The 55495-nt window shown below is 61.1% G+C and carries 55 protein-coding genes (1 of these 55 cut by a window edge); 30 read left to right on the top strand and 25 right to left on the bottom strand.

Going from position 1 to position 55495, the window contains the following annotated elements; all coding sequences use genetic code 11:
* From NTD89_RS06150 to NTD89_RS06140, 3 genes are all read left to right on the top strand, one after another.
* Positions 1–1048: the 3' portion of an acyl-CoA dehydrogenase family protein gene (locus NTD89_RS06150; protein ID WP_145162423.1), read on the top strand. The gene continues 602 nt to the left of window position 1, outside the view; only the last 1048 of its 1650 coding nucleotides appear in the window; the start codon falls outside the window, past its left edge; the stop codon is at positions 1046–1048.
* Positions 1049–1234: 186 nt separating this feature from the next.
* Positions 1235–2707 carry an AMP nucleosidase gene (gene amn / locus NTD89_RS06145; RefSeq protein ID WP_178119700.1) on the top strand — a complete coding sequence of 491 codons (1473 nt, stop codon included), beginning with the start codon at positions 1235–1237 and terminating at the stop codon, positions 2705–2707.
* Positions 2708–2779: 72 nt separating this feature from the next.
* Positions 2780–3415, top strand: a complete 636-nt coding sequence (locus tag NTD89_RS06140) for a pseudouridine synthase (protein WP_242201802.1) — start codon at positions 2780–2782, stop codon at positions 3413–3415.
* Here NTD89_RS06140 and NTD89_RS06135 read toward each other — a convergent pair.
* Entirely contained in the window at positions 3410–3619 is a 210-nt protein-coding gene (locus tag NTD89_RS06135; RefSeq protein WP_007975837.1) for a DUF2788 domain-containing protein, read from the bottom strand. The two genes, NTD89_RS06140 and NTD89_RS06135, sit on opposite strands and share 6 nt — an antisense overlap.
* A gap of 195 nt (positions 3620–3814) precedes the next feature.
* Positions 3815–4294 (bottom strand): Lrp/AsnC family transcriptional regulator, encoded by a 480-nt coding sequence (locus NTD89_RS06130; RefSeq protein ID WP_003194418.1) that lies wholly within the window; start codon positions 4292–4294, stop codon positions 3815–3817.
* A gap of 442 nt (positions 4295–4736) precedes the next feature.
* Here NTD89_RS06130 and NTD89_RS06125 point away from each other — a divergent pair, with 442 nt between their 5' ends.
* Positions 4737–5831, top strand: coding sequence for a DUF6515 family protein (locus tag NTD89_RS06125; RefSeq protein ID WP_262206750.1), 1095 nt, complete (start codon positions 4737–4739; stop codon positions 5829–5831).
* Here the strand turns inward: NTD89_RS06125 and NTD89_RS06120 are convergent.
* Positions 5828–6721: a cation diffusion facilitator family transporter gene (locus tag NTD89_RS06120; RefSeq protein ID WP_145162411.1), complete on the bottom strand. Its 894-nt coding sequence runs from the start codon at positions 6719–6721 to the stop codon at positions 5828–5830. The two genes, NTD89_RS06125 and NTD89_RS06120, sit on opposite strands and share 4 nt — an antisense overlap.
* Positions 6722–6736: 15 nt before the next feature.
* On the bottom strand, positions 6737–7156 hold the full coding sequence (locus tag NTD89_RS06115; RefSeq protein WP_106579351.1) for a polyribonucleotide nucleotidyltransferase: 420 nt from the start codon (positions 7154–7156) through the stop codon (positions 6737–6739).
* A gap of 253 nt (positions 7157–7409) precedes the next feature.
* On the opposite strand from NTD89_RS06115, the gene hrpB reads away from it, so the two are divergent.
* The gene (gene hrpB, locus NTD89_RS06110) at positions 7410–9917 is read left to right on the top strand and encodes an ATP-dependent helicase HrpB (RefSeq protein ID WP_262206749.1); all 2508 of its coding nucleotides are present in this window, start codon (positions 7410–7412) and stop codon (positions 9915–9917) included.
* Positions 9918–10070: 153 nt separating this feature from the next.
* On the opposite strand, the gene NTD89_RS06105 is transcribed toward hrpB, so the two are convergent.
* Positions 10071–11159, bottom strand: a complete 1089-nt coding sequence (locus NTD89_RS06105) for an endonuclease/exonuclease/phosphatase family protein (protein ID WP_262206748.1) — start codon at positions 11157–11159, stop codon at positions 10071–10073.
* Positions 11160–11198: 39 nt separating this feature from the next.
* On the bottom strand, positions 11199–11858 hold the full coding sequence (locus NTD89_RS06100; protein ID WP_242201810.1) for a YciC family protein: 660 nt from the start codon (positions 11856–11858) through the stop codon (positions 11199–11201).
* 180 nt (positions 11859–12038) lie between these two features.
* Between NTD89_RS06100 and NTD89_RS06095 the strand changes: the two genes are divergently transcribed.
* The 3 genes from NTD89_RS06095 to NTD89_RS06085 all read left to right on the top strand — a co-directional run bounded on the left by NTD89_RS06095 (position 12039) and on the right by NTD89_RS06085 (position 14052).
* The gene (locus NTD89_RS06095; protein ID WP_242201812.1) at positions 12039–12806 is read left to right on the top strand and encodes a DUF2076 domain-containing protein; all 768 of its coding nucleotides are present in this window, start codon (positions 12039–12041) and stop codon (positions 12804–12806) included.
* A 128-nt stretch (positions 12807–12934) separates the two neighbouring features.
* Positions 12935–13411 (top strand): NYN domain-containing protein, encoded by a 477-nt coding sequence (locus NTD89_RS06090; protein WP_119740929.1) that lies wholly within the window; start codon positions 12935–12937, stop codon positions 13409–13411.
* A gap of 29 nt (positions 13412–13440) precedes the next feature.
* Positions 13441–14052 carry a PolC-type DNA polymerase III gene (locus NTD89_RS06085; protein ID WP_262206747.1) on the top strand — a complete coding sequence of 204 codons (612 nt, stop codon included), beginning with the start codon at positions 13441–13443 and terminating at the stop codon, positions 14050–14052.
* Positions 14053–14308: 256 nt separating this feature from the next.
* Here the strand turns inward: NTD89_RS06085 and NTD89_RS06080 are convergent, their stop codons facing one another.
* On the bottom strand, positions 14309–14617 hold the full coding sequence (locus tag NTD89_RS06080; RefSeq protein WP_262206746.1) for a DUF3077 domain-containing protein: 309 nt from the start codon (positions 14615–14617) through the stop codon (positions 14309–14311).
* 331 nt (positions 14618–14948) lie between these two features.
* Positions 14949–15401: an Lrp/AsnC family transcriptional regulator gene (locus tag NTD89_RS06075; RefSeq protein WP_262206745.1), complete on the bottom strand. Its 453-nt coding sequence runs from the start codon at positions 15399–15401 to the stop codon at positions 14949–14951.
* A gap of 160 nt (positions 15402–15561) precedes the next feature.
* Here NTD89_RS06075 and yedA point away from each other — a divergent pair, with 160 nt between their 5' ends.
* Complete coding sequence (yedA, locus tag NTD89_RS06070; protein ID WP_262206744.1) at positions 15562–16458, top strand: drug/metabolite exporter YedA; 897 nt, start codon at positions 15562–15564, stop codon at positions 16456–16458.
* Positions 16459–16506: 48 nt separating this feature from the next.
* The gene (locus tag NTD89_RS06065; RefSeq protein ID WP_262206743.1) at positions 16507–17844 is read left to right on the top strand and encodes a DEAD/DEAH box helicase; all 1338 of its coding nucleotides are present in this window, start codon (positions 16507–16509) and stop codon (positions 17842–17844) included.
* Between the two features lie 122 nt (positions 17845–17966).
* Here NTD89_RS06065 and NTD89_RS06060 read toward each other — a convergent pair whose 3' ends face one another.
* Both NTD89_RS06060 and NTD89_RS06055 read right to left on the bottom strand, forming a co-directional pair.
* A complete protein-coding gene (locus NTD89_RS06060; protein ID WP_262206742.1) occupies positions 17967–19193 on the bottom strand; it encodes a TIGR03862 family flavoprotein in 1227 nt (408 codons plus the stop codon).
* Between the two features lie 170 nt (positions 19194–19363).
* Positions 19364–20284 (bottom strand): histone deacetylase, encoded by a 921-nt coding sequence (locus tag NTD89_RS06055; protein ID WP_262206741.1) that lies wholly within the window; start codon positions 20282–20284, stop codon positions 19364–19366.
* Between the two features lie 76 nt (positions 20285–20360).
* On the opposite strand from NTD89_RS06055, the gene NTD89_RS06050 reads away from it, so the two are divergent.
* The 3 genes from NTD89_RS06050 to NTD89_RS06040 are packed head-to-tail and all read left to right on the top strand — an operon-like array spanning position 20361 to position 22425.
* Positions 20361–20930 (top strand): GNAT family N-acetyltransferase, encoded by a 570-nt coding sequence (locus tag NTD89_RS06050; RefSeq protein WP_242200343.1) that lies wholly within the window; start codon positions 20361–20363, stop codon positions 20928–20930.
* A 41-nt stretch (positions 20931–20971) separates the two neighbouring features.
* Positions 20972–21841, top strand: coding sequence for an acyl-CoA thioesterase II (gene tesB / locus NTD89_RS06045; protein ID WP_145162285.1), 870 nt, complete (start codon positions 20972–20974; stop codon positions 21839–21841).
* Complete coding sequence (locus NTD89_RS06040) at positions 21838–22425, top strand: HAD family hydrolase (RefSeq protein ID WP_262206740.1); 588 nt, start codon at positions 21838–21840, stop codon at positions 22423–22425. Before tesB ends, NTD89_RS06040 begins: the two co-directional genes overlap by 4 nt.
* A 135-nt stretch (positions 22426–22560) precedes the next feature.
* On the opposite strand, the gene NTD89_RS06035 is transcribed toward NTD89_RS06040, so the two are convergent.
* The 3 genes from NTD89_RS06035 to NTD89_RS06025 form a co-directional block, all read right to left on the bottom strand.
* Positions 22561–23547: an alpha/beta hydrolase gene (locus NTD89_RS06035; RefSeq protein WP_242200347.1), complete on the bottom strand. Its 987-nt coding sequence runs from the start codon at positions 23545–23547 to the stop codon at positions 22561–22563.
* Positions 23548–24435: a neutral zinc metallopeptidase gene (locus NTD89_RS06030; RefSeq protein ID WP_119740949.1), complete on the bottom strand. Its 888-nt coding sequence runs from the start codon at positions 24433–24435 to the stop codon at positions 23548–23550. It abuts the gene before it with no gap.
* Between the two features lie 171 nt (positions 24436–24606).
* On the bottom strand, positions 24607–25023 hold the full coding sequence (locus NTD89_RS06025) for a membrane lipoprotein lipid attachment site-containing protein (protein WP_145162277.1): 417 nt from the start codon (positions 25021–25023) through the stop codon (positions 24607–24609).
* Between the two features lie 197 nt (positions 25024–25220).
* Between NTD89_RS06025 and NTD89_RS06020 the strand changes: the two genes are divergently transcribed.
* Complete coding sequence (locus tag NTD89_RS06020) at positions 25221–26099, top strand: DMT family transporter (protein WP_145162274.1); 879 nt, start codon at positions 25221–25223, stop codon at positions 26097–26099.
* Position 26100: 1 nt separating this feature from the next.
* Here the strand turns inward: NTD89_RS06020 and NTD89_RS06015 are convergent, their stop codons facing one another.
* Positions 26101–27435 (bottom strand): MFS transporter, encoded by a 1335-nt coding sequence (locus NTD89_RS06015; protein WP_145162271.1) that lies wholly within the window; start codon positions 27433–27435, stop codon positions 26101–26103.
* Between the two features lie 221 nt (positions 27436–27656).
* On the opposite strand from NTD89_RS06015, the gene quiC reads away from it, so the two are divergent.
* Positions 27657–29558 carry a 3-dehydroshikimate dehydratase QuiC gene (quiC, locus tag NTD89_RS06010; RefSeq protein WP_262206739.1) on the top strand — a complete coding sequence of 634 codons (1902 nt, stop codon included), beginning with the start codon at positions 27657–27659 and terminating at the stop codon, positions 29556–29558.
* An 81-nt stretch (positions 29559–29639) separates the two neighbouring features.
* On the top strand, positions 29640–30305 hold the full coding sequence (locus NTD89_RS06005; RefSeq protein ID WP_145162264.1) for a TetR/AcrR family transcriptional regulator: 666 nt from the start codon (positions 29640–29642) through the stop codon (positions 30303–30305).
* 116 nt (positions 30306–30421) lie between these two features.
* Here the strand turns inward: NTD89_RS06005 and NTD89_RS06000 are convergent, their stop codons facing one another.
* From NTD89_RS06000 to NTD89_RS05985, 4 genes are all read right to left on the bottom strand, one after another.
* Positions 30422–31270 carry a shikimate dehydrogenase gene (locus NTD89_RS06000; protein ID WP_145162261.1) on the bottom strand — a complete coding sequence of 283 codons (849 nt, stop codon included), beginning with the start codon at positions 31268–31270 and terminating at the stop codon, positions 30422–30424.
* A gap of 5 nt (positions 31271–31275) precedes the next feature.
* On the bottom strand, positions 31276–31716 hold the full coding sequence (gene aroQ / locus NTD89_RS05995) for a type II 3-dehydroquinate dehydratase (protein ID WP_145162258.1): 441 nt from the start codon (positions 31714–31716) through the stop codon (positions 31276–31278).
* Between the two features lie 175 nt (positions 31717–31891).
* Entirely contained in the window at positions 31892–32971 is a 1080-nt protein-coding gene (gene trmA / locus NTD89_RS05990) for a tRNA (uridine(54)-C5)-methyltransferase TrmA (RefSeq protein WP_262206738.1), read from the bottom strand.
* The gene (locus NTD89_RS05985) at positions 32968–34263 is read right to left on the bottom strand and encodes an NCS2 family permease (protein ID WP_145162251.1); all 1296 of its coding nucleotides are present in this window, start codon (positions 34261–34263) and stop codon (positions 32968–32970) included. Before NTD89_RS05985 ends, trmA begins: the two co-directional genes overlap by 4 nt.
* 210 nt (positions 34264–34473) lie before the next feature.
* On the opposite strand from NTD89_RS05985, the gene NTD89_RS05980 reads away from it, so the two are divergent.
* The 4 genes from NTD89_RS05980 to NTD89_RS05965 all read left to right on the top strand — a co-directional run bounded on the left by NTD89_RS05980 (position 34474) and on the right by NTD89_RS05965 (position 38704).
* Positions 34474–34917: a YolA family protein gene (locus NTD89_RS05980; protein ID WP_262206737.1), complete on the top strand. Its 444-nt coding sequence runs from the start codon at positions 34474–34476 to the stop codon at positions 34915–34917.
* Between the two features lie 96 nt (positions 34918–35013).
* Positions 35014–35538: a (2Fe-2S)-binding protein gene (locus NTD89_RS05975; protein WP_262206736.1), complete on the top strand. Its 525-nt coding sequence runs from the start codon at positions 35014–35016 to the stop codon at positions 35536–35538.
* Complete coding sequence (locus NTD89_RS05970) at positions 35535–36524, top strand: FAD binding domain-containing protein (protein ID WP_242200360.1); 990 nt, start codon at positions 35535–35537, stop codon at positions 36522–36524. Before NTD89_RS05975 ends, NTD89_RS05970 begins: the two co-directional genes overlap by 4 nt.
* Positions 36521–38704, top strand: a complete 2184-nt coding sequence (locus tag NTD89_RS05965) for a xanthine dehydrogenase family protein molybdopterin-binding subunit (protein WP_262206735.1) — start codon at positions 36521–36523, stop codon at positions 38702–38704. The genes NTD89_RS05970 and NTD89_RS05965 overlap by 4 nt, the downstream gene beginning before the upstream one ends.
* Positions 38705–38849: 145 nt before the next feature.
* Here the strand turns inward: NTD89_RS05965 and NTD89_RS05960 are convergent, their stop codons facing one another.
* A complete protein-coding gene (locus NTD89_RS05960; RefSeq protein ID WP_262206734.1) occupies positions 38850–40106 on the bottom strand; it encodes an MFS transporter in 1257 nt (418 codons plus the stop codon).
* A gap of 329 nt (positions 40107–40435) precedes the next feature.
* Between NTD89_RS05960 and NTD89_RS05955 the strand changes: the two genes are divergently transcribed.
* The 3 genes from NTD89_RS05955 to NTD89_RS05945 are packed head-to-tail and all read left to right on the top strand — an operon-like array spanning position 40436 to position 43064.
* A complete protein-coding gene (locus NTD89_RS05955) occupies positions 40436–41875 on the top strand; it encodes a cytochrome ubiquinol oxidase subunit I (protein ID WP_106579300.1) in 1440 nt (479 codons plus the stop codon).
* A 1-nt stretch (position 41876) separates the two neighbouring features.
* On the top strand, positions 41877–42884 hold the full coding sequence (cydB, locus tag NTD89_RS05950) for a cytochrome d ubiquinol oxidase subunit II (RefSeq protein WP_124418507.1): 1008 nt from the start codon (positions 41877–41879) through the stop codon (positions 42882–42884).
* A 12-nt stretch (positions 42885–42896) separates the two neighbouring features.
* Positions 42897–43064: a DUF2474 domain-containing protein gene (locus NTD89_RS05945; protein WP_071489954.1), complete on the top strand. Its 168-nt coding sequence runs from the start codon at positions 42897–42899 to the stop codon at positions 43062–43064.
* Between the two features lie 67 nt (positions 43065–43131).
* Here the strand turns inward: NTD89_RS05945 and NTD89_RS05940 are convergent, their stop codons facing one another.
* Complete coding sequence (locus NTD89_RS05940) at positions 43132–44256, bottom strand: methyltransferase (protein WP_262206733.1); 1125 nt, start codon at positions 44254–44256, stop codon at positions 43132–43134.
* A 166-nt stretch (positions 44257–44422) separates the two neighbouring features.
* Positions 44423–45133: a helix-turn-helix transcriptional regulator gene (locus tag NTD89_RS05935; RefSeq protein WP_262206732.1), complete on the bottom strand. Its 711-nt coding sequence runs from the start codon at positions 45131–45133 to the stop codon at positions 44423–44425.
* Positions 45134–45589: 456 nt separating this feature from the next.
* On the opposite strand from NTD89_RS05935, the gene NTD89_RS05930 reads away from it, so the two are divergent.
* On the top strand, positions 45590–46366 hold the full coding sequence (locus NTD89_RS05930; protein WP_262206731.1) for a ferredoxin--NADP reductase: 777 nt from the start codon (positions 45590–45592) through the stop codon (positions 46364–46366).
* Positions 46367–46423: 57 nt separating this feature from the next.
* On the opposite strand, the gene mscL is transcribed toward NTD89_RS05930, so the two are convergent.
* Positions 46424–46840: a large-conductance mechanosensitive channel protein MscL gene (mscL, locus tag NTD89_RS05925; RefSeq protein WP_106579295.1), complete on the bottom strand. Its 417-nt coding sequence runs from the start codon at positions 46838–46840 to the stop codon at positions 46424–46426.
* A 287-nt stretch (positions 46841–47127) separates the two neighbouring features.
* Here mscL and katB point away from each other — a divergent pair, with 287 nt between their 5' ends.
* The 4 genes from katB to NTD89_RS05905 are packed head-to-tail and all read left to right on the top strand — an operon-like array spanning position 47128 to position 51432.
* Entirely contained in the window at positions 47128–48669 is a 1542-nt protein-coding gene (katB, locus tag NTD89_RS05920; protein ID WP_262206730.1) for a catalase KatB, read from the top strand.
* 58 nt (positions 48670–48727) lie between these two features.
* Entirely contained in the window at positions 48728–49267 is a 540-nt protein-coding gene (locus NTD89_RS05915) for an ankyrin repeat domain-containing protein (RefSeq protein ID WP_262206729.1), read from the top strand.
* Between the two features lie 35 nt (positions 49268–49302).
* On the top strand, positions 49303–50670 hold the full coding sequence (gene radA / locus NTD89_RS05910; protein ID WP_017139308.1) for a DNA repair protein RadA: 1368 nt from the start codon (positions 49303–49305) through the stop codon (positions 50668–50670).
* Positions 50671–50697: 27 nt separating this feature from the next.
* The gene (locus tag NTD89_RS05905; protein WP_262206728.1) at positions 50698–51432 is read left to right on the top strand and encodes a hypothetical protein; all 735 of its coding nucleotides are present in this window, start codon (positions 50698–50700) and stop codon (positions 51430–51432) included.
* A gap of 25 nt (positions 51433–51457) precedes the next feature.
* Here NTD89_RS05905 and NTD89_RS05900 read toward each other — a convergent pair whose 3' ends face one another.
* From NTD89_RS05900 to NTD89_RS05890, 3 genes are read right to left on the bottom strand one after another with little or no spacing between them, the layout of a single operon-like run.
* Positions 51458–52204 (bottom strand): sulfite exporter TauE/SafE family protein, encoded by a 747-nt coding sequence (locus NTD89_RS05900; RefSeq protein WP_262206727.1) that lies wholly within the window; start codon positions 52202–52204, stop codon positions 51458–51460.
* Positions 52205–52242: 38 nt separating this feature from the next.
* Entirely contained in the window at positions 52243–52668 is a 426-nt protein-coding gene (locus NTD89_RS05895) for a hypothetical protein (RefSeq protein WP_242200445.1), read from the bottom strand.
* A gap of 6 nt (positions 52669–52674) precedes the next feature.
* The gene (locus NTD89_RS05890; RefSeq protein ID WP_262206726.1) at positions 52675–53043 is read right to left on the bottom strand and encodes a PilZ domain-containing protein; all 369 of its coding nucleotides are present in this window, start codon (positions 53041–53043) and stop codon (positions 52675–52677) included.
* A 174-nt stretch (positions 53044–53217) separates the two neighbouring features.
* On the opposite strand from NTD89_RS05890, the gene NTD89_RS05885 reads away from it, so the two are divergent.
* Positions 53218–55284 carry a carbon starvation CstA family protein gene (locus NTD89_RS05885; protein WP_106579291.1) on the top strand — a complete coding sequence of 689 codons (2067 nt, stop codon included), beginning with the start codon at positions 53218–53220 and terminating at the stop codon, positions 55282–55284.
* Positions 55285–55299: 15 nt separating this feature from the next.
* The coding region (locus tag NTD89_RS05880; RefSeq protein WP_003194308.1) for a YbdD/YjiX family protein at positions 55300–55495 on the top strand (196 nt) is incomplete at its 3' end.

Raw genomic sequence — 55495 nt, 5'->3', positions numbered from 1 at the left:
GTATCCAGTGGGCGCGGGCGGCCCAGGGCAAGCCTATGAACTGGTGGGGCACAAGTGGTTCTGCTCGGCGCCGATGTGTGATGCGTTCCTCACGTTGGCGCAGACCGACAAAGGACTGACCTGTTTCCTGCTGCCCCGGCACCGCCCGGATGACACCCGCAACGAGTTCTACATCCAGCGCCTGAAAAACAAACTCGGTAACTGCTCCAACGCCTCCAGCGAAGTGGAGTTTCGGGGCGCGTTGGCCTGGATGATCGGCGAAGAGGGCCGTGGCGTGCCGACCATTATCGAAATGGTCGCCATGACCCGCTTCGACTGCATGGTTGGCTCCAGCGCGCTGATGCGTCAGGCGTTGACCCAGGCCAGTCATCATTGCGCGCACCGCTTGGTAGGTGGCCGTGTGTTGAGTGAGCAGCCGCTGATGCAAAACGTATTGGCCGACCTGGCCCTGGAAAGCGAGGCGTCGCTGGCATTGAGCATGCGCATGGGCCGGGCGCTGGATCATCTGGATAACGAGCAGGAAGCCAAATTTGCCCGGCTGGTGACGGCAGTGGGCAAGTATTGGATCTGCAAGCGCGCGCCAGCAATGATCAACGAGGCGGCCGAGTGCATGGGCGGTGCCGGGTATGTCGAGGACAGCATCCTCCCGCGCTTGTACCGTGAGGCGCCGGTGAATTCAACGTGGGAAGGTTCCGGCAATGTGCAGTGCCTGGACGTGTTGCGGGCGCTGTCGAAAGAGCCGGGCGTGCTGGAGGCGCTGTTTGTCGAACTCGGGGACGGGCATGGCCACACGCAACTGGCGCGGCATATCGAGCAGCTGAAGTCGGCGTTCATGGACACTCAGGACATCCAGTACCGCGCCCGCCAACTGACCGAGGATATTGCCGTGGCGTTGCAGGCCAAACTGTTGCTGGAGGCCGGGAACGCGGCGGTCAGTGATGGCTTTATCGCCAGCCGCTTGGGCGAGTCGTCCGGTCGGGTGTATGGCACCTTGCCGCGAGGCGTGGATGTAGAAGCGATCGTCGCGCGTTCAACCCCAACCCTCTGACTACATTCGGTCAAAATGTGGGAGCGGGCTTGCTCGCGAATACGGTTCTTCAGTGACTGAGCAGGTGACTGATACACCGCATTCGCGAGCAAGCCCGCTCCCACATTATTAACCGCATTCCAATCACTACTGTTTCAGTGAGGCCGGGATACAGGCAAGATAAAGGCCTGCAAGTCAGAACACAGGATGCTTACCGTGACCGAAGCTTTTGTTGTCGTTCAAACCGCCGAAGAAGCCGTGGATCGGCTGGCGGCTCTTCACGAGCGTGCTACCGGCGCGCTCAATCAAGCCCTCAAGCAATACCTCAAGGACCGCGTCGAGCCCGACGCCGCGCAACGCGCACTGTTTCGCTATCCAGAACTGCGCCTGACCTACCATTGCCATGGCGAAGTCCCACAGACCACTCGGGCGTACGCCAAGGTTCAGCTGCCGGGGACCTACAGCGTCACCGTCACCCATCCGGGCGCATTCCGTAAGTACCTGCTGGAGCAGCTGGTGCCGCTGATGCACGACTTCACCGTGACGGTAGAAGTCGGCGTGAGCCAACAGAATATTCCGTACCCGTATGTGGTGGAGCAGGGCGACGAACTGGCCGGCTCCGGCGTGACCGCCGCGACCCTGGCGCGGGTGTTCCCCAGCACCGACCTGTCCGCGGCCACCGACGGTATTGCCGATGGCCTTTACGACTGGGAAAACACCGACCCGCTGCCGCTGGCGCTGTTCGATGCCGCCCGCGTGGACTTCTCCCTGCGCCGTCTGGTGCACTACACCGGCAGCGACTGGCGCCATGTGCAGCCGTGGATCCTGCTGACCAACTACCATCGCTATGTTGACCAGTTCATCCTGCATGGCCTGGAGCAATTGCGCAGTGACCCGCGGTTTATCCGCATGGTGCTGCCGGGCAACGTGATCATCGACAAGAGCATGGACCACGGCGAAGCCTCGGCGATTGCGGCGGGCGTGGTCTGGCACCGTTACCAGATGCCGGCCTATCACCTGCAGGCCACTGATGGCCACGGCGTGACCCTGGTGAACATCGGCGTCGGCCCGTCCAACGCCAAGAACATCACCGACCACCTCGCCGTGCTGCGCCCGCATTGCTGGCTGATGATTGGTCACTGCGGCGGCCTGCGCCAATCCCAGACCATTGGCGATTACGTACTGGCCCACGCCTACATGCGCCGCGACGGGATTCTGGACCGCGTAGTGCCGCCGAATATTCCGATCCCGGCCCTGGCCGAAGTGCAGATGGCCCTGCAGCAAGCGGCGGCCAACGTTACCGGCGAAAAAGGCGAGGAGCTGAAAAAGCGCCTGCGCACCGGCACCGTGTTGACCTACGACGACCGCAACTGGGAGCTGCGTTGGGCCCAGGAACGGCCGCTGATCAACCTGTCCCGCGCCGTGGCCGTGGACATGGAAAGCGGCACCATCGCCGCCCAGGGTTATCGTCTGCGGGTGCCATATGGCACGTTGCTGTGCGTCTCGGACAAGCCGCTGCACAGCGAGATCAAGCTGCCGGGTTCGGCCAACGCGTTCTATGAGCGTGCGGTCAGCCAGCACTTGAAGATCGGCATCGAGGCGGTGGATCTGTTGCGCACCGAACTCAACTCGCTGCACTCGCGCAAACTGCGCAGCTTCGACGAGCCGCCGTTCCGCTAAGCGGTTGGGATGGTCATTTAGCGGTCAGGCCACTAGCATTGTCGGTCCTGACCGTTAGATGTTCCTTTTGCCATGTCCCGTCCCACCCGTCCCGACTCGCGCCGCCCTGGCGTGAAACCTGCGTATCCCGCTCCCCGGCGTGTCGCCAAGGCGCCACCGGCCGAGCCGAAGTTGATCCTGTTCAATAAACCCTTCGACGTACTGACCCAGTTCAGCGACGAAGGCGGGCGCGCGACCCTCAAGGATTTTATCGACATCCCCGGTATCTACCCGGCTGGCCGCCTGGACCGTGACAGCGAAGGCCTGCTGCTGCTGACCAACGATGGCCAATTGCAGGCGCGGATTGCCGACCCCAAGCACAAGCTGGCGAAAACCTACTGGGTGCAAGTCGAGGGCGAACCGACCGAAGAGCAATTGCAGCGCCTGCGCGACGGCGTGGAGCTTAATGACGGCATGACCTTGCCGGCGCAAGCCCGGCAGTTGGACGAACCTGAATTATGGCCACGCAATCCGCCGGTGCGTTTTCGCAAGAGCGTGCCCACGCACTGGCTGGAGCTGGTGATTCGTGAAGGGCGTAACCGCCAGGTACGGCGCATGACCGCTGCGGTGGGCTTACCGACCTTGCGCCTGGTGCGCGTGCGTATCGGGGATTGGTCGATTGATGGCCTGGACCAAGGCCAATGGAAGGAAGTGCCGGCGCGTTTATAAGGCGCCGGATTCGATCAGGCCGATCACCACGCTCTTGATGATGAACGCGGCCACGCCCAGGCCCAGTACGAAGAACAGAATGAACGAGCCAAAGCGCCCGGCTTTGGATTTCTTCGCCAAGTCCCAAACGATAAAGCCCATGAAAATGATCAGAATGGTGACCAGGCCAGTCATCATCCATTCTTCAAACACGGCGGGGTCGATGTTGTTCATGTGGGAATTTTCCGGCAGGGCAGGCGGGAAGTATAAAGCAGGGCTTCAGGCGCAACATTGACCTGAGTCTTGAGGCGGTCAATGTGGGAGCTGGCTTGCCTGCGATAGCATCAACTGGGGCTGGCTGATACACCGAGTGGCCTGTATCGCAGGCAAGCCAGTTCCCACATTTGATCTCCTGCGACCTTAAGTGCGCAGGTGGGTCAGCGGCAATTCGGTGCTGTTGAGTACCTGATTGAGTACAAAGCTCGAGCGCACGCTGGTCACGCCTTCAATGCGGGTCAGGTGGCCCAGCAGCAGTTTTTGATAGTGATCCATGTCCGGTACCACCACTTTCAACTGATAGTCCGCATCCATGCCGGTGACCAAACTGCATTCCAGCACTTGCGGCAGGGTGCGGATGGCCGCTTCGAAATTCTCGAAACGCTCGGGTGTGTGGCGGTCCATGCCGATCAGCACATAGGCCGTGAGGCTCAGGCCGAGCATCTTGCGATCGAGCAAGGCGACCTGGCGCGCGATGTAACCATCGTCCTCAAGCTGCTTGACCCGACGCGAGCAGGGCGAAGGCGACAAGCCGATACGCTCGGCCAACTCCTGGTTGGAGATCCTCGCGTCGCGCTGCAATTCCGCCAAAATACTCAGGTCGTATCGGTCAAGCTTGCTCATTGGGTTGGCCTTTGTCGTAACTATTGCGGCGAATTATCTATGAAGGGTTAAAAATTGCGCAAGCACTGTTTATTGACGCAATCTTCGCAATCATCTGTCGGCGCGGCGGGCCTATGATTACCAACAGAATCACCGCCTGGACAACAGTCCACTGCAGCCCGCCCAATCAGGCCCGCTGCGGCCGCCGCCCCAGCAGGGTTGAGTCGGCCTCCAGGCTGCACACTGTCCACAAGACGGCGTGAGGTGAGCCAACGTCAAAAGCGTTGAGCACGGACGAAATTCTCAAGGGGTGGCCGACGGGTCACCCCTTTTTCTTTGCGCGCGTTTTTACCCAAAAAAATACTTCTCGTGACTGATAACCTGTCTCAGAACCGGGCGAGGCTTTTCCAGTCTCATCTATGAGGCCGGACGTTCTAGGCCCTTATCCGCAGTGAGGAATAGCATGAAGCGCATCTGGCGTATGGCAGGTGTAGGTTTGCTGATAATGACCGTTGGCTCGCAAGTAATGGCCGACGACCCGCGCTCTGAAGGGGGCGGTCAGCATGAAAGAGGTCCCGAAGGCGGACGGCAAGGCAACGAACAGCCGCGACCGCAAAATAACCAACCACGCCCGCAGAACAATCAACCGCGCCCGGAAATCAACCAGCCGCGCCCGCAGAACCCGCGTGTCGAGAACAATCAGCCTCGGCCGCAAAACCAGCATTTTGATCGCGCCGAACAACAGCAGCACGGCGGTGGGCAATGGCAAGGTCGCCCGCAAGGTGCCGAACAGCCTCGGCCAGCGCCGCAGCCCGCGAATAACCTGCCGATTCAGGGGCGCCCGGACACGGTTCGGCAAACCCAGGAGCCGCGCCAGGGTCACTATCAGGACATTCCGCGCCGTAACGATGGTAACCAGCATTGGCAGGCCGGCAATGGCCCCGGGCGCCCAGGTGGCGGGTTCAATAATGGTCACCCCAACGACAACCGCTGGCCGGGTCGCCCCAGTGGGCACGGCACTGGTTGGGGCCCTGGCCCGCAATATCGCCCAGGCTATACGGTGGATCGGTTCCCCGACCGCAACTACCGCGTGCCTTACCGTGGCCAGGATTATTTCTTCTCCGGCGGCTACTGGTATCGCCCGCAGGGCCCGCGTTATGTCGTGGTGACGCCGCCGTACGGCATCCGCGTGCAATACCTGCCGGACTATGCGCGCGAAGTGTGGGTGGGGAGTGCGCTGTTCTTCCTCGCAGCGGGTTCGTACTACACCTACGAAAGCGCCACCCAGCAGTACGTGGTGGTGCAGCCGCCGACAGAAGTGCCGGCACCGCAACCCGCGCCGCAGGGCAATGGCTATGACGTGGTGGCCTACCCGGCCAACGGCCAGTCACCGGCGCAGGTGCAGCAGGACGGCTACGACTGTTATCGCTGGGCAGTGCAACAAAGCGGTTTCGACCCTCGGACCGTCACCTACGCCCCGGACCCTGCGGTGGTGCAAACCTACCGCCAAGCTCAGGGCAACTGCCTCACCAGCCGCGGGTACCAGGTGCAGTACTAGGCCTTATTGCCCGTGACCACTTCCCGCGGGTCGGCGTGCACCAGCACTTCGGCGCGCGGGTAGGCGTTGTGAATGGCATCGGCGGCCTGGTCGCTGATGCCGTGAGCAACCGACAACGATAATTCCCCCGGCAACTCCAGATGCAGTTGCACAAACCAGTGGCTGCCGGAAATCCGCGTGCGCAAATCATGTGCACCCAACACGCCTGGCACACCGCGCGCCAGTTCCAGCATGTGCTGGCTCACATCGGCTGGCAGTTCCTCGTCCATCAACACCGCAAAGCTTTCACGGGCGATCTGGATGGCGCTCCACAAAATGTACGCGGCGATGCCCAGGCCGAACCACGCATCGACCTGATTGAAGCCGAACCCCGCCAACACCAACGCCACCAGAATGCTGCCATTGAGCATCAAGTCCGAACGGTAGTGCAGCGAGTCCGCGCGCACGGCGTTGGAGCCGGTTTCGCGGATCACCCGGTGTTGCAGCATCAGCAGCGCCACCGTCATCACCAGCGAAAACACGATGACCCCGATGCTCAGCCAAGGCGCGCCGACCGGTTCCGGATGGTGCAAACGCTGGTACGCCTGGAACGCGATCAGCACCGCACTGCCGGCGATAAACAATGCCTGGGCCATGCCCGACAGCGACTCCGCCTTGCCATGCCCATAACGGTGGTCATCATCGGCCGGGCGCAGCGCGTAATGCACTGCCAGCAGGTTCAGCAACGAGGTCACGCCATCAAGCAGCGAGTCGGTCAACCCGGCGAGCATGCTCACCGAGCCACTGAACCACCAGGCGATGGCCTTGGTAATAATCAGCGCACAGGCCACGCCCACCGACGCGCGGGTGGCCAGGCGCAAGAGCCTTGCGTGTTCGGGACTGCTGGTCATAAGCGGGTCGAGTCCTTAAGCGGCGGGCTGCAGGCCCAGGGAGGCGAGTTGTTGCACGCTGCCCTTGAACTGGATCATGCGCGGGTCATCCAGCGGCAGGGTGCGGCCGGTTTCCTTCTGGATGATGGTTTGCAGCTTGGCGTTATCGACCTTGCCGTCGGCGCCGATGGCTTCGTGCAGTTTCTCGGGCGCGACTTGAGCCGTTTTGCCGGGCTCGAAGTAAATCGCGCCGGTGGCGAAGTCCACGCCGAATGCGATCAGGCCGGGGATCACATAGAACAGCAGGCCCACGGCGTCGAGCACGGCAATCGCCGGGTCGATCTTGCCGTCGATCTGGCCACGGCGGTCCGGGTAGAAAATCGAACCGCAGGCGGTCAGTTGGCTCAGCAGGGTGACGGCGAGGACACCGCCGATGACACGGGAAGCGATACGCATGAAAAGTCTCCTGAACACGTTTAAAGGTGACTATAAGCCAGATCCATCAGACGACGATGATCCAATGTGGGAGCTGGCTTGCCTGCGATAGCGGTGGATCAGTGACACATGCCGAGCTGACCCACCGCTATCGCAGGCAAGCCAGCTCCTACATTTACCTGTATTCCAATTAAGGAAGAACGAGGTGTCTTTGAGACCAGCACCGGCATCCGGCAGTTCGCCGTTATACTCGCCGCTCTGCTTTGGAGCCAGTATGAATTCGTTGCCGATCGATGATGTTTTACCCGCCCTGCGTGACGCCTTGGCGATTCGCCATGAAGCCGTGCTGGAAGCGCCGCCCGGCGCCGGTAAAACCACCCGCGTGCCCTTGGCCTTGTTGAACGAGCCATGGCTGGCCGGGCAGACCATCCTGATGCTCGAACCCCGGCGCCTGGCCGCGCGTGCGGCCGCCGAACGGTTGGCCAGCGAGCTGGGCGAAAAGGTCGGCGAAACCGTCGGCTATCGCATCCGTCTCGACAGCAAGGTCGGGCCCACGACGCGTATCGAAGTGGTCACCGAAGGCATCCTCACCCGCCGTTTGCAGGACGACCCGGCGCTGGAAGGCGTGGGCCTGCTGATCTTTGACGAATTCCATGAGCGCAGCCTCGACGCCGACCTCGCGCTGGCCCTGAGCCTGAATGGCCGCGATCTGTTTCGCGACGAACAACCGCTGAAAATCCTGCTGATGTCCGCCACCCTCGAAGGCGAACGCCTCTCCGGCCTGCTGGATGACGCGCCGATCCTGCGCAGCGAAGGGCGCATGTTCCCGGTGCAGATGCGCTGGGGCCGCCCGTACCAGGCCGGTGAATTCATCGAGCCGCGTGTGGTGCAGACCGTCCTTGAAGCCGTGCATGACGAGACCGGCAGCATTCTCGTCTTTCTGCCGGGGCAGGCCGAGATTCGCCGGGTTAATCAACAACTGGCCGACGCTTTGGGTGATCGCCCGGATGTGCTGCTGTGCCCGCTGCATGGCGAGCTTGACCTCAACGCCCAACGCGCCGCCATTGACCCGGCGCCCGCCGGCAAACGCAAAGTGGTGCTGGCCACCAACATCGCCGAGACCAGCCTGACCATCAACGGTGTGCGCGTGGTGATCGACGCTGGGCTGGCGCGGGGCCCGCGTTTCGACCCCGGCAGCGGCATGACCCGCCTCGACACCCAACGCATCTCCCGCGCCAGCGCCACCCAGCGGGCCGGACGGGCAGGGCGCCTGGAGCCGGGCGTGTGTTATCGGCTGTGGTCCGAAGACCAGCATGAAGGCCTGGCGGCGTATGGCAGCGCGGAAATCCTCGCCGCCGACCTTGCCGGGCTGGCCTTGCAACTGGCGCGTTGGGGCGTCACGCCCACGCAACTGGTGTGGCTGGATGTGCCGCCGACTGCTGCGTACGCCCAGGCTCAGGATTTGCTGGTGCGTCTGGGCGCGTTGAACGACGACAAACTCACCGCCCATGGCCAGAAGATGGCCGAGTTGCCCGCGCATCCGCGTATCGCCCACCTGTTGCTGCGCGGGCAGGACCTGGGGCTGGCGGCCACGGCGTGTGATGTCGCCGCGCTATTGGGCGAGCGTGACATCTTGCGCGGCGCCGGTGCCGATTTGCACAGCCGGCTGGCGCTGATGTCCGGCGAGGAGCGTGCGCGAGGTACTCAAGGCGGCGTGCAGCGCGCCAAGCAACTTGCCCGGCAATACCGCAGCTATTTAAGAGGCCAGGCGACTCAGGCCGTGCCCGATCCCGATCACCCGCGTTGGCTCGGCGCCCTGCTGGCGCTGGCCTACCCGGACCGCGTCGCCCAGCAACGTCGCCCCGGCGGCGCCGAATACCGCCTGGCCAATGGCCGTGCCGCGCTGTTCGCCGAGGCCGACAGCCTGATGAAACAAGCGTGGCTGGTGATCGCCGACCTCGGCAGCCGTCAGGGCCAGCGCGAAGAGCGCATCTACCTCGCGGCCGACTTCGATCCGGCGCTGTTCGACACAGTGCTTGCCGAGCAAGTGCGCAACGTCGACCAGCTCGATTGGGACGAGCGCGAAGGCGTGCTGCGCGCGGAGCGCCAGCGCAAAGTCGGCGAACTGGTGCTCAGTCGCGAACCGCTGAGCGGTCTGGACGAGTCCGCGCGCAGCCAGGCGCTGGTCAACCTCGTGCGCCGCAAAGGCCTGGAATTGTTACCGTGGACGCCTGAACTGCGCCAATGGCAGGCCCGCGTCATGCTGCTGCGTCAGCTGGACGCCGGCAAAACCAGTGAGTGGCCGGATATCAGCGACAAGGCTTTGCTCGCCAGCCTGGAGCATTGGCTGATGCCGTACTTGGGCAAAGTCTCGCGCCTGAGCCACTTCGCCAACCTGGATATCTCCAGTTTCCTGCACAACCTGTTGCCCTGGCCGCTGCCCCAGCGCCTGGACGAGCTGGCGCCGCAGCACGTGAAGGTGCCCTCGGGCTCCTCGGTGCGTTTGGACTACAGCGAACAGCCGCCGATTCTGGCGGTGCGCTTGCAGGAATTGTTCGGGCTGGCGGACACGCCGCGTATTGCCGGTGGGCGCCAGGCGGTCAAGCTGCACCTGCTGTCCCCGGCGCGCCGGCCGGTGCAGGTGACCCAGGATCTGGCGAACTTCTGGCGCAGCACGTATGCCGAGGTGAAAAAGGATTTGAAGGGGCGGTACCCGAAGCATTACTGGCCGGACGACCCGTTAGTGGCCGAACCCACCGCCAGGATCAAACCGCGCAAGTAAAGCTTGTGGAGAGCAAATTTGGGAGCGGGATGGTGTGGGAGCTGGCTTGCCTGCGATGCAGACGACTCGGTGTACCTGTTTCACCGAGGCGATGCTATCGCAGGCAAGCCAGCTCCCACAAAAGCCCACACACATTGAGCTTTGTGGTGTGGGTTATTGCGCGGCCGGGAGCAGGAACCGGGCGATCACTGGTAGGTGGTTGGAGATACGCAGTGTGTCTTCTTGCCGTACTTTGGCCTCTATCCGCTTGATCCTTGGACTGTAGAACAAATAATCCAACGTCCGATCCGGCCCATCCACACTCGGGTCATTGGGGAAGTGCGTAAGCCACTTCGCCCGGTCAATCCCACTGGATTCGCTGTTACTGGGGATCATTGGGTACTTATCCCACAGCAAATGCAGCTCGCTGTCCGGTGAATACTGGCCGCGCTTATCGGCGTCCAGGCGCAGGAATTGCCCCAGTGGCAGCAAGTTGAAGTCCCCACCGATCAGCCATGGCGTGCCACGCCCTTCGAATTTATCCAGCAGCTTCACGGTGGCTTTAGCCTGCTCCTGTACCGCCGACCGCCCAGGCATATCGCCATCCAGCCGGGTGTTGAGCACGGCCAATTGGCCACCATCGCTCAGCGGCAGGTAGGTCAGCAGCAACGCAGGCTTGGGTTGGAACTGGCGGCTGATGATGTTGGCTGGGGACACCGGCAGTTGCAGGCGTTCGGCGTGTTCGATCTGGTAGCGGCTGAGGGTCACCAGCTTGCGGCCGACGCTGCCGAAAATATGCAGGCTGGGCACAAAGTCGGCTTTCCAATCGAAGGCCTGGGCGCTGCACGGGTAGAGATCGACCAGGCGTTCCTGCAGCAGTGCGATCTGGTCCTGGTAATGGGAGGGTTTGGCGTTTTCGTCGAGTTCCTGCAGCAGCAGGATGTCGGGTTGTTCGTCGCGGATCACCCGCGCCACTTCGTCGAGACTGGAGGCCATGTCTTCCACGGTAGGGCGATCATCCGGGCCGTTGCCGTCGGCGGTGTCGTACCAGAACACATAGTTCTTGCCCGCCAGGTATTGCACATTCCAGGTCATGACCTTCAGCGCCTGCCCGGGCAGCAGCGTTGGCGCACGCGGCGCGACGCAGCTGACGGGCAGGGTTTGTTTGTCGGCAGGGCGCCAGGTCAGGCTGTAGATCAGGGCGGCGAGCAGGCCCGCGATAATCAGCAGGCTCAACAGGGTGATGCGCAATAAACGGGTCATCGGCTCGGCTTATGGCGTTTCAGGAGTGGCAGGAGCATATCACCGCGCGTCGGCATCGCCACCGATCAGCATGAATAAACGGAACAGCACCACGCTGGTAAACAGTTGCAAAAAGCTTTGGGCGCTGTCGAGCACGGTGGCGAGCATTGGGCTCGGGCTGGGGTAGACGGCATCAGTGGCTTCCTTGAGCAGCAACAGCGGCGTCATCACACACAGCAGGCATACCAGGATTCGCCAAAAATGCCCGCGAGTCAGGCGCAAACTTTCCTGCATAGCCCCCAGCGCGGACAGGCCGCGCAGCACCAGCAGGTACTCGGCAAAACCGAGCACGACCATCAGCCACAGGCCGGGTAGGTAAAACAGTGACAGGCCCAGCCAGACCAACAATGTACTTATCGCGGTCAGCACGGCGAAACGTGGCCACAGGGTCAAGGCCGTCGCCCACAAGTCTTTAGTACGCGGCGAGTCGCCACGCGTGCGGGCATCCAGAAACAAGATCAAGGCGCCGACGTACAGCGGGTACATCACCAACCCCACCACAATGCTGTAGGCGCGCGAAGCATCCGGCGCCAGCGTGTGCTCGATTACCTGTTGCAGCAGGGCTTCGAGGATCACCAGGGGCAGGCACAGCTGCACGATGGCGCCCAGGTTACGCTGAGTAAAACGGAAGGAGTCGCGCAATACGTCTAACGGATTCATCAGGTTCATCACAGACCGAAAAGCAAGGCCCACACTTTAACCGATCATGACGAGAGGTAAGCAAACGTAAACCTTGCGTAAAGACCATTGAAACGTCTGGTAACAGCCCCATAACTAGTGCGTAGCTCGCCTGATCACAGACGGGCCCATGATTTTTACCGGCAATCTAACGAGGTCGCCATGAACAGCGAAGAGCAAACCCTGATCGATGGACTGTTTTCACGGCTGCAGCAAGCCGAAACGGACTCAGCCCCCCGCGACGCCCTGGCCGAAGCGCGGATCAAGGAGCACATGACTCGCCAACCGGCCGCCGGGTATTACATGACCCAGTCGATCCTGGTGCAAGAACACGCGATCAAGAGCCTCGACGCGCAGAACAAGCAACAGGCGCAGCAGATCCAGCAATTGCAGGATGAGTTGCAGCAGGCCAAGGCTCAGGCAGCACAGCCGGCGCCGAGCAGTGGCGGTTTTCTGTCGAGCATCTTTGGTGGCGGCTCCCGTGAGCCGCAACCCACGCAAAGTGCGCCGGCGGCTTCCGGTGGCGGCTGGCGTGAGCCTGGGCGGCCTTCGTTCGGCCAGCCTGCGCCCCAGCAAAACTACGGCGCGCCGCAGCAAAACTATCAACAGCCACAACAAGCGCCCGCAGCACCGATTGGCAGCGGCTTCCTCGGCGGGGCGTTGAAAACCGCTGCCGGTGTGGCCGGTGGTGTGATGCTGGCCGAAGGCATCAGCAGCTTGTTCAGCCACAACTCGCAACAGCCGCAAGTCGTGGAAGAAATCATCCGCGAAGAACCGGCGCCCGCCAGTGATAACGGCAATTGGGGCAACGACGACCAGAAGTTTGCCGGCAATGACAGCTGGGGCAGCGACAACGCCTCGGACAGCTTCGCCGACAGCGACTACAGCGATGATTCTTCCTCGTTTGGCGACGACGATTCCTTCGTCTGACCCGCCTTCAACCGGGGCGCTTCGTCGCCCCGGGCTGATTTTTCGCTGAAACTTTCCCATGGCTGGCATACTGGCGCCTTTGCGGGCTCTCACGTCCGAGGTCCAAGTGGCATCCATGGGGAAGTGCGGTGAAGAAAATTGCGGTGTTCGCCGATGTACAAAACCTCTACTACACCGTGCGCCAGGCCTACGGTTGCCACTTCAATTACGCCGCCCTGTGGGCTGACATCAGCGCGCGCGGGCAGATCGTCGAAGCCTATGCGTACGCCATCGACCGTGGCGACAGCAAGCAGCAGCAATTCCAGCAGATCCTGCGCAACCTGGGCTTTACGGTAAAACTCAAACCCTACATCCAACGCAGCGACGGCTCGGCCAAGGGCGATTGGGACGTGGGCATCACCCTCGACATCATGGACGCCGCCGACCACGTCGACGAAGTGGTGCTGGCCTCCGGCGACGGCGATTTCGACATGCTGCTCGAACGCATCATCCAAAAGCATGGCGTCGAAGCCGTGGCCTATGGCGTCCCGGGGCTGACGGCCAACTCGCTGATCCGCGCCGCCAGCCGTTACGTGCCGATCGAAGGCGCGCTGCTGCTTAAATAAGTCAATTGTCAGACGGAGTTGGAACAGGTTTGGAACGTATAGCGGTCATCGACTTTGAAACCACCGGCATCACCCCGAGCAGCCACTGCCGGGCCACGGAAATCGCGGTGGTCATCCTTGAGCGCGGCCAGATCGTGGACCGCTACCAGAGCCTGATGAATGCCGGCGTGCGCGTGCCGGGGTTTATCGAACAACTCACCGGCATCAGCAACGCCATGCTGCGCAGCGCGCCACCGGCCGAGCGGGTGATGAACGAAGTGAATGAATTCGTCGGCACCACGCCACTGCTGGCGCACAACGCCGCGTTCGACCAGAAGTTCTGGGACTTCGAATTGGGCCTGATCCGCCGCACCCGCCTGCAAAAATTCGCCTGCTCGCTGCTGCTGGCCCGCCGCCTCATGCCGGCGGCGCCGAACCACAAGCTCGGCACCCTCAACAGCTACGCCCAACTGCCCCACACCGGCAAGGCTCACCGGGCAATGGCGGATGCCGAAATGGCAGCTAACTTGACGGCGCACCTGGCCGAGCAATTGCGCGGTACGCATGGGTTGCGCGAACTGTCCCACGACCTGCTGTGCACCTTGCAGAAAGTGCCGGCGGCGAAGATCAATGAACATCTGAAGAAACATCGCGGGCTCTGAACCCTGCGCAGATCTCACGTGGGCAGAGGACTAATTGTGGTGAGCGGGCTTGTTGTGAGGAGCGGGCTTCTGTGGCGAGCGGGCTTGCCCCGCGTTGGGCTGCGCAGCAGCCCCAAACCCTGACACCCAGTTTCAACTGAAAGAATGCGGTGACTTCATTAGGGCCGCTTCGCAGCCCAACGCGGGGCAAGCCCGCTCGCCACAGAAGCGCGCTCGCCACAACAAGCCCATTTGCCCCAAAAGTTTGCTTGTCAGGCTATCGAGGCTGCACGCATTCCAACGCCCGACCCACCACCTCCTTTGCCATCCCCACCAAGTGCATCACCGCCCGCTGCTGCACACTGAGCGTCTCGCCCGACACCAGCGCCGTCTCCACCGCGCAATGCAGCAAATCCGCCGCATGGGCGAGGGCGTCTTCGAAGCTCAGGTTGTCATTCAGCACAAAGTTGGGCGCATCCGGGGCGCAGGCGTTGAGGTAGTAGTCGATGGCTCGGCGGTTGAGCAGGGCGTCTTCGCTGAGGAAGTTTGTATGGTTATCAGTTGAAGCAGAGGTTGTTTTGACCATGTTGAGTCTCCGGGACTTGTAACTCTCTCCTTCGTCAATTTCGGCTTGCACTTCCGGTCACCGAAGGGCCGATGACGTGGGGAAGACTAGCGGCTGAATTTAGCTGGAACAAGGCATGAAATGTCGCTCGGAAACGTCCTTCAAAAGAATGGGAAGCGGTGACACAACTGACGCCATCGCAGGCAAGCCAGCTCCCACAGTAAATTTCCTGTTTGTTCGTTCCCACGCTCCGCGTGGTAACGCATCCTGTGACGCTCCGCGTCACGACCTCAAGAGCGGACGCAGAGCACCCTTGGCGGCACTCCCAAGCAGAGCGTGGGAACGATCGGTGTCAGGTGGTTTTCCCTTCCAACTGCCCCAACGGCACCCGCCGCGCTATCGCGCTCGACAAAATGATCGAGGTTTTACTGAACCCGAACTTCGCCACCCGGTTTATCAGGTTCTCCAGTTCCGGCATCGAGCCCACCGCGGCCTGCATGATCACGCACGGGTCGCCTGTCACGCGGTGGCATTCGGTCAGTTCGGGTATTTCCGCCAAGGCGTCGTAGACCTTTTGGCTGCCGTTGTTGGTCAGGCGCAGCTCTATCGTGCATTGGATCGGCAAACCGATTTTCGACAGGTCGACCTTGGCCTGATACCCGGTGATCACCCCGCTGGCTTCCAGCTTGGCCACGCGCTCAGCCACGGCGGGGGCGGAGAGGTTTACGGTGCGGGCCAACTGCGCATAGGAAGCGCGGCCATCTTCGAGCAGGGCGCTGAGGAGCATGCGGTCGTATTTGTCCATGATAAGGCTCCGGTGATGCGTGGCTTTTGAATGCACGGGTTATAGCCTTCATAACCATGTTTTGAAAAGTGTATGGGCGCTTTAAACAGGTTTTGTAACTTATGTTCGGCGTGCTGCCTTTTTAGAATAAGCCTCCAATATTCTGCCGCAGAGCTACCCAATGCCTGGCCCACGTCGCTTTTCCTTACCGTTGATTGCCGCTTTTTTTGCGCTGTATGTGATCTGGGGTTCTACCTACCTGGTGATTCGAATCGGCGTGGAGTACTGGCCGCCGTTGATGCTGGGCGGGATTCGATTCCTGGTGGCGGGGTTGGTGATGTATGGCTATTTGCGCTGGCGCGGGGCGCCTGCGCCGACGTGGGTGCAGTGGAAGGCGGCGGCCAAGATCGGCGTTTTGCTGCTGACCTTTGGTAATGGTGCGGTGACGGTTGCCGAGCACACCGGCGTTGCTTCCGGCGTGGCCGCGTTGGCGGTGGCGACGGTGCCGTTGTTCACGTTGCTGTGTGGGTATTTCTGGGGCGCACGCAATACGCGTCTGGAGTGGGCCGGAGTGGTGCTGGGGATTATCGGCATCGCCATGCTCAACATGGGCTCCAACCTGCAATCGAGCCCCACCGGCGCCATGTTGCTGCTGTTCGCCGCTGCCTCCTGGGCCTTCGGCTCGGTGTGGAGCCGGCACTTGCCGTTGCCTGCCGGCGCCATGGCCAGTGCGGCCGAGATGATCATCGCCGGTGCCCTGCTGCTGGTGGGCAGTGCGCTGACTGGTGAGCGCCTGCATGCCGTGCCGCCGATTGAAGGCTGGCTGGCCTTGGCTTACTTGGCCGTGTTCGGCTCGATCATCGCCTTCAATGCCTATATGTACCTGCTCAAACACGTGCGCCCGGCGGCGGCGACCAGTTATGCCTACGTGAACCCGGCCGTCGCGGTGTTATTGGGTATTGTCTTCGTCGGCGAGACCATCGGCATGGAGGAAGCCTTGGCGATGCTGGTGATCATCAGCGCGGTGTTGCTGATCAGCCTGCCCCAGTGGCGAAAGCCCAAGCCGGAAATAAGGTAAACTGCCGCGCATTACGCCCTTGCGCTGAATTTTTCCTACGGTAAACACATGACTTTCGCCACCCTTGGCCTGATCGAACCCTTGCTGCGCGCCCTTGAGACGCTTGGCTACCAGACCCCGACGCCGGTGCAGGCGCAAGCCATTCCGGCGGTGCTGGCCGGTCGCGACCTGATGGCCGCGGCCCAGACCGGCACCGGCAAGACCGCAGGTTTCGCCTTGCCGCTGCTGCAATTGCTGACCATGGAAGGGCCGAAAGTCGCCGCCAACTCGGCGCGCGCGCTGATTCTGTGCCCGACCCGTGAACTGGCCGAGCAGGTTCACGCCAGCGTCGCCGAGTACGCTCAACACCTGCCGCTGACCACCTACGCGGTGTACGGCGGCGTGAGCATCAACCCGCAGATGATGAAGCTGCGCAAGGGTGTCGACATTCTGGTCGCTACGCCTGGCCGCCTGATCGACTTGTTCCGCCAGAACGCGCTGAAGCTCAACCAGCTGCAAACCCTGGTGCTGGATGAAGCCGACCGCATGCTCGACCTGGGCTTTTCGGAAGAGCTGGCGAACATCTACCGCATGCTGCCGAAAAAGCGCCAGACCCTGCTGTTCTCCGCGACCTTCTCCGATGAAATCCGCTCGCTCGCCGGGCAGATGCTCAACGACCCGCTGAGCATTGAAGTGAGCCCGCGCAACGTCGCCGCCAACACCGTGAAGCAGTGGGTGGTGCCGGTGGACAAGAAGCGCAAGCCGGAGCTGTTTGTGCACCTGATGCGCAAAGGTCGCTGGAAGCAGGTGCTGGTGTTTGCCAAGACCCGTAACGGCGTGGATGCGCTGGTGGACAAGTTGCAGGGCCTGGGCATCAATGCCGACGGCATCCACGGCGACAAACCGCAAGCGACCCGCCAGCGTGCGCTGGATCGCTTCAAATCCAGCGACGTGCAGATTCTGGTGGCCACCGACGTGGCAGCCCGTGGCCTGGACATCGAAGACTTGCCGCTGGTGGTCAACTTTGACCTGCCAATCGTGGCCGAAGACTACATTCACCGTATTGGTCGCACCGGTCGTGCGGGCAACACCGGTGAGGCGATTTCGCTGGTGTGTGCCGATGAGGTGAACATGCTGTCGGCCATCGAGATGCTCACGCGTCAGACCCTGACCCGCAAAATGGAGCCGGATTTCGAACCCGAGCACCGCGTGCCGGACACCGACGCCAGTGGGCAAGTGGTGAAGAAACCGAAAAAGCCGAAGAAACCCAAGGCGTCGGGCGGTGGCGGCGGTAAACGTAATTTGGGTAAGTGGGTGGACAGCGGGGACGTAGCGCCGGCTGAACCGTCGATCAAGCCGGTGCGCAAGGTGCCGGTGTTCAACACAGGTCCGCGCAAGAAGAAGTGATTTTGCGGCGCTGCTGATGGTCTCATCGCAGGCAAGCCAGCTCCCACCTTTTGAATGTATTCACAGCTCAAAATGTGGGAGCTGGCTTGCCTGCGAGGGCGGCTCTGAATTCACCGCCGATTTCAGCGCCTAAGCCACTCCAGCATGCCCCGCGCCGCTGCCCGCCCACTGGCAAAGCACCCCGTCAGCAAATAGCCGCCCGTTGGCGCTTCCCAATCGAGCATCTCCCCGGCGCAAAACACGCCCGGCAATTGCTTGAGCATCAACCGCTCATCCAGCGCCTCAAACGGCACACCACCCGCCGTACTGATGGCTTCATCCATCGGCCGGGTTTTCACCAGCGTCAGCGGCAATGCCTTGATATCCACCGCCAGCTGCGCCGGATCATGAAAGTGTTCCGCAGGTGCCAACTCACGCAACAGCGCCGCCTTGACCCCGTCCAGGCCCAACTGACTGTGCAAATGTTTGCTCATCGAGCGCGAACCACGCGGCTTGGCCAGTGCAGCCTGCACCTTGTCCAGCGGCTTGCTCGGCAGCAGGTCGATATGCACCGTGGCTGAGCCATCGCGATTGATCGCTTCACGAATCGGCGCCGAGAGCGCGTAGATCAAGCTGCCCTCGATGCCCATGGCGGTGACCACGCATTCCCCCAACCGAGGCTTGTCATCCGCCACACCGATGGCGACGTTTTTCAACGGCGCGCCGGCGAATTTGCTCACCATCAATTCGCTCCAGGCTGACACCTCAAAGCCGCAATTGCTTGGTTGCAGCGGCGCGTAAGGCACGCCTTTGTCTTCCAGCAACGTGAGCCAGGCGCCATCGGAGCCCAGGCGCGACCAGCTGCCGCCGCCCAAGGCCAGCAACACCGCATCGCTGTGGACAGTTTTTTCGCCGTCCGGGCTGTGGATAAGTAGACCGCCGTCGGCCGTCCAGCCCAGCCAGCGATGCCGAGTGTGGATAACCACGCCTTGATCGCGCAGGCGTTTGAGCCAGGCGCGCAGCAGCGGGGCGGCTTTCATGTCGGTAGGAAACACGCGGCCGGAAGTGCCGACAAAGGTTTGTATGCCCAGCCCATGAATCCACTCGCACAACGCCTCGGCACCGAACGCTCGCAGCAGCGGCGCCATGTCTGGCGCGCGTTCGGCGTAGCGCGACAGGAACGCCGGGTACGCCTCGGAGTGGGTGATGTTCATGCCGCCCACGCCCGCGAGCAGAAACTTGCGGCCCACTGACGGCATGCCGTCATACAGGCCTACCCGCACGCCCGCCTGGCTCAAGACTTCAGCGGCCATCAGCCCGGCTGGGCCGCCGCCGATAAGAGTGACGTGTCGAGAAGGAAGCTGAGGCATGGGCAAGGCTACGGTCGCTGAATAGGCCGAGCATTCTACCCGACGGCAGCGTGGCTGCCTGATCAAAAAACGTACACTTTCCTACAGGCCATACGGCTGTTCGCTTTCAGGCGCTTACGCTCAAGTTATCCACAGGCCGTTCCACAGGCATTGTGGGTAACGCTCACACTTCAATGACAGCCTGATGACGTCCACACCCGCTGAGCGCTGTGGTGCAGGATGCCATGGCGGCGGGCCAGGGCCGGGCGGTCTTTGCTGTAGCCGCCACCGATCACGCCCATCACCGGAATGTCGCGGCCCAGACAGTGGCGCATCACGCTTTCATCACGGGCGGCGACGCCTGCGTCTGTCAGCTTGAGGTAACCGAGGGCGTCGTCCTTGTGTACGTCCACACCGGCGTCGTACAGCACCAGGTCAGGCTGATAGAGCGGCAGCAAGTAGTTGAGCGCATCGTCCACCACCTTGAGGTAATCGGCGTCGCCCATGCCCATGGGCAGCGGGATGTCCCAGTCGCTCTGGGCCTTGCGTGCGGGGAAGTTCTTTTCGCAATGCAGCGACACGGTGATGGCATCCGGCGTGTCGTGGAGGATGCGTGCAGTGCCGTCGCCCTGGTGCACGTCGCAATCGAAGATCAGCACGCGGTTGACCCGGCCGCTGGCCAGCAGGTAATGGCTGATCACCGCCAGGTCATTGAAGATGCAAAAGCCGGCCGGGTAATCGTAATGGGCGTGGTGGGTGCCGCCCGCCAGGTGGCAGGCCAGGCCGTGTTGCAGCGCTTGTTCGGCCGCGAGGATCGAACCGCCGACCGCGCGCACGGTGCGCCGCGCCAGGGCTTCGTTCCACGGCAGGCCGAGGCGCCGTTGGTCTTCGCGGGACAACTCGCCGCCCATGTAGCGTTCGATATACCCAGCGTCATGGGCCAGGACCAGAATCTCGGGTGGGCACAGTTCGGGGCGCAGCAATTGGCTGTCCTCGGTCAGCCCGCTGTCCACCAGGTGATCGCGCAACAGGCGAAACTTGTCCATGGGAAACCGGTGGTCTGCCGGGAACTCAGGGCTGTAGTCATCGTGGTAGATCAATGGCAAGGGCATGGGATTTTCTGACGGGAACCTGCGAAGGATCTTACCAGCGCTGTACACTCACGCACATGGCAAGGGAGGGGGACCCATGGAGCCGATACTGGAATTGGAAAGCGCGCGCTTGCTGCTGCGCCAATGGCGCGACAGCGACTTAACGGAATTTGCGCGCATGTGCGCCGACCCGCAGGTGATGCGTTATTTCCCGGCCAAGTTGAGCCACTTGGAAAGCGCGGCGCTGATTGGCCGGATTCGCGGGCATTTCGCTGAATACGGCTTTGGCCTGTGGGCCTTGCAGCGCAAGGACACCGGCGAATTTATCGGCCTGACCGGGCTGCTGAATGTCAGCTTTGAAGCGGACTTTACCCCGGCGGTGGAAATCGGCTGGCGCCTGGCCCGCGAACATTGGGGTTTGGGCTACGCCAGTGAGGCCGCGTGGACCGCGCTGCGGTGTGGTTTCGACCGACTGCAGTTGGATGAAATTCTCGCCTTCACCACCGAAACCAATCTGCCATCACAAAAAGTCATGCAGGCCATCGGTATGCATTACGATCCCCAGGCAGATTTTGAACACCCCAAGGTCGCAGCCGATGACCCGCTGCGCCATCATGTTTTGTATCGCATCACCCGCGCCCAATGGTTGGACACGCTGCACGGATAAGCAGCCCGGAATGCCCTCTCGATTGTTGTAGGAGTTGCTCTATGAGCCAAGTATTGGAAGATCTGGTGGACTTGCTGACGCTGGAGCCGATCGAGGAAAACCTCTTTCGCGGTCGCAGCCAGGACCTGGGTTTTCGCCAACTGTTCGGTGGCCAGGTGCTGGGCCAGTCGTTGTCGGCTGCCAGCCAGACCGTAGAAGAAGCGCGACATGTGCATTCCCTGCATGGTTATTTCCTGCGCCCCGGCGACGCGTCATTGCCGGTGGTGTATTCGGTTGACCGTGTGCGCGATGGCGGCAGTTTCAGCACGCGCCGCGTCACGGCTATCCAGAAGGGCAACCCGATTTTCACCTGCACCACTTCGTTCCAATATGACGAAAAGGGCTTTGAGCACCAGACCACCATGCCTGTGGTGGTCGGCCCGGAAAACCTGCCTTCGGAGCTGGAACTGACCAAGCAGCGTGCGCACTTGATCCCCGAGCACATGCGCGACAAGTTGCTGTGCCCCAAGCCGATCGAAGTGCGCCCGGTGACTGAAAAAGACCCGTACAACCCGCAGCCGTCCGACCCGGTCAAGTACGTGTGGTTCCGCGCCGACGGCGCGCTGGCCGACGCGCCCGCGCTGCATAAATACCTGCTGGCCTACGCCTCGGATTTCGGCTTGCTGACCACCTCGTTGCTGCCCCATGGCAAGACCGTGTGGCAAAAAGATATGCAGGTCGCCAGCCTCGACCACGCGCTGTGGTTTCATGCCGACCTGCGCGCCGATGACTGGTTGCTGTACGCAATGGACAGCCCGTGGGCCGGCAACTCGCGCGGTTTCTCGCGCGGCAGCGTGTACAACCGCGCCGGGCAACTGGTGGCCTCGGTGACCCAGGAAGGCTTGATTCGTCATCGCAAGGACTGGGCATGAGCCTGTCGGAGGTTAAGCATTGGGTGTTTGACATGGACGGCACCCTCACGGTGGCCGTGCATGATTTTGCGGCGATCCGCGTGGCCCTGGAGATTCCGCCCGAAGACGACATCCTCACGCACCTGGCGGCCTTGCCGGCGGACGTGGCGGCGGCCAAGCACGCGTGGTTATTGGAGCATGAGCGCGAATTGGCACTCGGTTCGGTTGCCGCCGTGGGCGCGGTGGAGCTGGTGCGCGAGCTGGCCGGGCGCGGGTATCGCCTGGGCATCCTGACGCGCAATGCGCGCGAGCTGGCGCACATCACCCTGCAAGCGATTGGCCTGGCGGACTGCTTTGCCGTCGACGATGTGCTGGGGCGTGAAGATGCGCCGCCCAAGCCGGACCCGGGTGGGTTGCTGAAACTGGCAGAAGCTTGGGAGGTTTCGCCGGGCGAAATGGTGATGGTCGGGGATTACCGCTTTGACCTCGATTGCGGGCGGGCGGCAGGAGCCAAGACGGTATTGGTTAACGTGCCGGAGAACCCGTGGCCGGAACTGGCGGATTGGCATGCTGAAGATTGTGCGGTGCTGCGCCGGATGATCTAAACCAGGCACTGAAGAGCCAATGTGGGAGCGGGCTTGCCCGCGAAAGCGGTGGATCAGTCACTGATGAGTCGACTGAAAATCCGCCTTCGCGAGCAAGCCCGCTCCCACATTTCTATCCGGTTTCGTCAGCTGTTTTTATTTAGGGAACAACACCTTCTCACCCTCAGGCGAAGTAAACATCTTATCCCCATCGTGCCCCACCCCTGGCACTTCCACCAACCTCTGAGTCAGCTGCGGATGACGCTGCTTGAGGTAGTCAAAATAGTTGTGCCCACGAATCAGGCGATACGCACCCTGGGTTTCGGCCTCGCAGCTTTTATCCAGCGCCGGGTGGTTCGGGTCGGTGTCCTGCTGGCCGAGCAAGTAGGTGATGTCGCGTGACACGTAAGCCTGCTCAAGCTGCTGGGCACTCTGGCCCTTGGCGTAGTCCGGCAGGTTTTGCATGCCGTACTTCCAGTCGTTGAAGCCAGGGCAACTGGCCGTGTCGAATGTCACCGGGCGTTGCGGGCTGAAATAGGCGTAGGACGACGGGTTGGCCACCACATAACGCAGGCTGATGCCTTCGGTTTGCAGCAGCGGGTGGTCGTGGCCGGTGAGGGCGAAACGCTGCACCACCTGGCCGCCGCCGGAATGGCCGGCCACTACGATTTCCTTCAACGCCGGGAACAGCTTGCGGTTGCCCAGGTGCTTGATGATCTGGTCCAGCGCGCCGTAGGAACTGAGCTGGCCAGGGCCCGTCGAGGCGTCGCCGGCCATCCAGTCATTGCCGTTCCAGCGCAGCACCTGGCTGCCCAAGTGGTTGCGCTTTATGTCGGACTCGTTGAGAAATTGCGGCGCGATCACCAGGGTTTTGGCCGCAATCCCGGCGTTTTCGGCGGCATCTTCGCCGCTTTGCAGGTAGGTCTGTGCATTGCGCAGGCGGCCATGCACGATGATCAGCGCGCGGGTCACGTTGGGCAGCGGCTGGTTCCAGTCCTGGCTCAAGCCCAGGCTCAGGTCACCGGCGTCCAGGTGGAAACGATCGGGGCTGACCACCTTGACGCCGTGTTCTTTCTCGGCGGCCCAGGTGGAGGAGGAACAGGCAATCATCACGCCGAACAGCAATCCCAATCGTTTATTCATCTAAAGACTCTTCGCTGTAAAAGTGTCGCATTGAGTGATCTGGCCCGCTGCGAAGCCGGTTTTGAACCAGCGAACGCGCTGCGCAGAGGTGCCGTGGGTAAACGAGTCCGGCACCACGCGGCCCTGACCCTGCTGTTGCAAACGGTCATCGCCGATGGCGTTGGCCGCATTCAGTGCTTCTTCGATATCGCCGGGCTCCAGCCAGTTCAGGCGTTTTTGCGCACGGTTGGCCCACACCCCGGCGAAGCAGTCGGCTTGCAGTTCCTGGCGTACCAGGAGGCCGCCGTCGCCTTGCATCTGGCGGCCCTGCTGGCGCGCGGCTTGAATCTTGGCCGAGATGCCCAGCAGCGTTTGCACGTGGTGCCCGACTTCGTGGGCGATCACGTAGGCCTGGGCGAAATCGCCGGCGGCCTGGAAGCGCTGCGACATTTCCCGGAAGAAATCCAGGTCCAAATACACCTGCTGGTCAGCCGGGCAATAAAACGGGCCGCTGGCCGAGGTGGCGCCACCGCAGGCGGAATTGACCCGACCACGGAACAGAATCAGTTTCGGGTTCTTGTAGACCAACCCGTTTTCCTTGAACACCTGGCCCCAGGTGTCTTCAGTGTCACCCAGAATCGCGCGGACGAAATCGGCCTGCTGGTCATTGGCCGGCGGTGCCTGGCGCGACTGCGTGCTCACTGACGGCGCTTGCTCCGCCTGGCCGGTCAACTGGCCGAGGATCTGCAGCGGGTCCTGGCCGGTCAGCCAGCCAATACCGACGATCAGCACAATTGCCGTCAGGCTCAGCCCCTTGCCGCCGCCAAACCGCATGCCGCCACCGCCGCCGCCACTGTCATCGCGGGCATCTACCACGTTGTCGCTGCGTCGGCCTTTTTTCCATAGCATGGGGCAATCCTCTCGTTAAACCTGTCGAACACTTTTGTAAGAGCAGTGTTGTTGGTGCGTATGAATGGCGCCAGCCCGGCTGTCCGACAAGCAACAAGAGTTGCCTAGTATTGCTGCTGTCAGGCCGTGCAGGCAGGGGCGCCAGATGAAAGTTGTGTCAGCTTGATTGGGTCAGTCGCGGCAATAGCCTTCGCCGGTATCGACGATCAGGCAGTCCTTTTTATCCGCCAGCCATTTCAGGCCAGTGGCTTCACCGTCACCGGCGCTCAATTGTTGCGGGCCGTCCGGGCGGGTAAAGGCGATACCGTCTTCGTTGGCTTCACCTTTGAAGGTGCCTTCGTCGTCGGCGTCAAGGCCGTACTTCATGGTCAGAACGTAGTGGCCGCGGCCGATGCTGTCGTCCTTGGCGATGGTCAGGTTCAGGCCTTCGACGCCGATCCACTTGCCGACCCATTTGTCGGTGGGCGGCGTGGCCGGTACCAGGGTGGCCTGCACCGAGGCCGGGGCGGGCTTGGGTGCTTCTTTGGACTCTTGGTTACAAGCAGTGAGCAGGACGAGAGCAGAAAGAGCAAAGAGTGTCTTTTTCATAGCGGCAAGGCCTTGGTTAAAAAGTGCAACGCGCGGGCAAAGGTGCAGCGTTGGACTCGAATCCGGTGATTTAGTGCGCTGTTCGCACGCTGTTTGGTTATGCTCTTGGGGCGCACGCAGGCCCGCCTGCTAGATTACCGGGTTGAGCGCTTGCGTGTTCAGTGCTCAGCATTCAGCCCGCCATGCAAGAGAATTCAATGACTGTCAGTACACCCCTTTCCGGCGTCAACCATCCCTTCAAAGGCATTTTGCTGATTGTGGTGGCAACGTTTCTGTTTTCCAGCCACGACGCCTTGTCCAAATACCTGGCCGGGTTCTACCCGATCGTGATGGTGGTGTGGGCGCGGTACCTGGTGCACACCTTGCTGATGGCCGGCATTTTCCTGCCGCAGTCGGGCTTGCGCGTACTGCGCAGCAAACGCCCGGGCATGCAGGTGGTGCGTGCGTTGTGCCTGCTGGGGACCAGCCTGTTTTTTACCGCGGCGCTGCATTACATCCCCTTGGCGGAAGCCACGGCGGTGAACTTCCTGGCGCCGATCCTGGTGACAGCATTGTCAGTGCCCTTGCTAGGTGAACACGTGACACGTGGCCAATGGCTGGCGGTGATCTGCGGGTTTGTCGGCGTGCTGATCATCATCCACCCCGGCGGTGAGCTGTTCACCCCTGCGGTGCTGCTGCCGCTGTGTTCGGCGTTGTTCTTCTGCTTCTACCAGCTGCTCACGCGCATCCTCAGCCAATACGACACGCCGACCACCAGTAACTTTTTCGCTGGCCTGTGCAATACCCTGGTGATGAGTGCGATGGTGCCGTTCTTCTGGCAGTTGCCCACGGTGTGGCATGGCGTGCTGATGCTGGCGCTGGGCACGTGCGGCATGACCGCGCACTTGATGTTGACCCAGGCCTTCCGCTTTGCGGCGCCGGCCTTGCTGGCGCCGTTCGGCTATTGCCAGATCGTGTTTGCGGGGTTGTTGGGCTGGCTGGTGTTCAACCATACCCCCGACATGACCACGGTGGTCGGCATCGGGGTGATCTGCATGAGTGGGTTGGCCGCTGCCTGGCAGCAGCGGCGGCGCTGAATCAAGCCTCGACGGTTGGAATCTTGCGCGGCGCCATGAAGTACATCCAGGTCAGCGCGATGAAGTACATCGCCGGGATCAGGGTGAACAGCACGGTGTAGTTGTTGTTCGTGACCGTGAGGATGTGGCCGACGATCTGCGTCATGAACATGCCGCCGATGGCTGCGCACATGCCGCCGAAACCGAACACCGTGCTCATCATGTGCTTGGGCGTGTAGTCCATCACCAGGCTCCAGATGTTGGCGGTCCAGGCCTGGTGCGCGCCGATGGCCAGGGAGATGGCGAACACCGCGACCCACAATTGGCTGGAGCCGGCGGCCATGATCACGCCGACGATGCAGCAGGCAAACAGCAGCATCGACAACAGCCGCGCCTTGATCGGATTCATCCCACGGCCGATCAGGAATGACGACAGAATCCCCCCACCCACGCTGCCGAAGTCGGCTGTCAGGTAAATGATGATCAGCGGGATGCCCATTTGGGTCACGTTGATGCCCAGGTTGTATTGCTGGTTCAGAAACGGTGGCAGCCAGTACAGGTAGAACCAGAACACCGGCGCGGTCAGTGCGTAGGCGAGGGCGAAGGCCCAGGTGCCGCGCATGCGCAGGATGCGGCTGAAAGGCACGCTGGGTTGCTCCGGTTCGACTTCCTGTAGCACGTAGTCCAATTCGGATTTTTTGACCGTCGGATGGTCTTCCGGGTTGTAGTACTTCAGGCCCCAGCACACCAGCCAGATCCCGCCCAGTGCCGACATGCACAGGAACGCCGCCTGCCAGCCCCACACGTGAAGGATCAATGGCAGCAGCATCGGCGTCATCATCGCGCCCACATTGGTGCCGGCGTTGAAAATACCGGTGGCCACCGCGCGCTCACCGGCCGGGAACCACAACCGCGTGGTCTTGACGCAGGCCGGGTAGTTGGCGGCCTCGGTCAGCCCGAGAACGAAGCGGCAGACCATAAAGCCGACGGCCGACGTCGCCAGGCCATGGGCGCCCGTGGCGATGCTCCACAGCAACACGGCGCAGAAAAACACGCGCTTCACGCCAATTCGGTCAATCAGCCGGCCTTGCAGCACAAAGCCGATGGCGTAGCCGACCTGAAACCAGAAGTTGATGTTGGCGTAGTCCATCGCCGTCCAGCTCATCTCCTTGGCGAGGATCGGTTGCATCACGCCCAGCGCGGCGCGGTCGATGTAGTTCAGGGTGGTGGCGAAGAACACCAGGGCCAGCATGCCCCAGCGGGTTTTGCCCACGGCCATGGCGCCGCGGATTTTGTCGCCGATGCCGCTGTGCGGATTGCTGTGGCGCACGGCCACGGCGGGAGTTTGCGAAGGCATGAGGTCGTACCCGTTTTTTTGAAATTTTTATGGTGTGTTCTGGGTCTTGATACGTGTTCGATGGTGCGCAGTGGCTAAAAACTCGTCAATTCGCGGATTACCATTTTGTTCGATAATCGCCCAAAAAACTAACCGGTTCGTACATTTCAATTGCTGTGCACAGTTTAGCGGCCAATAATTTGCCGTAAATAAGACGAGCCTCATTTGTCGGGAGTCGCCCCATGCAACGCTCCATTGCCACTGTTTCCTTGAGTGGAACCCTGCCGGAAAAACTCGAAGCCATCGCCGCTGCTGGGTTTGATGGTGTGGAAATCTTCGAAAACGATCTGCTGTATTACGACGGTAGCCCACGGGAAGTCCGGCAGATGTGCGCCGACCTGGGTATCGCCATCACCTTGTTCCAGCCGTTTCGCGACTTTGAAGGCTGCCGCCGCGACCGCCTGGCGCGCAACCTGGAGCGCGCCGAGCGCAAGTTCGACTTGATGCAGGAACTGGGCACCGACCTGGTGCTGGTGTGCAGCAACGCCTCGGCCGATTGCGTCGGCGATGAGCAGATTCTGCTCGACGACCTCAGCCTGCTCGCCGAGCACGCCGGCCGCCGTGGCCTGCGCATCGGCTATGAAGCGCTGGCCTGGGGCAAGCACGTGAATACCTGGCAGCAGGTGTGGAACCTGGTGCGCCAGATCGACCACCCGAGCCTTGGCGTGTTGCTCGACAGCTTTCACACCCTGTCGCTCAAGGGCGACCCGAGTGCAATCGCCCAGATCCCGGGCGATAAAATCTTCTTTGTGCAAATGGCCGACGCGCCGATCCTGGCCATGGACGTGCTGGAGTGGAGCCGGCATTTCCGCTGCTTCCCGGGGCAGGGCGAGTTCGATCTGGCGGGGTTTCTCGCGCCGATTATCCAGAGTGGCTACAGCGGGCCGTTGTCTCTGGAAATTTTCAACGATGGCTTTCGCGCAGCCCCGACGCGGGCGAATGCGGCGGATGGCCTGCGCTCGCTGTTGTACCTGGAAGAGAAAACCCGCGAGCGCCTCAAGCAGCAAGCGCCTGCTCAACCGGTCGACCTGCTGTTTGATACGCCGGCCGCCAGCGAGTACGACGGCATCGAATTTCTTGAGTTTGCCGTGGATGAAAACCTCGCTGCCAAGCTCACGCAGTGGCTGGAGCGCTTGGGTTTCGTCAAGGCCGGGCAGCACCGTTCCAAGAGCGTGAGCCTGTTGCGCCAGGGCGATATCAACTTGATCCTCAATTGCGAACCCTATTCTTTTGCCCACAACTTTTTCGAAGCTCACGGGCCGTCGCTGTGCGCCACTGCGATTCGGGTCAAGGACAGCGCCAAGGCGTTGCAGCGCGCGGTGGCCTACAAGGGCCAGCCCTATCGGGGGCTTGTAGGGCCAAATGAACTGGAACTGGCCGCCGTGCGTGCGCCGGACGGCAGCCTGATTTACCTGGTGGATCAGAACGCAGGCGGGCTGTACGGCACCGACTTCAATCTGCAACCGACTACCACCTCAAGCGGCGGCCTGCTGCGCATTGACCATATGGCCATGGCCTTGCCCGCCGACAGCCTCGACAGTTGGGTGTTGTTCTACAAGAGCCTGCTGGATTTCGAAGCCGATGATGAAGTGGTGCTGCCTGACCCCTACGGCCTGGTGAAAAGCCGCGCGCTGCGCAGCCGTTGCAGCTCGATTCGCCTGCCGTTGAACATTTCCGAGAACCGCAACACGGCGATTTCCCACGCGCTGTCGAGCTACCGCGGCTCGGGTGTGCACCACATTGCCTTCGACTGTGCGGATATTTTCGCTGAGGTGAGTCGGGCTAAAGAGGCAGGTGTGCCTTTGCTGGACATCCCGCTCAACTACTACGACGACCTGGCGGCACGCTTTGATTTCGACGACGAGTTCCTCAGCGAGCTGGCGTACTACAACGTGCTGTACGACCGTGACGCTCAGGGCGGTGAGCTGTTTCATGTGTACACCGAGCCGTTCGAAGGGCGGTTTTTCTTCGAGATCATCCAGCGCAAAAACGGCTATGCCGGGTATGGCGCAGCCAACGTGGCAGTGCGCCTGGCGGCGATGGCCAAATCGCGTAGCGGGGCGCCGCGACAAGCACGGTTATGACGGCGCGGCCAGGTGCTTCCTTCGGGAAGCGCCTCGGCCCATAATCGCGGCCTGCACAACAAAAATGGCCGTGAGCGCACCATGACCCTGACCCCCGACCTCTCCGCTGTGTCAGACGCACCGCGCAAGAGTCGTAAGAACAACCCGGAAAAGACCCGCGAAAACATCCTGCAGGAAGCGATCGTCGAGTTTGTCCAGCAGGGCCTGTCCGGCGCTCGCGTGGATGCCATTGCCGAACGCATCCACACCTCCAAACGCATGATTTATTACTACTTCGGCAGCAAGGAGCAGTTATACGTCGAGGTGCTGGAGAAGCTCTACGGCGACATTCGCAATACTGAAACCCGCATGAACCTCACCGCCCTGGAACCGCGCGAAGCGATTCGTCGGTTGGTGGAATTCACCTTTGATCACCATGACCAGAACGTGGATTTCGTGCGCATCGTCTGCATCGAAAACATCAACAACGCCGAATACGTGAAGCGTTCGGATTCGATCAAGGCGATGAACAGCAATATTCTCGAAGCGCTTGGCGCCACCTTGCAGCGCGGCGTTGAGATGGGCGTGTTCCGCCAAGGGCTGGACCCGTTGGACGTGCACCTGCTGATCAACTCGTTCAGCTTTTACCGAGTGTCCAACCGCCATACGTTCAGTGAGATCTTTCAGATCGGGTTGTCGGACGAGGCGGTTAAACAGCGGCATCGGGAGATGATTTGTGAAGCGGTGATGCGTTACCTGCAAGCCTAAATCCTGTGGGAGCTGGCTTGCCTGCGATGACGGTGTGTCAGCCACATCAATATTGACTGTTCAAGCGCTATCGCAGGCAAGCCAGCTCCCACATTTCTTGGATTGGGTTTCGGCAGTCAGGTATTCATGCTCTGGAAGTGCGCCAACATCCTCTGCGCATCCGGCCTCTCACCACTGAACAGCTCAAACGCTTTTACCGCCTGAAACACCGCCATGTTGCCGCCATCCAGCGTGCGGCAGCCCAAGGCGCGGGCATCGCGTAGCAGCTCGGTTTCCAGCGGGAAATACACGATTTCTGCGACCCATAATGCCGCCCGCAACAGATGGGCAGGCACCGGCGTGCCGGGCAGCTTGGCCATGCCCATCGGCGTGGTGTTGACCAGCCCATCGGCCTCGGCCATGGCGCTTTCCAGGTGGTTGCCGACCTGCGCGCGCCCGGCGCCGAAACGCTGGGCAAGGTTATCCACCAGGTCCCGAGCGCGGGTCACGTCCACGTCGAAAATGCTCAGGTGGTGCACGCCCTCGGCCAGCAGCGCGTGGGCCACCGCCGCGCCCGCACCGCCGGCACCCATCTGCACGACATGCTGGCGCGCGACGTCATTCAAATTGCGTCGGAATCCTTCGGCGAAGCCCAGGCAGTCGGTGTTGTGGCCGATGCGTTTGCCGTTCTTGAACACCACGGTGTTGACCGCGCCAATGCCCCTGGCTTCGTCGGACAATTCGTCGAGCAACGGCAGAATCGCCTGTTTGCACGGGTAGGTAATGTTCAAACCGGTGAACTGCATCCTCTCGGCGGCGTGCAGCAGGTCGGGCAGGGCATCAATATTCAGTTGCAGCGGTTCCAGGTCGATCAGGCGATACAGGTAGCGCAAGCCCTGGGCATCACCTTCCTGCTCATGCAGGGCAGGCGTGCGGGAGGCTTGGATACCTGCGCCGATCAGGCCGGCGAGGATGCGCGGTTTCATAGGCCTCACCCTTTCAACGTGTGGCTGAAGTGTTCCAGGGCCAGGTGGTAACCATGGCTGCCGAACCCGGCGAGCACCGCCTTGGCAATGGGCGACACAAACGAGTGATGCCGAAACGCCTCACGCGCGTGCACGTTGGATAAATGCACCTCGATCACCGGCACTTCGCTGGCCACCAGTGCGTCGCGAATCGCTACCGAGGTGTGGGTCCAGGCTGCCGGGTTGATCACAATGCCGGCGCAACGGGCGCGGGCGCCGTGGATCCAGTCGAGCAGTTCGCCTTCGTGGTTGGTCTGGCGGAATTCGATTTTCAGCCCGAGTTTTTCCGCGCTGCGCCCGCACAGGGCGGCGATGTCGGCCAGGGTTTCATGGCCGTAGGTGGCGGGCTCGCGGGTGCCGAGCAGGTTGAGATTGGGGCCGTTGAGCACCAGCACGATGGGCGGCATTTTGGGGTATCTCCACAGTTATTATTGGTTGTGGAGATAAAATGTACTGGATGGTTAATTTGGTCAATTGACGGCGGCGGATCTGTTCGATTATCGAACCGTAAATCAGCGCGCGGGAGTTTTCGGTGGTCGGCGACCGCCCTTGCCAATGGCGGTCGCACGCGTGTGAGACGGGTTACCGGCGGGTCAGCAATACGCCGGATTCCATATGGTGCGTCCATGGAAACTGGTCAAACATCGCACACTGGGTAATCCGGTGCGTGTCATGCAGTTGCGCAATGTTCGCCGCCAACGTCTCCGGGTTGCAGGAGATGTAGAGGATGTTGTCAAAGCGCCGCGTCAGCTCGCAGGTGTCCGGGTCCATGCCGGCGCGTGGCGGGTCGACGAACACGCTGCCGAATTCGTAGCTTTTCAGGTCGATGCCATGCAGGCGGCGGAACGGGCGCACTTCGTTGAGCGCCTCGGTGAGTTCTTCAGCCGACAGGCGCACCAGGGTGACGTTATCCACCGCGTTTTCATCGAGGTTGCTCAACGCCGCATTCACTGAGGTCTTGCTGATTTCGGTCGCCAGCACTTTACGCACACGGGTCGCCAGCGGCAGGGTGAAGTTGCCGTTGCCGCAGTACAGCTCCAGCAAATCATCCGGGCGATCGCCCAAGGCTTCATACGCCCAGTTGAGCATCTTCTGGTTCACCGTGCCGTTGGGCTGAGTGAATGCGCCTTCGGGTTGGCGATAGCTGAACGTGCGCCCGCCGACGTCGAGTTTTTCCACCACGTAGTCGTGGCCGATCACATCACGTTTGCCCTTGGAGCGGCCGATGATGCTGACATTCAAGTCGGCAGCGAGTTGGTTGGCGGCCGCGTGCCAATGCTCGTCCAGCGGGCGGTGGTAGCACAGGGTGATCATCGCGTCGCCGGCCAGGGTAGTGAGGAACTCCACTTGGAACAGCTTGTGGCTCAAGGCCGCGCTGGCTTGCCAGGCGGCCTTGAGTTGCGGCATCAACTGGTTGATGCGCTGGCTGGCAATCGGGAATGCTTCGATCAGAATCGGCGTGCGCTTGTCGTCCTGGGAAAACATCGCGTAGTGGCGCTCGCCGCCTTCGCGCCACAGGCGGAACTCCGCACGCAAGCGGAAGTTCTGCAGCGGCGAATCGAAGACCTGTGGCTCGGGGGCGTCGAACGGTGCCAGCAGGTCACGCAAGCGCGTGACCTTGTCTTGCAGTTGAGCGGTGTAGCTTGCGGCGTCAAAAGTCATGCGTTGAACCAGCCCAGCTTGATCACAAACAGAATCGACAGGATCACCAGTGCCGGGTTCAGCTCACGGTAGCGGCCCGAAAGCAGCTTGATGGCGGTCCAGGCGATGAAACCGAAGGCGATGCCGTTGGCGATGGAGTAAGTGAAGGGCATCGCCAGGGCGGTGATCACCACCGGCGCTGCAACCGTAATGTCATCCCAGTCGATTTCGGCCAGGCCCGAGGTCATCAGCACGGCCACGAACAACAACGCAGGCGCGGTGGCGAAGGCCGGAACGCTGGCCGCCAGTGGCGAGAAAAACAGCGCCAGCAGGAACAGGATCGCGACCACGATGGCGGTCAAACCGGTACGGCCACCGGCGCTCACGCCTGCAGCGGACTCGATGTAGCTGGTGGTGGTCGACGTACCCAGCAGCGAACCGGCCATGGCCGCGGTGCTGTCGGCGATCAGCGCACGGCCCATTTTTGGCATGTGGCCGTCCTTGCCCATCAGGCCGGCGCGCTTGGCGACGCCGATCAGGGTGCCGGAGTTGTCGAACAGGTCAACGAACAGGAACGCGAAGATCACGCTGACCAGGCCGATATCCAGCGCGCCTTTGATATCCAGCTGCAGGAAGGTCGGGGCCAGGGACGGTGGCATCGAGATCACGCCGCCGAACGGGGTGACATTCAACAGGATCGAGACAATGGTCACGGCCAGAATGCCGATCAGCACTGCACCGCGTACGGCCAGGGCTTCCAGCGCAACGATGAGGATAAAACCAAAGGTGGCCAGGATAGGCGCCGGTTGTTTCAGGTCGCCCAGGCCCACCAGGGTGTTCGGGTTGCCGACCACGATACCAGCGTTGTGCAGGGCGATCAGCGCCAGGAACAGGCCGATACCGGCGGCAATCGCCGAGCGCAGGGGCAAGGGGATGCTGTTGATGATCCACTCACGGATGCGGAAGATCGACAGCAGGAAGAACAGCACCGCCGAAATGAACACCGCGCCCAGCGCCACTTGCCAGGTGTGGCCCATGTGCAGCACCACGGTGTAGGTAAAGAAGGCGTTGAGGCCCATGCCCGGCGCCAGTGCGATCGGGTAGTTGGCGATCAGGCCCATCACGGTCGAACCGATGGCGGCGGCCAGGCAGGTCGCGACAAACACCGCGCCCTTGTCCATGCCGGTCTCGCCAAGGATGCTCGGGTTCACGAACAGAATGTAGGCCATGGCCAGAAAGGTCGTGATCCCCGCAAGAATCTCGGTGCGCACGTTGGTGTTGTGTGCTTTGAGTTGAAACAGCTTTTCCAGCATGCCGGCTCCCTGTGACGCTATTTTGCGTCGTTATTTGTTGACCTCTAAGTCAAAGCACAAACTGCGCCAAGCGCCTGTGGTTTCAGAGAGGATCGGAAAAAGCGGCGCATCATACCAGCAGCCGAAGGCCAATGGCGCATAGGCTTGGTTTTGTGGGTGGATGGCCTTGAGGCATACTGCGCCGACGTTTAATCCAGAGTCGTCAACAGCATGAAAAAAGCCAACGCCAGCAGTCTAGCTCTGTTCGCCATAATCGGCCTGGGGCTGGCGGCACCGGCTTGGGGCGCGACTGCACCGGCATTGAGCGAGGTGCGCGTGTTCAAAGTGGAATCTGCCGGTTGCGCTGAAACCATCCCGGAGCGCGCGACCAGCACGCAGATGTGCACCCATCGCGGGCCAACCAAGGTGTCGGTGATGGAAGTCGGCCTGGGCAAAAGCCCGATGGGCCGTTTCGATGGCGCAGAGTTGAACGGGCAACGCTCGCCGATATGCCAGGTCGGCAACATCAGCCAGGCCTGTCATGGCGTGGGCACGGTGATGGGCTACATCTATGTGTTTGACCTGAACGTCCAGGCCCCTGGCTGGTTCGAGTACAGCAATTCTTCGATCAACGGCTCGCAAACCCCGCTGACGACGATGTTCAACATCCGCTGATCAATCCTCTTGAACGCTCAATACCCCGGGAAGTCGTACCCCTGAGACGGCGACTTTCCTGAACGCCGCGGATATACCCCAACCCGTGAGGTGTTTATGAGCGCAACCCCCAATGGCGCGGCGGCCAGACCGTTCGTCAGCCACCCGATTCGTCTGACCCTGAACGGCCAGGACTGCCAACTTGATGTGTTGCCCTGGACCACCTTGCTGGACCTGCTGCGCGAACAGTTGGACCTGGTCGGCAGTAAAAAAGGCTGCGACCACGGCCAATGCGGTGCCTGCACAGTGTTGCGCGACGGTAAACGCGTAAACGCCTGCCTGACCCTGGCGGTGATGTGCGATGGCGCCGAGTTGACCACCATCGAAGGCCTGGCCGACGGCGACGTGTTGCACCCGATGCAGCAGGCGTTTATCAAGCATGACGCCTTTCAGTGCGGCTACTGCACCCCAGGGCAGATCTGCTCCGCCGTGGGCCTGGCCAATGAAGGCCGCGCCCACGACACCGCGCAGATCCAGGAGCTGATGAGCGGCAACCTGTGCCGCTGCGGCGCCTACAGCAACATCCGTGATGCCATCGAAGACGCCTTGCCGGCCTGCCGTGCTCAGGGAGGTGAGCAATGAACCCTTTCCAGTACAGCAAGCCAGCCGATGTGCACGAGGCCGTGCACATGAGCAGCGCGGCTTCACGCTTTATCGCCGGTGGCACCAACCTGCTGGACCTGATGAAAGAAAACATCAGCCGCCCCGAGCACTTGATCGATATCACCGGCCTGCCGCTGCAGGGCGTTGAAGAAACCGCCAGTGGCGGCGTGATGATTGGCGCGTTGGTGAGCAACGCCGACCTGGCCTGGCACCCCGTGATCGAGGCGCGTTACCCACTGCTGTCCCAGGCCATCCTGGCCGGAGCCTCGCCGCAGTTGCGCAACATGGCCAGCACCGGCGGCAACTTGTTGCAGCGCACCCGCTGCTACTACTTCTATGACGCCAGCGTGCCCTGCAACAAGCGCGAACCCGGTAGCGGCTGCCCGGCGCGCACCGGCTTGAACCGTATCCACGCGATCCTCGGCGCCAGCGAACACTGCGTGGCCACGCACCCGTCGGACATGTGCGTCGCCTTGGCGGCGCTGGACGCGCGGGTGCATGTCGAAGGCCGCGCAGGTGCGCGGGTCATCGAATTTGCTGACTTCCATCGACTGCCCGGCGATACGCCGCAGCGCGACAACCTGCTGGCCGACGATGAGTTGATTACCGCCATCGAGCTGCCCGCCAACCAGCTGGCCAGTCACAGTCATTACCTGAAAATCCGCGACCGCGCCTCTTACGCGTTTGCCCTGGTCTCCGTGGCTGCCGCCCTCGAACTGGACGGCGACCAAATCATCGACGCCCGCGTTGCGCTTGGTGGCGTGGCGCACAAGCCTTGGCGTGACCGCGCGGTGGAAGCCTCGCTGATTGGCCAGACGGTCAGCCGCGAAACCTTCAGCAACGCCGCCGACGCCTTGCTGCAAGACGCCGTACCGCTGGAACACAACGGCTTCAAGATCAAGCTGGCGCGCCGTGCAATTATTCGCGCCCTGAGCGACGCCGCAGTCGCAGGAGAACGCCCATGACCGCTATCGGCAAACCTCTGGACCGCGTCGACGGTCTGCTCAAGGTCACCGGCCAGGCGCGCTATGCCGGCGAGTTTCCAGGCAATGACTTGCTGCACGGCAGTGTGGTCTCCAGCACCATCGCCAAGGGCCGGGTTATCAAGATCGATGCCTCAAAGGCCCTGGCGCTGCCGGGCGTGGTCATGGTGCTGGATCACCACAATCGCCCCAAGCTTGCCAGCTACGATGACGCGTTCGCCGACGACGATGCGGCGGATGGCTCGCCGTTTCGCCCGCTCTACAACGACCGCGTCCTTTATAGCGGCCAGCCCTTGGCGCTGGTGATTGCCGACAACCTGGAGCTGGCGCGACACGCCGGTTCTCTGGTCGAGATCGAGTACGCAAGCGAAGCCTTTGAAACCGACTTGCTGGCCATGCAGGAGCAGGCGCACCCCTCGCCGCAAACGCCGCCCGCACCCCGCGGCAACTTCCAGGCCGAATGGAGCGCGGCCGCCGTCAGCCTCGACGTGCACTACAGCACGCCCATCGAACACCACAACCCGATGGAACCCCACGCCAGTACGGTGCTGTATCAACCGGACGGCACCCTGCATATCCACGACAAAACCCAGGGCCCGCAGAACTGCCAGGCCTATGTGCAAAAAATCTTCGGCCTGGACAAGAGCCAGGTGAGGATTTTTGCCGCGTTCGTCGGCGGCGCTTTCGGTTCCGGCCTGCGCCCGCAATACCAGTTGCCCCTGGCGGTGATGGCGTCCTTGGCGCTCAAGCGTTCGGTGCGCGTCACCCTGACGCGTCAACAGATGTTCACCTTTGGCTACCGACCGCGCACCTTGCAGCGGTTGCAGATGGGCGCCGCCGCCAACGGTCGGCTGCTGGCGTTGGGGCACACTGCGATTGGCCAGACCTCACGCTTTGAAGACTTCAGCGAGCACGTGGTGGAATGGAGCGGCATGCTCTACCACTGCGACAACGTGCAACTGACCTACAACCTGGTGCCGCTGGATGTGTACACGCCGCTGGACATGCGCGCGCCAGGCGCCGCGCTGGGCGTGATCGGCCTGGAGTGCGCCATGGACGAACTGGCCTGCGCCTTGGGCATGGACCCGGTGCAATTGCGCTTGATCAACTACGCCGAGCGCAACCAGAACGAAGACAAACCCTGGTCGAGCAAAGCCCTGCGCGAGTGCTACAGCGAAGGCGCCGAACGCTTCGGTTGGGGCCAGCGCAACCCGGAGCCACGCAGCATGCGTGACGGCAACCAGTTGATCGGCTGGGGCATGGCCGGTGGTGTGTGGGAAGCCATGCAGATGAAGGCCAGCGCCAAGGCGAGCATCGACGCTGAAGGCAAATTGACAGTAAGCAGCGCCACCACCGATATCGGCACCGGCACTTACACGGTGATGACCCAGATTGCCGCGCAGGCCAGTGGTGTGGCGATGGGCGATATCCAGTTTTTGCTGGGGGATTCGTCCTTGCCCACCGCGCCTTTGCAGGGCGGCTCGTTTACCGTGTCGTCCGTCGGCACCGCCGTGCAACAGGCATGCGAAGCGCTGAACGCCAAACTGCTGAAGGTTGCCCGCCAGACGTATCCGGTGTTCAAGGACGCCGAGTCCGTGCGCTTTGAAGACGGCCAATTGCACACAGGCGATGTGAGTGTGTCGTTGGCCCAACTGGTTAAAGACAGCGGTGAGGACGCGCTGCAAGTGCAGGTCGACAGCGAGCCCGACAAAAAACGCGAGGGCTACGCCACGGCCACTCACTCGGCGGTATTTGTGGAAGTGCGGGTCGATGAAGACCTGGGCACCATCAAGGTCAGCCGCGTGGTCAGCGCGATTGCCGCCGGTCGCGTGGTCAATCCGAAGATGGCCCGCAGCCAGATCCTCGGCGGCGTGGTGTGGGGCATTGGCATGGCGCTGCATGAAGAGACGCAGATCGACCATCACCTGGGGCGCTACATGAACCACAGCCTGGCCGAGTACCACATCCCGGTGAATGCCGACATTGGCGAGATTGACGTGATCTTTGTCGAAGAACACGACGACGTCGTCAATGCTTTGGGCTCCAAGGGCGTGGGGGAAATCGGCATTGTCGGGGTGGCGGCGGCGGTGGCGAATGCGATTTATCACGCTACCGGCAAACGGGTACGCGACTTCCCTATCACCCTGGATAAGGTGCTCTAGCACGCACCTCAAAACCACTGTGGGAGCGTGCTTGCCCGCGAAATCGGAGCGTCAGTCAGTGAATGTATCGACTGACGCACCGCATTCGCGAGCAAGCCCGCTCCCACATTTTTTTGTAGTCCTGCACCCAGTCAGGCGGCGGTGCTCAGACCTTCGCCGCTTCAGCCTTCGGCTCTTCCACCGGCACATGCATCCGGTCGCGATTGGCCAGGGTTGGGAACAGTTTTATCCACACCCCGGTTACCAGCAGCGTGCCGATCCCGCCCATGACCACGGCGGGCACGGTGCCGAACCAGTGGGCGGTGATCCCCGATTCGAACTCGCCCAGTTGATTGGACGCGCCGATAAACAGGCCGTTGACCGCACTGACGCGGCCGCGCATTTCATCCGGCGTTTCCAGTTGCACGAACGACGCGCGGATCACCATGCTGATCATGTCCGCCGCGCCCAGCACCACCAGCACCGCCAGGGAAAACCAGAACGACGTCGACAGGCCGAACGCGATGGTCGCCACGCCAAACACGCCGACGGCAGTAAACATCACGCGCCCGACATGCCGGTCCACCGAGAACCGCGCCAGCCACAACGACATCAACAACGCACCCACCGCCGGTGCCGAGCGCAGCAGGCCCAGGCCCCAGGCGCCGGTCAGCAGGATGTCCTTGGCAAACACCGGCAGCAACGCGGTGGCACCGCCCAGCAGCACGGCGAACAGGTCCAGAGAGATGGCGCCGAGGATGTCCGGGCGGCTGCGGATAAAGCGAATCCCGGCCAGCAGCGAGTCCATGGTGGCCTTGGCTTTGTTCAGCGGGGTCTGGCGCGCGGGCAGGTTGAGGGTCAGCACGCAGGCGATCAGGTACAGCGCCACTGTCGGGCCATACACCCACACGCTGCCGAATGCGTAGAGCAAACCGCCCAAGGCCGGCGCGACGATGGTTGCCAGTTGCTGCGCCGATTGCGACGAGGCCACGGCCCGCGGGAACAGCGCGCTGGGCACGATGCTTGGCAGCAGCGCCTGGGTGGTCGGCATTTCAAACGAACGCGCGGCGCCCAGCAGGAAGGCGAGGATAAAGATCATCTCGCGCGTCACGTTGCCGGTCAGGCCGCCGATGGCCAGGGACAAGGCAATCAGCGCCTGCACGGTCTGGCAGGTGGCGGCGACCTTGCGCCGCTCATAGCGATCGGCCACATGCCCGGTGTGCAGCATGAACAATACGCGCGGGATGAATTCCACCAGGCCGACCAAGCCCAGGTCCAGCACGTTGCCGGTCAGTTGGTAGAGGTTCCAGCCGATGGCCACGGTGAGCATCTGGAAACCGCTGGCGGTGAAAATCCGAGCCAGCCAGAACGCGATGAAAGGGCGATGGTGACGCAACAGCAACGCAGGTTCACTCGTAGGCATCGGAATTCAGGTCGGGAGCAGAGGGAACGGCGAGATTAGCATCATGCTGTAACAAATAGTTGCAAGGGTTTGCTGTGCACCGGCATGAGGCAAGCTGTCACGCGGCAAAAGACCACGCCGTCCTACAGCGAAAATGGGACTACTCTTTGAGCAATGCTTGATCCAGATCAAAACCGGCCCCGGGATTGTTCTGGAGGCCGAAAGGCCCGATTCCCTACGTGGTTGGTTAAAAAAAGAAACGAATTGAAATTCGCCACACTCCATATCCGTGGGGGCAGTGGGTGCAGGCTTCCAGCCAGCAGCCGGTATTACCTGACAGAGGAAGACTTATGTTCGGTTTGGAGGCGCTAGATCTCGCCCGAATTCAATTCGCATTCACTATCTCGTTCCACATCCTGTTCCCGGCGATCACCATCGGCCTGGCCAGTTACCTTGCGGTGCTGGAAGGTTTGTGGCTCAAGACCCATAACGACACCTACCGTGACCTCTACCATTTCTGGTCGAAGATCTTTGCCGTCAACTTCGGCATGGGCGTGGTCTCGGGCCTGGTCATGGCCTACCAGTTCGGCACCAACTGGAGCCGCTTCTCGGACTTCGCCGGCGCGGTAACCGGGCCATTGCTGACGTACGAGGTGCTCACGGCCTTCTTCCTGGAGGCGGGTTTCCTCGGCGTGATGCTGTTCGGCTGGAACAAGGTGGGGCGCAAGCTGCACTTCTTTGCCACGGTGATGGTGGCCGTCGGTACGTTGATTTCGACCTTCTGGATTCTTGCGTCCAACAGCTGGATGCAGACCCCGCAAGGCTTTGAAATCGTCGACGGCCGCGTGATTCCTACCGACTGGCTGGCGGTGATCTTCAACCCGTCCTTCCCGTACCGGCTGATGCACATGGCCACGGCGGCCTTTGTGGCCACGGCGTTCTTCGTCGGTTCGTCGGCGGCCTGGCACCTGCTGCGCGGCAAGGACAACCCTGCGATCCGCACCATGCTCTCGATGGCAATGTGGATGGCGCTGATCGTGGCGCCTATCCAGGCGGTGATCGGTGACTTCCACGGCCTGAACACCCTCAAGCACCAGCCGGCGAAGATCGCCGCGATTGAAGGCCACTGGGAAAATATCGGCAACGAGCCGACGCCGCTGATCCTGTTCGGCCTGCCCGACATGAAGGCCGAAAAAACCAAGTACGCGGTCGAAATTCCTTACCTGGGCAGCCTGATCCTGACGCACTCCCTGGATAAACAGGTGCCGGCGCTCAAGGAGTTCCCGCCTGAAGACCGTCCCAACTCGACCATTGTGTTCTGGTCGTTCCGGGTCATGGTTGGCCTGGGCTTCCTGATGATATTCACCGGCCTGTTCAGCCTCTGGCTGCGCCGGGGCGACAAGATGTACACCTCCAGGCCGTTCCTGTACCTGGCGCTGTGGATGGGCCCGTCCGGCCTGATCGCGATTCTCGCCGGCTGGTTCACCACCGAAATCGGCCGCCAGCCGTGGGTGGTCTACGGCCTGATGCGCACGGCGGATGCGTCCTCCGGGCATAGCCTGGCGCAGATGACGATCACCCTGGTGCTGTTCGTGGTGGTGTACTTCGCGCTGTTCGGCGCAGGGCTGGGCTACATGATGCGCCTGGTGCGCAAAGGGCCGCAGACCCACGAAGGCAGCGAGCCAACCCATGGTGGCCCTGGCCAGAAACGCACGCCGGCCCGTCCGTTGTCCGCCGCCGATGATGGCAGCGATGACGACCACGCCCACATTCAGCACAAGGGGAATTGAGATGGGTATTGATCTTCCGCTGATCTGGGCCGTGATCATCATCTTCGGCATCATGATGTACGTGGTCATGGACGGCTTCGACCTGGGTATCGGCATCCTCTTTCCGTTCATTCCCGGCAAAGTCGACCGTGACGTGATGATGAACACGGTTGCCCCGGTGTGGGACGGCAACGAAACCTGGCTGGTGCTGGGCGGCGCGGCGTTGTTCGGCGCGTTCCCGCTGGCCTACTCGGTGGTGCTGTCGGCGCTTTACCTGCCACTGATCCTGATGTTGATCGGGCTGATCTTCCGTGGCGTGGCCTTCGAGTTCCGTTTCAAGGCCAAGGACGACAAGCGCCACTTGTGGGACAAGGCGTTTATCGGCGGTTCCATTGCGGCGACTTTCTTCCAGGGTGTGGCGTTGGGGGCATTCATTGATGGCATTCCGGTGGTCGACCGCCAGTTTGCCGGGGGCTCGCTGGATTGGCTCACGCCGTTCACGATGTTCTGCGGCGTTGCGCTGGTCATCGCGTATGCCTTGCTCGGCTGCACCTGGCTGATCATGAAGACCGAGGGCAAGTTGCAGGAGCAGATGCACAACCTGGCGCGGCCATTGGCGTTCGTGGTGTTGGCGGTAATCGGCGTTGTCAGCTTGTGGACACCTCTGGCGCACCCGGAAATCGCCTCGCGCTGGTTCACCCTGCCGAACCTGTTCTGGTTCCTGCCGGTGCCGATTCTGGTACTGGTGACCATGTACGGCTTGATCCGCGCGGTGGCGCGAAATGCGCACTACACGCCGTTCCTGCTGACGCTGGTGCTGATCTTCCTCGGCTACAGCGGCCTGGGTATCAGCCTGTGGCCGAACATCATTCCGCCGTCGGTCTCCATCTGGGACGCCGCTGCACCGCCGCAAAGCCAGGGCTTCATGCTGGTGGGCACGTTGTTCATCATCCCGTTCATCCTGGGCTACACCTTCTGGAGCTACTACGTGTTCCGCGGCAAGGTCACCCACGAAGACGGCTATCACTAGGAGGGTCGTTTCATGTCCGGCAAACCTTCGTTGCACGAGATCGAACAGGCCGAGAAACAGCCGTTGTGGCGGCGCCTGGGGTGGCTGGCGATGATCTGGACCGGCAGCGTGCTGGCCCTGTTTGTCGTGGCCAGCCTGATGCGCATGTTCATGAGCGCGGCCGGCCTGACCACCCACTGACATCCCAATCCGGGCCTCGCGGCCCGGCTTTTCAGCCCTGCCACTCGCAAGAGCGGCAGGGTTTTTTTTATTTGCGCGCTTTGAGAATCACAAACTTCGGCGTGGCCGCGACTTGCTCGACGCCACGGAACAGCTTCGCCAATTTGCTGTGATAGCCCAAATGGCGGTTGCCGACGATATACAGCGCGCCACCAACGACCAGGGCGTCACGCGCCTGCTGGAACATGCGCCAGGCAAGGAAGTCACCGACCACCTGCTGTTGGTGGAAGGGCGGATTGCACAGCACCACGTCCAGCGACTGCGGCGCCTGGCCGGCCAGGCCGTCGTCGGCGCGCAGGGCGACCTCGCGAGCGCCCAGGGCGGCCTGCCAGTTCTCGGCCGCCGATTGCACGGCCATGTAGGACTCATCCACCAGCGTGTAGTGCGCGTCTGGGTTTTGCAGGGCGCTGGCGATCGCCAGTACACCGTTGCCGCAACCCAGGTCGGCCACGCGGGCGCTGCCGAGGTTGTTCGGCAGGTGCGGGAGGAAAGCGCGGGTGCCGATGTCCAGGCCTTCGCGGCAGAACACGTTGGCGTGGTTGAGCAATTCGATGGCCGGTGCGTCCAGGGTGTAGCGGGTAGGGTAGGGCGACACGGCGGTTGGGCGAGCCTCTGCGGTGGCGATCAGCAGCCGGGCTTTTTTGACCGCAAGCGAGGCGTGCATCGGCCCGATGTAGCGCTCCAGCAGTTCACCGGCGGCCCGTGGCAGGTGTTTGATCATCGCCCCGGCGATCACTTCGGCGCCTGGCGCCAGCTGGCCTTGCAGGCGAATCAACTGTTCTTCGAGCAAGGCCAGGGTTTTCGGCACGCGGATCAGCACGCGGTCGAAAGGCCCGGTGGCTACTTGCGAGGCCGGTACAAACGCTACGGCGTCAAACGCCTTGGCGTTGCGCACCAGGTTTTTTTCAAGGCCAAGGGCTGCCAGAAACGAATCGCCACTGGAGGTCACCTGCACCTGGCCTTCGAGGCTGGCCGCCAGGGCACCGAAGCTGTCATTGAGCACCAGCACGCGGGTTGCCGAACTCAGCGACTGTTCGGCCAGGTAGTTGAGCAAGTACTCATCGGCGGCATCAAAGGCCTGCAGCGGGTCATTGTGTTGCTCTGGCTGGCGAATCAGATCGAGCTGGGCGAAGGGGCTGTCAAGCAGGGGCATGGCGGGGGAGGCTCTGGTCATCGATGGGCGTTCGACGGGCGTGGTACCCGGCGTAACCGTCTGAGTGTACGGCGAGGCGGCATTAAAGGCGCAGCTTCAACACTCAGAATTGGCCGTAAATGTTACGTTTTTTTCAGGGGGATTACATGCGGTGTTTCCAGCTTGGCTAAAACCACCCCGCTTTTGAGGCGCGCAGTACAGCTGCGATCTTGTTGGTAACGCCCAGTTTTTTCAGGCAACTGCTGATATGAAAGCCCACCGTACGCTCCGACAGGCACAGAATCGTGGCGATTTCCGAGGCGGTCTTGCCGATGGCTGACCATCTGAGAATTTCTATTTCCCGTGGGGTCAGTTTGCAAGGCGGCGTGATACTCGGTGTGTCGGCATATGTTTGCGCTACAACGGCGTGCATGGCGTGACACAGCCACAGTACCTGGCCTGCTTTCTCGTACAGCTCTTCAGGGCTGACGTTGCCGACACTTCGGGCCAGGGTCAGCATGCTGAACACACCCTGGAAGTCATGCACGGCTTGAGTCCATCCCAGATGCACGCCAAACGATTCGGCCAGCGTCCACAGATGCGGCGCGGTGCTGAACGTTTTTTCATCCCAGACCAGCGGCATTACGCTGCGTTTGCAGTGGGCGACTATGGGGTCCACATCAAAAAAATGCGCTTGGTTATAAAGTGTATTCCATTCATTTGGATAGTTGTTTAATCGAATAGGTTTTGTTTGGTTAGCAGGTTGTTGGGAACTCATCGTAAATGAGCAATATTCAAAACCGAGCTGGAAAGTTTGATTGACGATCATCTCGTAAACAGTGGTGATCTTATTCTCGCCTTCCAGTTTTGGGAGTCTCGTGTTGCGCCAGTTAACCATAGGGTGAATCTCCATGGGGTAGGTGTGAGTTGGGTACGTCCTGGCTCCCAATGCGCCACGAACAGGAGTGTAGGATAAAGACTACATATTGAGATGAAAAAGATGTCAGTAAGATCGGCTATTTAAACTGCTTGAACTTGTACAACAACTGGGATTTTGTGAAGGTTAGTTGCTGGATGAAGAAAACTTATTGATTTTAATAGGTTGCGGAAACGGCCGATTCAGGGCTGTTTTTATGAACGCCATCATCTAATGGCCTATTGGATGAGGGGCGATAGCTAAATAGTTAGTGTGAGCACGAAATTCCCGACGAAGGTGCAATTGCCTCGAAAACATCAGCGTTTCACTGGCGTTACATTTGCGAATTTCCGAGCAATGAAAATGCCAGTACAAACCACCGGTGTTTCCCAGCGACGCTTTGAGGGACACTAGGGCACCTGTTCAACGGAGCCCCCCATGACGGCCAGTGCTGAGAAATTTACCCGCCAGACCTTGCTCGACGTGCAATCGCTGACCCCCAGCCTGTTTACCTTGCGTACCACTCGCGACCCGGGTTTTCGGTTTACCGCCGGCCAGTTCGTGCGCCTGGGGGTGAACACGGCGGATGGCAGCACCGTGTGGCGCGCTTATTCAATCTTGTCCTCACCGTTCGACGAGCACCTCGACTTCTTCTCCATTGTCGTTCCGGGTGGCGAGTTCACCAGTCAATTGAGCCGCCTGCGAGTGGGCGACACCTTGATGGTCGAGCGCCAGGCCACAGGCTTTCTGACGCTGAACCGATTTGTGGACGGGCGAGATTTGTGGCTGCTGGGCACTGGCACAGGCGTGGCGCCGTTCCTGTCGATCCTGCAGGACTTCGAGGTGTGGGAGAAATTCGAGCGCATTGTCCTGGTGTACAGCGCCCGCGAGGCCAAGGAGCTTGCGTATCAGGAACTGATCCACGCGCTGGGCGAGCGTGAGTACCTGGCCGAGTATGCGCACAAGCTGGTCTACATCCCCACCGTCACCCGCGAGCAATACCCTGGCGCCTTGAACGGTCGCATCACCACCTTGATCGAGAATGGCGAACTGGAGCGCTCGGCCGGCGTCGAGTTGACCCCCGAACACTCCCGCGTGCTGATTTGCGGCAACCCGCAGATGGTCGACGACACGCGCCAATTGCTCAAGCAACGCGACATGCAACTGAGCCTGAGCCGGCGCCCGGGCCAGGTGGCAGTGGAGAATTACTGGTAATACGGCGCATAAAAAAGGCGCCTGCAACAGGCGCCTTTTTTGCCAAACCAGTGCCGATTAAAGCGGCTTGTCGTTCTGTGCCTTGAGCAGATCGCGGATCTCGCCCAGCAACACCTCTTCCTTGGTCGGCGTCGGCGGCAGGCTCGGGGCCACAGCCTCTTCACGCTTGAGGCGGTTGATCGCCTTTACGCCCATGAAGATTGCAAACGCGACAATCAGGAAGTCGACCACGCTCTGGATAAACTTGCCGTAGGCCAACACCACCGCGGGGACGTTGCCCTGAGCGGCCTTGAGTGTGATTGCCAAATCGCCGAAGTCCACACCACCGATCAACAGACCGAGAGGCGGCATCACGACGTCGCCTACAAACGAGGAAACAATTTTGCCGAAGGCGGCGCCGATGATGATACCGACGGCCATATCGACCACATTGCCTTTGACCGCGAAGGCCTTGAACTCACTGATCACGCCCATAGGTTATTCCTTGTTACAGATGAGAAGGGTGGAGGTCAGTGTAAGTCAGTCGTAGAGGGCTTGCGCGACACAACCGTTAACACTGTCAGTTTTTATCGACACATTAAAACGCAAATAGTTTGCAAAGTGCCACCAATCGCGCGCGAAATACTCGCTATTTCAGTGGCTTACCATCGTATTTTCTTAATCGTCCCGGTGGGGTTTTTCTATTTATCTTCTGCGTCGCGGGTCACTAGCCTCTGGCAAGCACAACTGAATGTGCACTAGAAAAACCAGAGGAAACCTCGATGAAGAATCCAATCAAGCGCCGCCCGGTTATCGCGCGACACGCGCTGATACTGGCGAGCGCCAGCCTGCTTTCACTCTCCGTACACGCTGCCAACCTGACCCGCGATAACGGCGCGGCGGTGGGCGACAACCAGAACTCGCAAACGGCCGGCGCCAATGGCCCGGTGCTGTTGCAAGACGTGCAACTGATTCAAAAACTGCAACGCTTTGACCGGGAGCGCATTCCCGAGCGCGTGGTGCATGCCCGTGGCACCGGCGCCCACGGCACCTTCACCGTCACTGACGACCTCAGCGACCTGACCAAGGCCAAAGTGTTCGCGGCAGGCGAGGCCACGCCAGTGTTCGTGCGCTTCTCGGCCGTGGTGCACGGCAACCACTCCCCGGAAACCCTGCGCGATCCACGCGGCTTTGCCACCAAGTTCTATACCGCCGAAGGTAACTGGGACCTGGTCGGCAATAACTTCCCGACGTTCTTTATCCGCGACGCTATCAAGTTCCCGGACATGGTTCATGCGTTCAAACCCGACCCACGCACTAACCTGGATGACGATTCCCGCCGTTTCGACTTCTTCTCCCATGTTCCAGAGTCCACTCGTACACTCACCGAGTTGTACTCCGACTCCGGCACCCCGGCCAGTTATCGGGAAATGGACGGCAACGGCGTACATGCCTACAAGTTGATTAATGCCAAGGGCGAAGTGCACTACGTCAAGTTCCACTGGAAGAGCCTGCAAGGCATCAACAACCTCGATCCCAAGCAAGTCACCGAAGTGCAAGGGCGTGACTACAGCCACATGACCCATGACTTGGTTACCCACATCAACAAGGGTGACTTCCCCAAGTGGGACCTGTATGTGCAAGTGCTCAAGCCTGAGGACTTGGCCAAGTTCGACTTCGACCCGTTGGACGCCACTAAAATCTGGCCGAACGTACCGGAACGCAAAGTCGGGCAGATGGTGCTGAACCGCAACCCGGCGAATGTCTTCCAGGAAACCGAACAAGTGGCCATGGCGCCGGCCAACCTGGTGCCAGGTATCGAGCCTTCTGAAGACCGCCTGCTGCAAGGCCGGGTGTTCTCCTACGCCGACACGCAGATGTACCGCCTGGGCCCGAACGCCCTGCAACTGCCGATCAACGCCCCACGGGTAACCGTTAACAACGGTAACCAGGACGGCGCGATGAATGCAGGCAAAACCACTACCGGCGTGAACTACCAGCCAAGCCGCCTGCTGCCGCGCGAAGAGCCGCAAACCGCGCGCTACAGCCAGTTGGCGCTGTCGGGCAGCACCCAGCAGGCGAAGATCCAGCGTGAGCAGAACTTCAAGCAGGCCGGTGACTTGTACCGCTCGTACAACAAGAAAGAGCGTCAGGACTTGATCGACAACTTTGGCGGCTCGCTGGCCACCACCGATGACGAGAGCAAGCACATCATCCTGTCGTTCCTCTACAAGGCCGACCCGGAGTACGGCACCGGCGTGACCAAGGTCGCCAAGGGTGATTTGGCTCGCGTGAAAGCGCTGGCAGAAAAACTCGCTGACTGACGTTGGTTCCGGTCGGCGCCCTTTTACGGGCGTCGACCCCTGGCAGGAGAACACCCTCATGCGTATTTCGATTGGTTTACTGATGGCGATGCTGGCCTTTGTCGCCCATGCCGAGTCGTCTGACCCGGTCGCGCTCAAGGCGCAGTTGCAGGACTACTATTTCGACGCCGCCCGCCGTGGCGATATCGACATGCTCAACACCTTCATCGAGTCTGGCTACAGCCTCAACACCCAGGACGACAAGGGCTACACCGCGCTGATCCTCGCCGCCTATCACGGCCAGGGCCCTTTCGTGGAGCGCCTGCTCAGCGCCGGCGCCGACGCCTGCGTGCAAGACAAACGCGGCAATACCGCCCTGATGGGCGCCATCTTCAAAGGCGAGCTGAAAATCGCCCAGCGTCTGCTGGCCACCGACTGCAACCCCGACCAACGCAACGGCGCCGGGCAGACCGCGGCCATGTACGCCGGGTTGTTCAAGCGCGTCGAACTGCTCGATGAGCTCAAGGCCAAAGGCGCCGACCTCAACGCTGAAGACCCGATCGGCAACAGCGCTTCACGATTGGCCAGTGGTGAAATCCGGACCCCGGCGCCGCGCTGAGCTATCATCGCGGTTTTTCGGTTGGAGGTTCTCAAATGGCAAAGGCCAAGCGCATGTACGGCTGCACGGAGTGCGGCGCGACCTTTCCCAAGTGGGCCGGCCAATGCACCGAGTGCGGCGCGTGGAACACCCTGACGGAAACCATGATCGAAAGCGGCGGCGCCGCAGCGCCCACCGGTCGTGCCGGCTGGACCGGGCAACAGGCGCAGATCAAGACCCTGGCCGAAGTCAGCGTCGAAGAAATTCCGCGTTTCTCCACCGCGTCCGGTGAGCTCGACCGCGTGCTTGGCGGCGGCCTGGTGGACGGCTCGGTGGTGCTGATCGGCGGCGACCCGGGCATCGGCAAATCGACCATCCTGCTGCAAACCCTGTGCAGCATCGCCAGCCGCATGCCGGCGCTGTACGTCACCGGCGAAGAATCCCAGCAGCAAGTGGCGATGCGCGCCCGCCGCCTGGGCTTGCCCCAGGACCAACTGCGGGTGATGACCGAAACCTGCATCGAAAGCATCATCGCCACGGCGCGCATCGAAAAGCCCAAGGTCATGGTGATCGACTCGATCCAGACGATTTTTACCGAACAGCTGCAATCGGCGCCGGGCGGCGTCTCCCAAGTGCGCGAGAGCGCGGCGCTGCTGGTGCGTTATGCCAAGCAGAGCGGCACGGCGATCTTCCTGGTCGGCCATGTGACCAAAGAAGGTGCGCTGGCCGGTCCGCGGGTACTCGAACACATGGTCGACACCGTGCTGTATTTCGAGGGTGAATCCGATGGCCGTTTGCGGTTGCTGCGAGCGGTGAAGAACCGCTTCGGCGCGGTGAACGAACTGGGCGTGTTTGCCATGACCGACCGTGGGCTTAAAGAAGTCTCCAACCCCTCGGCGATTTTTCTCACACGCGCACAAGAAGAAGTCCCAGGCAGCGTGGTGATGGCAACGTGGGAAGGCACCCGCCCGATGCTGGTGGAAGTGCAGGCGCTGGTGGATGACAGCCATTTGGCCAACCCGCGCCGCGTGACCCTTGGCCTGGACCAGAATCGTCTGGCGATGCTGCTGGCGGTGTTGCACCGTCACGGCGGCATTCCCACCCACGACCAGGACGTGTTTCTCAACGTGGTCGGTGGGGTGAAAGTGCTGGAAACCGCCTCCGACCTGGCGTTGATGGCAGCGGTGATGTCCAGCCTGCGCAATAAACCGTTGCCCCACGATCTGCTGGTGTTTGGTGAGGTCGGCCTGTCGGGCGAGGTACGCCCGGTGCCGAGCGGCCAGGAGCGTCTGAAGGAGGCGGCCAAGCACGGCTTCAAGCGCGCGATTGTGCCCAAGGGCAACGCGCCCAAGGAAATGCCGGCAGGGTTGAAGGTGATCGGTGTAACCCGCCTGGAGCAGGCGCTGGATGCACTGTTCGAATAATTCATGGATCAGTCAGGGATGAGTGCAATGCACAACTCGAACCGCTGGGCAGCCGCTGCCCTGTTCATGGCCTTGGTAGGGTTGCCGATGGGCGCTTTGGCCGAGCCGGCCAAGCTGCCGGTCGGTTACCGATCGGCCCAGACGTTGGCAACGCAAGACGCCAGCGTGTTGCAGGTACTGGAAGACCAGCGCATCAGCGCCCAGTTGCACAAAGACAGCTGGGGCAATGGCCTGGATGAGGAGTCGTTTGACGAGCCCGGTGATCTGGTTGAACACCCGCTGCTCAACGCCCGACTGCGCTTGCTGTCGGCGTCCGGAGAAGTGCTGGCAAGCGAAGAACTCGGCTACCCCTTGGCCCAGGTGGAGAAGGCCCCCATCAAAGGGGTGCCGGAACCTGTGTATTTTTTGACCATCGATCAAACCGCGCCGATGGGCAGCTATAGCGGCCCCGCGACGCACCTGCTGCTGCCGAGCCGGCAGCAACTCACGCCGCTGAATTACAAGGGCGCCGACGCTAAGGTCGAGCCGCTGACCCTGGCCCAGACCGGCAAAGCCGCCTGGCAGATCGCCACGCCAGCCGCCGGCGGTACGGATGAGTTACTGCAGGTCTCGTCCTTTATGGACGGTGACGGCGACGATGATTTCGCAACCCGCTACACGACCTATCGTTTTATCGATAGGCAATGGCAGGCCGTGTCGCGTCAGAAGGCAGGTTATTGGGACACGGAAAGCGACTTCCCCCCGAGTGCCGCGTTTCCCTGACTGTCGCTTTTGCGTGAGAGAGTCACTACCAAAAGATCATTTTCAACGCCAAGGCAATCACGACTACGTTGAAAGCGCTTTCCATCCACTTGTCGCCTTTGTGTAGAGCAAACTTGGCGCCCGCATTGGCGCCAAATAGCGTGCCTATGATCAGGCAACACCCGTACTGCCAATTAATGATTCCGCTGACACCGAATATTATTAACGAGCCGACTGAGAGGATGAGGCCTCCCACCTTACGCGTGCCAATTGACTCACTGATCGTCTTTTTAAAAAATATAATATACAAATAAGTTGATAGCTTGGCCTGCCCGCCGAACAGGCCGCCAATCATGCCGACGGGAATAAACAGGATATAGCCGCAAAAGCGTCTGAGCGAAGAGGGGGCCGTCTTCGGCGAGTGGGGCTTCCTGATGAGTGAAAGCCCCACCAGTAGCAGTGTCAGGCCGCCAATGATTTTATGCAGCAGCGCCGGATCTATTTGCACGAGTAGACTTGCACCGACCAAGGCGCCAGCCAACCCAAGTGCGGCGGCGGGGGCCGCTAACCTGTAATCCACTTTTCCATTGTTATGAAAGTGTCTTAATCCGGCAAACATCGTCCCTACCGAAGCCAGGCGGGCTGTCGCTATCGACGCCTGTGGGGATATTCCGAGCCAGATCATCACCGGCACTGTTAGAAATACACTGCCGCCGGTATTGGTGCCGATAAAACCCGTCATAACACCCAGTACGACCAACCCTGCGCCTATCAGCCACTCATGCTCAATCATATTGAAAGACCTGCATCCCTTATGACGTGCATTAATTGTTATTCGTTCAAGTAGAGGGGGTCTACCCAATGGTAGCAATTGCGGTCCCTGCTATTAGCGGTTAGATGCAGTTTTGCGGTGTGCACAAAGCTATATTCACCAATGATCGGACGACGGCGATCAAAGGTGTCGCCCATCGCTTTTGAAACAAGGCTACTGAGTTTTAATACTTTTTGGCTTTTGCCGCTGCACAATATTGAATTGAAATGAAGATTTGTAATCAGTAGACATGTCTCAGTGATACCGCAGCGTTCGCCGATGCCATTCACGGTGCACGACACAAAGGTAGCGCCTGCTTCGATGGATGCCAGTGTATTGGCCATTGCCAAACCTCTGTCATCATGGAAATGCACTTCTAAGTCAACGTTGGGTAATGCCTGTTTAATCAGCTGAACTGTGGATCGAACCTTGAAAGGCTCACAGATGGGTTTTCAAATCTCTAACAATGCGCCCAGCTCACGCTCCAGTTCTTCCTGATCGCCCAGATTCAGCTCAATCAACCGCCGTAGGTGGCTGATCGAGTCCAGGTCAATGTGTTCGCACACAAAACCCAATTGCCCGTGATCGTCATGGGCCAGCTTCACCTGCATCTTTATATGCGCCTGCGGGTCAAGGCGGATGTCCACGTCGAACAACTCCGTGCGATTGCCCTGCCAGTCATCCGGGCGTTGCACCAGCAAACCTTTGAGCGACACGTCCACCAATTGCACCGGCCAATTCCAGCCGTTCTGCGCAATGGTGGTTCGTGCATCGAAGGCGATACGCCGAAAATGGCGTCGATCGGACGACTGTTCGTTCATGCTCAAATCCTCTGTGGATAGAAGGATTGTAGCCCTGCGCCATCATCTAGCTTTTATTTGTGCTTTTTTTGCCCGTGCAAGGCTCTAGACCAATGTAGGGGGGTGGTCTTTAAAGCCAACAGCGCTAAACTCGGACTCGCTGTCCTTTCTGTCCACCCTGGCTGGAATATAAAAATGAAAAATAATAATAGCCTGCTACGCCACCTACCCTGGCTGGTGCTGGCAATCGTAGGAGCGTGCGCCCTTGGCGTAGTGGCCTTGCGCCGCGGCGAGGCGATCAACGCCTTGTGGATTGTGGTCGCTGCAGTGGCCATCTATCTGGTTGCGTACCGTTACTACAGCCTGTTCATCGCTAACAACGTGATGCAACTCGATCCACGGCGGGCCACCCCCGCAGTGCTTAACAATGACGGTCTGGACTATGTGCCGACCAACAAACACATCCTTTTTGGCCACCACTTTGCGGCGATTGCCGGTGCAGGCCCGCTGGTCGGCCCGGTACTGGCGGCGCAAATGGGCTACCTGCCCGGCACCCTGTGGCTGATTGCCGGCGTGGTGCTGGCCGGTGCAGTGCAAGACTTCATGGTCCTGTTCCTGTCCACCCGTCGCAATGGCCGTTCCCTTGGCGACATGGTTCGCGAAGAGATGGGCCGCATCCCGGGGACCATCGCGCTGTTTGGCTGCTTCCTGATCATGATCATCATCCTCGCGGTGCTGGCGCTGATCGTGGTCAAGGCCCTGGCCGAGAGCCCATGGGGCATCTTCACCGTAATGGCGACCATCCCGATTGCGATGTTCATGGGCGTGTACATGCGCTACATCCGCCCGGGCCGCATTGGTGAAATCTCGGTGATCGGCGTGCTGTTGCTGCTCGGTTCGATCTGGCTGGGCGGGCAGATTGCCGCTGACCCGGTATGGGCCAAGGCGTTCTCCTTCACCGGGATCCAGATCACCTGGATGCTGATCGGCTACGGCTTCGTCGCCGCAGTACTGCCGGTGTGGCTGATCCTGGCGCCGCGTGACTACCTCTCCACCTTCCTCAAAATCGGCACCATCATCGCCCTGGCGATCGGCATCCTGGTCACCATGCCAGAGCTGAAAATGCCGGCGCTGACCCAGTTCATCGACGGCACCGGTCCGGTGTGGAAGGGCGGCCTGTTCCCGTTCCTGTTCATCACCATCGCCTGTGGCGCGGTTTCGGGGTTCCACGCGCTGATTTCCTCGGGCACCACGCCCAAGTTGTTGGATAACGAAGTCAACGCCCGTTACATCGGTTACGGCGCGATGCTGATGGAATCGTTCGTTGCCATCATGGCAATGGTTGCCGCGTCGGTGATCGAGCCTGGCGTGTACTTCGCCATGAACAGCCCGGCCGCCGTGGTCGGTGGTGATGTGATGGCCGTGGCACAAACCGTCAGCAGTTGGGGTTTTGCGATTACGCCGGAAGCGCTGCAAGCAGTGGCCCATGACATTGGCGAAACCACCATCCTGGCACGTGCCGGCGGTGCGCCGACCCTCGCGGTGGGTATCGCGCAGATCCTGCACAGTGTGTTGCCGGGTGAAAACACCATGGCGTTCTGGTACCACTTTGCGATCCTGTTCGAAGCGCTGTTCATCCTGACGGCGGTTGACGCCGGTACCCGTGCCGGTCGCTTCATGCTTCAGGACTTGCTCGGCTCCTTCGTGCCGTCGCTCAAGCGCACCGAATCCTGGACCGCCAACCTCATTGCAACCGCAGGTTGCGTGGCAATGTGGGGTTACCTGCTGTACCAAGGCGTGATCGACCCATTGGGCGGCATCAACACCTTGTGGCCGCTGTTCGGTATCTCTAACCAGATGCTGGCCGGGATCGCGCTGATGCTCGCCACGGTCGTGCTGATCAAAATGAAACGCCAGCGCTACATCTGGGTGACCATGCTGCCGGCGGTCTGGCTGCTGATCTGCACCACCACGGCGGGCTTCATCAAGTTGTTCGACGCGAACCCTGCGATTGGCTTCCTGTCGCTGGCCAAGAAGTACAGCGATGCCCTGGCAGGCGGCCAGATCCTCGCGCCGGCCAAGAACATCGACCAGATGCAACACGTGATCTGGAACGCCTACACCAACGCAACGCTCACGGCGCTGTTCCTGTTCGTGGTGTTCAGCATCCTGTTCTATGCGCTCAAGGTCGGCGTCGCCGCCTGGGGCAACAAAGAACGTACGGATAAAGAAGCCCCGTTCCAGGCGGTTCCGGACGCGTAATCGAGGATTGCAACCATGTTCAATGACATCAGTCGCCTCGGTAAATACCTCGGTCAGGCCGCGCGCCTGATGGTCGGCATGCCCGACTACGACACCTACGTCGAGCATATGCAAACCAAACACCCGGACAAACCGGTGATGGACTACAAGGCGTTCTTCCGGGAGCGCCAGGAAGCCCGTTACGGTGGCAAGGGTGGGCCCAAGTGCTGCT

The organism is Pseudomonas sp. 14P_5.3_Bac1, from assembly GCF_025466135.1.
Classification (GTDB): domain Bacteria; phylum Pseudomonadota; class Gammaproteobacteria; order Pseudomonadales; family Pseudomonadaceae; genus Aquipseudomonas.
The sequence above is the reverse complement of the archived record's forward strand: the minus strand, read 5'-3'. Positions and strand labels throughout refer to the sequence as shown.

What these genes read in the sequence shown, in the direction of transcription:
- amn (WP_178119700.1), top strand. Translation starts at nt 1,235, where the DNA reads ATGCTTACCGTGACCGAAGCTTTTGTTGTCGTTCAAACCGCCGAAGAA.
- NTD89_RS06140 (WP_242201802.1), top strand. Translation starts at nt 2,780, where the DNA reads ATGTCCCGTCCCACCCGTCCCGACTCGCGCCGCCCTGGCGTGAAACCT.
- NTD89_RS06130 (WP_003194418.1), bottom strand. Translation starts at nt 4,294, where the DNA reads ATGAGCAAGCTTGACCGATACGACCTGAGTATTTTGGCGGAATTGCAG.
- NTD89_RS06125 (WP_262206750.1), top strand. Translation starts at nt 4,737, where the DNA reads ATGAAGCGCATCTGGCGTATGGCAGGTGTAGGTTTGCTGATAATGACC.
- NTD89_RS06120 (WP_145162411.1), bottom strand. Translation starts at nt 6,721, where the DNA reads ATGACCAGCAGTCCCGAACACGCAAGGCTCTTGCGCCTGGCCACCCGC.
- NTD89_RS06115 (WP_106579351.1), bottom strand. Translation starts at nt 7,156, where the DNA reads ATGCGTATCGCTTCCCGTGTCATCGGCGGTGTCCTCGCCGTCACCCTG.
- hrpB (WP_262206749.1), top strand. Translation starts at nt 7,410, where the DNA reads ATGAATTCGTTGCCGATCGATGATGTTTTACCCGCCCTGCGTGACGCC.
- NTD89_RS06105 (WP_262206748.1), bottom strand. Translation starts at nt 11,159, where the DNA reads ATGACCCGTTTATTGCGCATCACCCTGTTGAGCCTGCTGATTATCGCG.
- NTD89_RS06100 (WP_242201810.1), bottom strand. Translation starts at nt 11,858, where the DNA reads ATGAATCCGTTAGACGTATTGCGCGACTCCTTCCGTTTTACTCAGCGT.
- NTD89_RS06095 (WP_242201812.1), top strand. Translation starts at nt 12,039, where the DNA reads ATGAACAGCGAAGAGCAAACCCTGATCGATGGACTGTTTTCACGGCTG.
- NTD89_RS06080 (WP_262206746.1), bottom strand. Translation starts at nt 14,617, where the DNA reads ATGGTCAAAACAACCTCTGCTTCAACTGATAACCATACAAACTTCCTC.
- NTD89_RS06075 (WP_262206745.1), bottom strand. Translation starts at nt 15,401, where the DNA reads ATGGACAAATACGACCGCATGCTCCTCAGCGCCCTGCTCGAAGATGGC.
- yedA (WP_262206744.1), top strand. Translation starts at nt 15,562, where the DNA reads ATGCCTGGCCCACGTCGCTTTTCCTTACCGTTGATTGCCGCTTTTTTT.
- NTD89_RS06065 (WP_262206743.1), top strand. Translation starts at nt 16,507, where the DNA reads ATGACTTTCGCCACCCTTGGCCTGATCGAACCCTTGCTGCGCGCCCTT.
- NTD89_RS06060 (WP_262206742.1), bottom strand. Translation starts at nt 19,193, where the DNA reads ATGCCTCAGCTTCCTTCTCGACACGTCACTCTTATCGGCGGCGGCCCA.
- NTD89_RS06055 (WP_262206741.1), bottom strand. Translation starts at nt 20,284, where the DNA reads ATGCCCTTGCCATTGATCTACCACGATGACTACAGCCCTGAGTTCCCG.
- NTD89_RS06050 (WP_242200343.1), top strand. Translation starts at nt 20,361, where the DNA reads ATGGAGCCGATACTGGAATTGGAAAGCGCGCGCTTGCTGCTGCGCCAA.
- tesB (WP_145162285.1), top strand. Translation starts at nt 20,972, where the DNA reads ATGAGCCAAGTATTGGAAGATCTGGTGGACTTGCTGACGCTGGAGCCG.
- NTD89_RS06040 (WP_262206740.1), top strand. Translation starts at nt 21,838, where the DNA reads ATGAGCCTGTCGGAGGTTAAGCATTGGGTGTTTGACATGGACGGCACC.
- NTD89_RS06035 (WP_242200347.1), bottom strand. Translation starts at nt 23,547, where the DNA reads ATGAATAAACGATTGGGATTGCTGTTCGGCGTGATGATTGCCTGTTCC.
- NTD89_RS06030 (WP_119740949.1), bottom strand. Translation starts at nt 24,435, where the DNA reads ATGCTATGGAAAAAAGGCCGACGCAGCGACAACGTGGTAGATGCCCGC.
- NTD89_RS06025 (WP_145162277.1), bottom strand. Translation starts at nt 25,023, where the DNA reads ATGAAAAAGACACTCTTTGCTCTTTCTGCTCTCGTCCTGCTCACTGCT.
- NTD89_RS06020 (WP_145162274.1), top strand. Translation starts at nt 25,221, where the DNA reads ATGACTGTCAGTACACCCCTTTCCGGCGTCAACCATCCCTTCAAAGGC.
- NTD89_RS06015 (WP_145162271.1), bottom strand. Translation starts at nt 27,435, where the DNA reads ATGCCTTCGCAAACTCCCGCCGTGGCCGTGCGCCACAGCAATCCGCAC.
- quiC (WP_262206739.1), top strand. Translation starts at nt 27,657, where the DNA reads ATGCAACGCTCCATTGCCACTGTTTCCTTGAGTGGAACCCTGCCGGAA.
- NTD89_RS06005 (WP_145162264.1), top strand. Translation starts at nt 29,640, where the DNA reads ATGACCCTGACCCCCGACCTCTCCGCTGTGTCAGACGCACCGCGCAAG.
- NTD89_RS06000 (WP_145162261.1), bottom strand. Translation starts at nt 31,270, where the DNA reads ATGAAACCGCGCATCCTCGCCGGCCTGATCGGCGCAGGTATCCAAGCC.
- aroQ (WP_145162258.1), bottom strand. Translation starts at nt 31,716, where the DNA reads ATGCCGCCCATCGTGCTGGTGCTCAACGGCCCCAATCTCAACCTGCTC.
- trmA (WP_262206738.1), bottom strand. Translation starts at nt 32,971, where the DNA reads ATGACTTTTGACGCCGCAAGCTACACCGCTCAACTGCAAGACAAGGTC.
- NTD89_RS05985 (WP_145162251.1), bottom strand. Translation starts at nt 34,263, where the DNA reads ATGCTGGAAAAGCTGTTTCAACTCAAAGCACACAACACCAACGTGCGC.
- NTD89_RS05980 (WP_262206737.1), top strand. Translation starts at nt 34,474, where the DNA reads ATGAAAAAAGCCAACGCCAGCAGTCTAGCTCTGTTCGCCATAATCGGC.
- NTD89_RS05975 (WP_262206736.1), top strand. Translation starts at nt 35,014, where the DNA reads ATGAGCGCAACCCCCAATGGCGCGGCGGCCAGACCGTTCGTCAGCCAC.
- NTD89_RS05970 (WP_242200360.1), top strand. Translation starts at nt 35,535, where the DNA reads ATGAACCCTTTCCAGTACAGCAAGCCAGCCGATGTGCACGAGGCCGTG.
- NTD89_RS05965 (WP_262206735.1), top strand. Translation starts at nt 36,521, where the DNA reads ATGACCGCTATCGGCAAACCTCTGGACCGCGTCGACGGTCTGCTCAAG.
- NTD89_RS05960 (WP_262206734.1), bottom strand. Translation starts at nt 40,106, where the DNA reads ATGCCTACGAGTGAACCTGCGTTGCTGTTGCGTCACCATCGCCCTTTC.
- NTD89_RS05955 (WP_106579300.1), top strand. Translation starts at nt 40,436, where the DNA reads ATGTTCGGTTTGGAGGCGCTAGATCTCGCCCGAATTCAATTCGCATTC.
- cydB (WP_124418507.1), top strand. Translation starts at nt 41,877, where the DNA reads ATGGGTATTGATCTTCCGCTGATCTGGGCCGTGATCATCATCTTCGGC.
- NTD89_RS05945 (WP_071489954.1), top strand. Translation starts at nt 42,897, where the DNA reads ATGTCCGGCAAACCTTCGTTGCACGAGATCGAACAGGCCGAGAAACAG.
- NTD89_RS05940 (WP_262206733.1), bottom strand. Translation starts at nt 44,256, where the DNA reads ATGCCCCTGCTTGACAGCCCCTTCGCCCAGCTCGATCTGATTCGCCAG.
- NTD89_RS05935 (WP_262206732.1), bottom strand. Translation starts at nt 45,133, where the DNA reads ATGGTTAACTGGCGCAACACGAGACTCCCAAAACTGGAAGGCGAGAAT.
- NTD89_RS05930 (WP_262206731.1), top strand. Translation starts at nt 45,590, where the DNA reads ATGACGGCCAGTGCTGAGAAATTTACCCGCCAGACCTTGCTCGACGTG.
- mscL (WP_106579295.1), bottom strand. Translation starts at nt 46,840, where the DNA reads ATGGGCGTGATCAGTGAGTTCAAGGCCTTCGCGGTCAAAGGCAATGTG.
- katB (WP_262206730.1), top strand. Translation starts at nt 47,128, where the DNA reads ATGAAGAATCCAATCAAGCGCCGCCCGGTTATCGCGCGACACGCGCTG.
- NTD89_RS05915 (WP_262206729.1), top strand. Translation starts at nt 48,728, where the DNA reads ATGCGTATTTCGATTGGTTTACTGATGGCGATGCTGGCCTTTGTCGCC.
- radA (WP_017139308.1), top strand. Translation starts at nt 49,303, where the DNA reads ATGGCAAAGGCCAAGCGCATGTACGGCTGCACGGAGTGCGGCGCGACC.
- NTD89_RS05905 (WP_262206728.1), top strand. Translation starts at nt 50,698, where the DNA reads ATGCACAACTCGAACCGCTGGGCAGCCGCTGCCCTGTTCATGGCCTTG.
- NTD89_RS05900 (WP_262206727.1), bottom strand. Translation starts at nt 52,204, where the DNA reads ATGATTGAGCATGAGTGGCTGATAGGCGCAGGGTTGGTCGTACTGGGT.
- NTD89_RS05890 (WP_262206726.1), bottom strand. Translation starts at nt 53,043, where the DNA reads ATGAACGAACAGTCGTCCGATCGACGCCATTTTCGGCGTATCGCCTTC.
- NTD89_RS05885 (WP_106579291.1), top strand. Translation starts at nt 53,218, where the DNA reads ATGAAAAATAATAATAGCCTGCTACGCCACCTACCCTGGCTGGTGCTG.